This window comes from Roseofilum capinflatum BLCC-M114, from assembly GCF_030068505.1.
Classification (GTDB): domain Bacteria; phylum Cyanobacteriota; class Cyanobacteriia; order Cyanobacteriales; family Desertifilaceae; genus Roseofilum; species Roseofilum capinflatum.
On record NZ_JAQOSO010000104.1, the window covers coordinates 57,672 to 115,342 of the forward strand.

A 57,671-nucleotide genomic window follows, 5' to 3' on the forward strand; every position below is an offset into this window, starting at 1 on the left:
GAGGGACTCAAACAAGAATTACGGGATTATATGATGCAAAATATCCCCCTAGAGGAGTTGATTCCCAAGTTAGAGACCGTGGAAGATCGCAAAATTGCTTTGAAATTAGGCTATCAAGTGATTGCCTCTAGCGCTCGCACTCCCGATGAAGAATTGATTAATGCAGAAGAGGAAGAAGCGTATAAAAAGTTGGTTCAATTGGTGAAGTTACCTCCGGAAGAAGCGGCCAGTATTGCCGAGGAAGCTGCCGTAGAGATAGCCAAAGATCGGAGTATGGTAGAGACTTTGACTCAGGAATTGGCGAAGTTTTTCAAGGCGTAAATCCTTAGACTTGTGATAATTATGGGCATAGAGTCGCCTCATGCTCATGATCTATAATCGCGCAACGCACTATATTGGTTGCGTCCCTTATGTTTGGCTTCATACAAAGCCCGATCTGCCAAGTCTAGGAGTTGGATGGGGGTAGAGTGCAGAGAGGGAATCATGCTGGCAATTCCTAAGCTAATGGTGAGGAGAGGTTCGGATAACTCGGTTCTGATATGGGGAATTTTGAGAGTCGCGATCGCCTGTTGCATCTGTTCAGCCACGGCAATGGCTCCTTCTATGGGGGTATTGGGTAAGATGGCGGCAAATTCTTCCCCCCCATAACGGGCGATTAGATCCGCCGGTCGCTTGAGGGCGGAAGAGAGGGCTTGGGCGACTTGGGTCAAACAGCGATCGCCAACTAAATGGCCATAGGTATCATTGTATTGCTTGAAATAATCAATATCACAGATAATAATCGATAAAGGCTGCTGATCTCGCCGTAGTCTTAGCCATTCCTGTTGCAAATGTTGATCGAAATAACGACGATTCGCCACTTGGGTTAAGGCATCTATATGAGCTAAACGGTCTAATTCTTGATTGGCTCGTTCTAACTCCTGATTGGCTTTTTGTAGTGCATGATACAATTGAACTTGTCGGATGGCGATCGCAATTTGTTCGACAATCCGCTCTAAAAGGCCATATTCTGCATGTATCCCATGTTTAGAGAGGCGATCGACAATCAAAACACCCCAGAGGATCTGTTGTCGATAAATGGGGACAATCACTTGGCTCATCGAGCGATCGCACCCTTCTGGATAATGGATCTCAAACCTTTGATCTTCCGATGTTGACTCCGGCAATACGTTCAGCTCTAGAATATCCCCCTTCAATAGCTTTTTTGTCTCGGCAGCATGAGCAACAGACACCACTTCACACTTGCCCTCAGACAAGCAGCGACCAATCATTACCCGACTTGCCCCCAGAAACTGTTGAACACTAGCCACCGTTGTACTTAAAATGTCCTCTAAATTCAGAGAATCATGAATTCCCTGAATAATTTTAACTAATATCAGCTCTTGTTCTGCCTGCTGCTCACTTTGCTCCCTTAAAAACTTTAACTCTAAATGGGTTTTCACCCGTGCTAACAGTTCCGGAGGATGAAAGGGTTTAGTTAAATAATCAATCGCTCCTTTCTCAAACGCCTGGAGGAGATGATCGATTTCTTGACTCGCCGTTAAAAAAATGATTGGAATATCCTTAAATTCTGGATTCTTTTTCAGCAGATCGCAGACTTCAAAACCATCCATATCTGGCATCATTAAATCCAGCAAAATCAAATCGGGTTTTGCCGTTATTACTCGTTCTAGGGCTTGTCTCCCACCCATAGCAAAGGTCAGTTTATAGCCCACCGTCGATAACAATCCTCGCAAAACCTTTAGATTACTAGGGTTATCATCGACTACCAACACTAAAGAATCTTCCAGTTTTATGGGTTGTTTTTCTGAAAATAAACCCGCATTCAAGATCAATTTTCCTCCTCACTCATACTGGCTAAAATGGTTTTGAAGTTGAGTACAGTTTCGGGTATTTTATCCCAGTTAAAATCATCTAATTGTTGCTCTAAACTTTTAATGTAATTCATCAAGGGTAAATAATTATAGTTTAGACTAATCTCTTGTAACTTATCCACAAACTGTTCAACTTCTTCAATTTCTAGAGTTTGACATAAACTCAGCCAATATTTTTGCTCAATCTGTTCGAGTTGCACGAACAACTCAGCTCGGTTAACCGTACTCACCTGAGCCATCTCTGACTGTTCATTGATGGGGGGGATTTTGTCTTCTGAATGCTCCGGTCTCAGGGGGGACTCAACCGCAGAAGGGAGTAGTGGCTTAAGGGCAGTGACTAAGGCGCTCAAACTGACGGGTTTTCGCAGGAAGCCATCACATAAGAGTTTTAAGGGTTGTTCCTCTTGCAAGTCGGAAGACGCAGTAACAATAACAATCGGAATCCCTTGAGTTTCTTCATGGTTTTTCAAAAAGTCTAAGACTTCGCGGCCACCCATACGGGGCATTCGCAAATCTAGCAAAATCACATCGGGAAAATACTTAAATGTGAGTTGAATGGCTTGTTCTCCATCTTCAGCAAATTGTAAAGTATGAACTGTTTCCCTAAAATATCCCTGAAGTAATTCTCGGTTTGATGTAATATCATCAACCACTAAAATGGTAGAGGCTTGAAACTGATTTAAGTTAGTATCAACATTTTGTACAACCGTATCTAGGGCTGGAGCTTCGCTAACCACTACTTTAGGAAAGCGAAAAGTAAATAGACTGCCCTGACCCAATTGGCTGTGTAATTCAATCGTTCCTCCCATCATATCAATCAAACGGCGGGTAATGGTGAGGCCTAACCCTGTACCGCCAAATTTACGGTTGCTTTGGCCTTCACTTTGGGTAAACGCATTAAAAATACGCTGTCGATCCTGTTCGCTAATTCCAATTCCGGTATCGAGAACTTGGATTTCTAGGTCGATTGTGTTACACTTGTGTCCATGCTCATCGGAATTAACTGAGCATTTCGAGCGGATTTCCACTTGTCCAGAAGGAGTAAATTTAATGGCATTGCCGACCACATTCAGGAGGATTTGTCGCAACCGCACTTCATCAAATAAGACAGAATGGGGTAACTGGGGATCGAGATTGAGACTTAAATGAATTCCTTGGGCTTCCGCTTTATGCAAAAAAACTTGATAAACATCCTTAAAAACATTGTTTAAGTTAATGGGTTCAGGATCGAGTTCGAGTCGACCGGCTTCAATTTTGGACAAATCGAGAATATCGTTAATGAGGGAGAGTAAGGTTTTACTACTGGTGGAAATCGCTTGTAAGTATTCTTGAGCTAAGGGTTCTTTGATTAAAGGTTTGAGGAGTTCGGTGAATCCTAAAATGGCATTCATGGGGGTACGAATTTCATGGCTCATATTGGCTAAAAATTCACTTTTGGCTCGATTCGCACTATCGGCCATGACTTTTGCTTGTTCTAGTTCTCGATTTTTTTGGCTTAATTCTTCTCGTTGGTTGACTTCTTTTTCCAACAAGGAGGCTTGAGCGATCGCAATACCGAGTTGTCCGGCTAAGGCTTCGATTAGTTCAATCTCTTCTTCTGTCCAATGACGATACTGATCGCATTGATGTAAACCAATCACCCCATTCACTTGCCCTTGATAAAAGGTGGATACAGCCAGCATGGACTTGAGCTGAATTTGTTCGCAAATGGCGTGTGATTTGAGCAGTAAGGGGTCAGTATAGACATTATCTGAGGCGATCGCCTCTTCCTGACTGACTACGGCTGTGATATGTTCATTTCCTTCAATGGGGACGAGAAAGCCTTGCAGAGACTCATAGTCCCCCTGAAGGTATTGAGCCACCACAGGGATCGAAATCGTCCATTCCGGGTTGTAGAGATGGATTAAGCAACGGTTGACTTTGAAGGCTTGGCCAATTTTTTCAGCAGCCACTTCAAAAATGGTGTCAATCTCTAGACTTTGGCGAATGGCGGTGGTAATTTCTTGGAGCAGTAGGGCTTTGTTGAGTTGATAAACTAGAGCTGCTTGTTGCTCTTTGCGGTGAGTAATATCTCGAATGACGGCCAAAACGCTGTGGGAATCGAAGGGGATCAAGCGACATTCTTCATAGTAAACCTGACCTTTAAGAGTAATTTCGTATTCATAGCTGTGTAGGGTTTGGGTATCGAGGGTGGTTTGGATGTACTTAAGCCTCTGTGGAGTCACCAGTTGAGGTAGAAGTTTGATCAGATGCATTCCTGGAAATGGGTCTTCTGCTTCCCAGGAGTTAAGATTGGCGTTCATGATATCGAGAAATTCACCGGTTCTGCTCAATCGAATGATCAGATCGGGAATGGCTTCCATTAAAGCGCGATTGGTGGTTTCGGTTTTCTTGCGCTCGGTAATGTCCATGACTGTACCGAAGTAACCGACGATCTCTCCATTATCGCTACGAACGGCGATCGCACTTCCCCAAACCCAGACCACTTGACCATCGGGTTTCTGAAACCGGTATTCCAGATGAAAATCACGACCTTCCTGGCTCGATGTCGTCCATTCCTGAAAGATTGCCTCTCGATCTTCTGGATGTAAGGCTTCCTGCCAAGCGTCTCCTAAATACCTCTCTGGTTGATAGCGTCCTGTAATGTCAGCCCACTTAGGGTTAACATAGAGGCATTTACCTTGGGTATCGGTTTGGAAAATACCGACTGGAGAGTGGGACACCAGTACCCGAAAGCGCTTTTCACTGTTTTGTAAAGCGATTTGGGCCAGTTTGCGATCGCTAATATCTTGCACGAGATAGGAAAATCGAGGACGATCTCGATGGACAAACCCAATAAAACTAACGGTCGCTAAAAAGAAATATGAGCCATTCTCTACATGATGTTCATACTCAAATTCAACTGCCTTTTGGGTTTCCATGGCTTCTCGGTAATGGCCAATCCATTTCTGAAGATATTCCCAGGAAGTGCCCATAGCACTGGCTCGCTGATTGGCCATGGCTTCTGGCGTTGTTCCCCAAAAACGGGCGGTCGCCTGATTATCAGACAAATGTACAATATCATCTTCGAGCAATTCCACAATCCCCATCATCATGGGAGAATGATCGTAAAAGCTGCGGAGCATTGCCTCTCGTTCTTCTAATTTCGCTTCTGCCTGTTTTCGCTCCAGTATTTCTTGGTTGAGTTGGCTATTAATTCGCTCAATTCTTTTTAATCTTTTTTGTCGAATTTGAAACAGATAAATCCCGATTGAAATACTCCAACTGATCGACAGTCCTCCAACCAAGAACCTAGAAGGAAAAGGGGATTGTAGTTTTTCAATCCACCCCTGTTTAGGATACAAAAATAGATGTATTGTTTGTCCATGGAAGTCACTCTCTCGAATTACTTTTAAGTCTACCAGGGAGCTGGGATCGTTCTCTTCTAAGTTTAGCCATTTTGAGTGCGGGTTATTGTAGATAATCTGCTCTCCAGAGGCGATCGCTAGATAGTAACGCTCATCCTGTATGTTTTCCAAAAGATTATCGAAAAACACTTCTAGGTTTAAGACTCCTACGATATAGCCGTTCAGTTGACGGTTATTGGGTGTAGTTGGATCGTCTAAAAATAGAGGATAAACAATTAAAATTCCATGTTTATTTTCGGGAAGTAAAAAGGGTTTACTTAGGGTTATTTCACTTCGAGAGTATGACCGATCGAGAGCGACTTTATAATCGGTCAGTTGACTGAGTTTGAGGTCTTCATGGTCTAGACCATCTGGATTGCCTACTCGCCAACGAATTTGATAATTTGAATCTACCCAGGCTAAAGTATTTAATCCGGCAAAATCTTTAAGATGATTGAGACTATCTCTTATCCAAACTGCTTCAGGGGTTCCTTGGGCTACTTGCCAACGCTCTCCCATACGCTCTAAGGAGAGGATCTGTGCTTCAATTTTGGACTCAACCAAAGCTTGTAAATTTTTTGACTCTGCTATTACAGCGTCTTTAACTAATTTCCGATCTTGAGTGTCTAAATATGACCAAACACTGAATACTCCGAGGGAGAGGAGAAGCCCAACAAGCCACGATAGTTTTAATTTTAAATATTGCCCAGCCACAAGACAGAGAAATAAGAGGAAGATTCAAACCCTGTATAGCTGTAGTTAGTTGTCTATCGCTAGTCTAATCTACGGCTATATTGATTTATCTTATCGAATCCCCCACCCCTTGACAATGGCCGAAGGAAGCGAAGGGGTTGAGGATTTGAGATTACTCGGAAGGGGTAGCTAAATACCCACGAGAGATGAAGGGGAGATCGAGGAGAGTTGCGGATTGATCGGCGACTTGAACGGTGAGGCCTTTTCCGCCGATTTTGGTGCGAATATAGGCTAGGGCGATCGCTCCTTCTGAAGTAGCAATACAACTGGTAATTTTTCCGGCTTTTTGGTCTCCGACTTGGATGGGGGTTCCAGGATCGACGGGTTGAGCCAGTTGCAGACCCCAAAGCTGTTGTTTTACGCCTTGATAGGTGTTTAAGCGGGCGATGGTTTCTTGGCCAATGTAACAGCCTTTTTCAAAGGATATGGTGTTCCATAATCCGGCTTCGAGGGGGTTATAGTCTTCGGTTAATTCGCGATCAGGTGCGGGACGACCCTGTTGAATGCGTCGGGTTTCCCAGTCTCGATCGCCGATCGCTTTTGCTCCCTGTGCGATCAGGAGTTCGCTTAAATTTTGACGCTCTTCCAGGTCAACCATGAGGGTATATCCAGGGGTGGCTAATCCGCTTCCTAGGGCGACTCTGAGGGAGATGTCGCCTAGGTTAACTTGTTGGTGGGTTCCTGGGGGAGCATCGGTTAAGGGGGGAATTCCTACGGCTTCTAAGAGGCGATCGCTCTGGGTTCCGATTAAACTCAAACAGGCAGTTTTATCTGTAATATCAACCAGTTCTACCCGATCCATGGGGAAAATATACCGCTCCATCCATTGCCAGAGTTTTTCCCGGCGATCAGGAGAGACGAGTAAAATAACGCTTTCCTCGGTTAGATAAGCAGTGACTAAATCCAGGGTACGAGCGGTGGAGGTAACAAAAACGGTGTCACAGCTTTGTCCCGGTTTCAGGCTCTCGAAATCATTGGTACTTTGGTTGTGCAGAAACCGCAGGCGATCGCTCCCTCTGACTTCAATTCTACCCCAATGGCTGCGATCGTAGAGTAAAATTTCTGTTTCTTCAGACATGATCATTACGGATACTTCTTCAAAGGTCACCTTTCATCATAATCAAATAGGGCGGGTTCATCACAGTTATTAAGGGGTGTTCTAGATCTGGGAAAAACCCGCCGCTACAGCGTAATTAGGTCATCTTAGGTAAATTCTCAAACATTTCTGCAATCACTTGCTTGGTTTTCTCTTCCAATGTCGTCCAATCCACATTTCCCGTATCATCAATCAAGCTCGTATCAATCTCGACCTGCTGCGCGTCATAGGGAGAATGGGTGATAGCATATTCGACAAAACAAATGCGGAAACATAGCTCCCACAGATTTACCCGCACTTCCTCACCCTGATATTGTAAGCACAACACATAACCGGGATAGGGGTCTTGTACTTCTTCATAGGTTCCTTCCCAGGGTGAGGTTTCCAGAACCTGACGCAGATTATCCACCACCCTCAACAGGGAGGGTTGCATCAGCAGTTCAGCTTGTTGCCAGGCGATCGTATCCTTAAACTTAGGTCTCATGAAGTCCGCTAAAAGCTTTTGATTATTGTTGAGGACTCTAGGCTCAATTGTCAATCACCCTGGTGGTTCGAGTTAGCCCATCTTGTAAGAAGATATTTATATCGTTATATCATGTTTCATGTTGGATGGAGTGGAGAAAGACGAGTTTTTGGATGTGTTATTCACATTGAGATTAGGGAGGGAAAAATTTGGATTCAACGAGACGGAACTGAAGTCGGTATAGCCAATGAGTTAATTGAATTAGGAGTACCTAAGTCTGATATCGTGTTAGGGTATAGATCTCCTTATATGCGTAAATTTACAGGATTAGCAGTGCGGTAATGATGAAGAATAAAACCCAAAAACAATTTTTCTTGAAGCTATCTTATAATGAAAATAACGGAAATAGATTCAAAATCGCCCTAAATACACATTAATCGGAGGTTGTCATGCTAAGTATAGAATTGGATAAGGAAACGGAAGCTTATTTAGTGGAAATTTTGGGAAAGGAAAAAACGACCAGCGATGAATTGATTAAACGCTTGGTTAAAGAACGTTGGCTGACTTTGCAACCGCGCCAAACTATTGTCGAAAGACGTGGGGGACATCCCGAACATTTGCTAGAAGATGCGCCACCTGATTTGTCAGAACGGGCAAATCGGAAAAAGGCAATTGCTAATTATTTACAGAAAAAATATCCTCAATTCGATCCACAATGACTTATCATCCTCTAATTATTGTAGATAGTGGCATTTTAGTAGCTTACTACAGTGCCAGAGATCGCTATCATCAACAGGTACGAGTCTTCTTTGAGAGATGTACCAGTCACCTCGTAACTACAACGGCTTGTGTTACTGAAGTGGTATGGCTTTTAAGTCCTAATTGGCGTACACAAAATGAGTTTCTTCGGGATATGGCTAGGGAACTTTATGAATCTATTCCACTGGTTCCTGAAGATTGTTTGCGGATTGCTGAACTGAATGAACGGTATGCAAGTTTGCCGGGAGATTTTGCAGATTTGTCTCTGATTGCTATTTCTGAAAGGCTGGATATTCCGGCTATTGCTACTTTGGATAGCGATTTTGATGTTTATCGGCGTTATCGAAATCAAGCTTTCGATCGGGTGTTTAGACCTGAATTGTCCTAGCGGATGAATGAATGGCGATCGGAGAAACGGGTCTGCAACCTTTGGCGATACTTTAAGGTAAATGATGTCAGAAAACATAATTCATAATTATTGTAAGAATATATCTTTGAACTTAGCAAGGTATCCTCGACCTTTCAGCCGTTTCCAACGGCTGAAAGGGCAATCAATACAAACTCCCCTTCTGTTTCCATTCTAAACTAGCAGAACTATCCAACACTTACCAGGGTCTTAACTCATTCTCACTATCTAAGCAGAGAGGCTTAACGAAATTTTTCTGTTCTTGTGCCCAAATCGTGTTAGAATCTGGCACTAGCTAGGGGTGCCCGATCGCGATCGGGCTGAGAGTAAACCCTTAGAACCTGAGTCCGGCTAGTACCGGCGGAGGGAAGCTGTCACTTCGAGGATTTACATATGCGAACTGAATGGGTAGCCAAACGGCGGGGACAAGCCAATGTCACGCAGATGAATTATGCTCGTCAAGGCGTAATTACGGAAGAGATGCACTATGTGGCACAACGGGAAAATCTTGCCCCTGAGTTGATTCGGGATGAAGTTGCGCGGGGACGGATGATTATTCCCGCCAATGTGAATCACCCGAATTTAGAGCCGATGTGTATTGGGATTGCTTCTAAGTGTAAGGTGAATGCTAACCTGGGCGCGTCCCCCAATTCTTCTAATTTACAAGAAGAAGTCGATAAGCTGAATCTGGCGGTTAAATATGGCGCAGATACGGTGATGGACTTGTCTACGGGAGGCGGTAACCTAGACGAGATTCGCACCGCTATTATTAAAGCTTCTCCAGTCCCCATCGGCACAGTTCCCATCTACCAAGCTTTAGAGAGCGTCAACGGTAGAATCGAGAAACTCACCCCTGATGACTTCTTGCATATCATCGAGAAACATGCCCAGCAAGGGGTAGATTATATGACCATCCATGCAGGCATTTTGATCGAACATTTGCCCTTAGTCAAAAATCGGATTACGGGGATTGTTTCCCGTGGGGGCGGTATTATTGCTCGCTGGATGTTACACCATCATAAGCAAAATCCCCTCTATACCCATTTCAACGATATTATCGAAATCTTTAAGAAGCATGATGTTTCCTTTAGTTTAGGGGATTCTTTGCGTCCCGGTTGTACCCATGATGCTTCCGATGAGGCCCAATTGGCGGAGTTGAAAACCTTGGGGCAACTCACTCGCAAGGCTTGGGAACATAATGTGCAGGTGATGGTTGAAGGGCCGGGCCATGTGCCGATGGATCAAATTGAGTTTAATGTGAAGAAGCAGATGGAGGAGTGTTCGGAAGCTCCCTTCTATGTGCTGGGGCCCTTGGTGACGGATATTGCGCCCGGTTACGATCATATCACTTCGGCCATTGGAGCGGCGATCGCCGGTTGGCATGGAACCGCCATGCTCTGTTACGTCACCCCTAAAGAACATTTAGGACTTCCCGATGCCGAAGATGTACGCAACGGCTTAATCGCCTACAAAATCGCTGCCCACGCCGCCGACATTGCCCGCCATCGTCACGGAGCTAGAGACCGAGACGACGAACTCTCCGCAGCTCGGTATAATTTCGACTGGAATCGTCAGTTTGAACTCTCCCTCGACCCCGACCGCGCACGGGAATATCACGACGAAACCCTACCCGCAGACATCTACAAAACCGCAGAATTCTGCTCCATGTGCGGCCCCAAATTCTGCCCCATGCAAACCAAGGTAGATGCAGACGCGCTCACCGAGTTAGAGAAATACTTAGCCCAGGAAGCGCAAAATAAAGAAGTTGCTCAAGTGTAAGCTTAAGATTGAGCTGAAATTTAAGTTTCACCCCCCACACCCCCAGTTTCTACACTCTGGGGGTTTTTTGGGTCAATTATCGGTAATGAAGCAAAGTATCGGGCAAGGTGGGCAGGGTATGCTGGTAGAATTTGAATGATTTTGCCTAGGCTCCTGCCCACCCTACTGGACTGGCAAGCTTAAAACTGTGGCCAACGCGATCGCTGTAATTTATTCCATTAGTAAATTGTAGCACATAGCTTACCCATGATTTTAAGCTTGCCGGTCCACTACTGCCGTGACAACCCTAAAATGGTGGGTTACGGCGGATTGAGAGATTGCTCTCAGAGTCTAGGTTTTAGCCGCCTAACCCACCCTACGCTAATGCTGTACCAATTAAAAAGTGACAGCATGGTGCGTTACGCTTTCGCTAACGCACCCTACTTTTAACTGTCAATTAGGCCTGAACTACGACCTTATCCGTAACCGGATTATCCGTCACCTCTGGAGAATTCGCTTCCGAAGGGGGAACCACTTGCCAGAACTTAGGCAGATAGGTTTCCCAATTCTCTAAAATCAGTTTCGCCTTCGGACTTCCCGTGCGGGAGTGGTGCAACTCAATCAACTCTCGCAGAGACGCTGCACCGACCTTAGAGGTCACCCGTTGGATGGTGACAATTTCGGTATTAATTTTTTCCGAGAAATGTTCATCTTCATCCAGGATATAGGCTAGTCCTCCGGTCATGCCTGCGCCCACATTGCGCCCAGTTGCTCCGAGAACCACAACCACACCGCCAGTCATATATTCGCAACAATGGTCGCCTGCGCCTTCGATAACGGCTCGGCCGAGGGAGTTGCGGACGGCAAACCGCTCTCCGGCTTGACCATTGGCAAACAGGATGCCGCCGGTTGCGCCGTAGAGACAGGTATTGCCGACAATGACATTTTCCGAGGGATCAAAAGTAGCATTCGTTGCTGGAACGATAACAATTTCGCCGCCATGCATTCCTTTACCCACATAGTCATTGGCATCTCCTGTTAGGTGGAGGTGCATTCCAGGTAAATTAAACGCGCCAAAACTTTGGCCGGCATTTCCGGTAAAGGAGAGTTTCAGCTCTCCGGTAAAGCCGCTATTGCCATAGCGACGGGCAATTTCCCCAGCAATTCGCGCACCCACGGAGCGGTCAGTGTTGACGATTTTCCAGGTTTTGTTTACTTTAGTTTGCTGTTCGATCGCCTGTTTGATCTCCCCATCGGCTAGAATTTCGTCATCTAGAACTGGGCCATTGGAGTGAACCGGGCCATGATCGAGCCAACTGCGATCGCCTGTCGTATCCGGTAAATCTTCAATCAGCGATCGCACATGGATATGATTCGTCTTGGTTAACTTCACATCCCGTACTTGCAACAAGTCAGCCCGACCGATCACCTCATTTAAGGAACGATAACCCAACCGAGCCAACAGTTGGCGCACTTCCTCAGCCACAAAATAGAAGAAATTGACCACATGGCCGGGAATGCCGGTAAACTTCTGGCGCAGTCTCTCCTGTTGGGTGGCGACTCCCACGGGGCAATTATTGGTGTGGCAGATGCGAGCCATAATGCAGCCTTCTGCAATCATGGCAATGGAGCCAAAGCCATATTCCTCAGCCCCCAGAAGCGCCGCCATAAGGACATCCCAGCCGGTTTTCAGACCGCCATCGGCACGGAGTAAGACGCGATCGCGCAAACCGTTTTCCATCAGCATCCGATGCACTTCCGTAACTCCCAATTCCCAGGGAACGCCCGCATGTTTAATCGAACTTAGGGGACTCGCACCCGTTCCCCCATCATGGCCGGAAATTTGGATCACATCGGCATTGGCTTTAGCCACGCCACAAGCCACCGTACCAATACCCACTTCTGCCACCAGTTTGACGCTCACCCCTGCATTCGGATTAATTTGGTGCAGGTCAAAGATGAGCTGGGCTAAGTCCTCAATGGAATAAATATCATGGTGGGGAGGCGGAGAAATCAGAGGCACACCCGGTTTAGAGCGTCGCAGCATGGCAATATAGGGACTCACCTTTTTACCCGGAAGTTGACCCCCTTCACCCGGTTTCGCGCCCTGAGCCATCTTAATCTCAATCTGCTTGGCATTCATCAGATATTCAGGAGTCACCCCAAAGCGTCCCGAAGCCACCTGTTTAATGGCGCTGCTGGCCGTATCTCCGGTTTGTAGACCTTTGAGATGGGCAAAACTCGTGCTATTGCCTTCACCATCGACATCATTGAGGATGGTATAGCGTAGGGAATCTTCGCCGCCTTCTCCAGAGTTAGACTTGCCACCAATACGGTTCATGGCGATCGCCAAGGTCTCATGGGCTTCCCGGCCCAAGGAGCCTAGGGACATGCCCCCTGTACAGAAGCGCTTAACGATACTTTCGACCGGTTCTACTTCTTCAAGGGGGATGGGTTGGGTATCGGGGCGAAACTCCAACAAGTCCCGCAAAGCGCAGGGGGGACGCTCTTGGAGGATGTTTTGATAGAGCTGGTAATGATCGTAACCTTCCAGGTTGGGTTTACCGTTTTCACCGCCAGAGGTAAGGGCGGGTTCACGGGATTTTTGGTCATCCAACCCAGATGTTGGTGAACCCGCCCCTACAGCGCGAACGGCCTTGTGCAATGCCTTGGACATTTCCGGTGAATTCATGTGATATTCTAGACCGGTGCGATACTGGATAAAGCCGCGATTTTCCAGTTTTTTGCCGTCGAGTTCTGGGAATGCTTTGGCGTGGAATTGCAGGGTTTCTTGGGCCAATTCATCCAGAGATAAGCCACCCACGCGGGAAACTGTGCCTTCAAAGGCGAGATCGAGCAAGTCTTCCCCAATGCCGATCGCCTCAAAAATTTGCGCCCCATGATAGGAGGAAAGGAGAGAAATCCCCATTTTAGAGAGGATTTTCAGCAGTCCTAACTCGATCGCATGGCGGTAGTTATCTAATGCTTGCTCCATGGAAATTTTAGGCAGTTTTCCGCGATCCATGAAGCCTTGGGTGCGATCGCTACTCCACCAATGGCGCACAGTTTCTAAAGCCAAATAGGGACAAACAGCCGAAGCGCCATAACCGACTAAGCAGGCTACATGATGGGTACTCCAACATTGAGCGGTGTCTACCACAATAGAGGTTTCACAGCGCAGTTTATTGCGAATCAGATGGTAATGAACCGCACCAGTGGCGACCATGGGAGGGATATAGGTTTGTTCTGGCGTAATGTTGCGGTCTGTGAGAACTACGACTTTCGCTCCTTCTCGGACTGCGGCATCTACGCGATCGCAAAGTTCATCAATCGCCACTTTCAGGGACTCTCCCACCGGGTACAATGTGGACACTTCCCGCGCTTGCAACAGGGAATGCTCCAGCGTCGATAACTCCGCCTCACTTAAGATCGGCGTGGGGAGGCGCAATTGGGTAGTTTTCCTCGACTGGGGATCGAGCAAGTTGGGATGGTCACCTAAACGAATTTGTAGAGACATCACCAATTTTTCCCGCAGGGGGTCAATGGGGGGGTTGGTGACCTGAGCGAAGCGCTGCTTAAAGTAGTCATACAGCACATGGGGCTTACTCGACAGCACCGCCAAGGGAATATCATCCCCCATGCAGAAGGTCGGCTCTTTGCCGGTTTCTGCCATCGCTTGCACCACCATGTCCACATCTTCGGAGGTATAGCCAAAGGCGGTTTGAGACTTGATCAGGGTTGCCTCATCCAGGTTCATATGGGTATCCCAAGGCAGTTCATCGAGATCGTGGGTTCCCGCTTTCAACCATTCCCCATAGGGGTATTGACTGGCGACCTGTTGTTTAATTTCCCAGTTGTGCAGCACCTGGTGGTTTTCTAGGTCAATGGCCATCATTTGTCCAGGGCCTAAACGACCTTTTTCAATAACCTCGGATTCATCGAGGAGGATGCTACCGGTTTCTGAGGCAATCACAATATAGCCGTCTTTGGTTAAGCTGTAGCGAGCCGGACGCAGACCATTGCGGTCTAGGGCTGCTCCCACATAGCGACCATCGCTAAATACCAGTAGAGCTGGGCCATCCCAAGGTTCTTGGATACCCGCGTAGTATTCGTAAAAGTCGATAATTTCTTGATGGTCGTCGAGAGCGGGTTGATTGTGGAAGGCTTCGGGAACCAGGATCATTAAGGCTTCCATGGGGGTGCGTCCGGAGAGTACCATCAACTCGAAGACGTTATCGAGGTTGGCGGAGTCGGAGGCGTTGCGGTTGGTGAGGGGAAGCAGTTCTTTTAGGCGATCGCCCCACACTGGTGAAGTAAATTCTACTTCGCGAGTCCGCATCCAGTTTAAGTTGCCCAACAGGGTGTTAATCTCGCCGTTGTGTCCCAACATCCGCAAGGGTTGTGCCAACGACCATCTGGGCATCGTATTTGTACTGAAGCGACGGTGAAAAATAGCATAACAACTGGTGTAGAGCGGATTCTTCAGATCTAGGTAAAAGTCACCCAGAATAACCGATCGTACCATGCCTTTGTACAGAATTTGGCGGGTAGAAAAGGAAACAATATAAATATCGACTCCGGAGCGATCGGCATCTAAATGGGTTTTCTTCCGTGTCAAATACAACAGGCGTTCTAACTCCACTCCCGATAAATGAGGGGATTCTACCAGCAGTTGCTCAATTTGCGGTTCATTTTCCCTTGCTTGGGGCCCTAAAATCTCCAGGTTTACCGGCACTACCCGCCATCCCAGTGGCTTCAAGCCTTCTTCTTTCAGATGTTGCTCAAATAAGGCTTTCGCTTTGTTGCGGGCTGCACCATCTTGGGGTAAAAAGACCATGGCCACTCCCATGTGGCGAGTATTCGGCAGCGTAATACCTTCTTTCTGGCTCCAGTCTTGAAATAAGTCCCAGGGAATGCCCGTCATCACCCCTGCACCATCTCCAGAGTCTCGGTCAGCGCTACACCCTCCCCGATGTTCTAAGCAGGTTAACCCGGATAAGGCTTTGGTAATTAAATCATGACTGGCTATGCCTTGGGGATGAGCAATTACACCTACTCCGCAAGCATCTCGTTCTTCAGTCAGTTGGCGTAAAACTTTCGGCTCCCGTCCTGAAGTCCCCAGGTCGGAAGAGCCGGTCAGTGGGTGATGCAGTTGATCTTGATTTAAGGTGTTGTCCATGGAATTCATTAAAGAGGTTTTCGGATTGGGAGTTGTTGACTTTACGTGCTTTTTGTGATACAAGCACTGGTAAACTCAGCTATGCAGCCATCATATTCCTATCGATGGATAGGATTTCGTATCAATTACTGCTGGACGTTGGCAGAGTTTTTGTTTTCGGTCGGGACAAGTGAATCCAGAGGGTGCTGTGTATTGACTGGCCCCGATTTTGATGTGGATATTGATTGTATCGAATCCTAGTCAGTTCTGGCAATTGTTGGGGATGTAGGAGGAAGCGCAGAAAAGATCTGCCCCATCCATCACTTGGGTTTCTTTACAAATCCAGGGGGCAAGATGCTGCCACTCCAGTCATATCAAAAAATTTGAGGAGTGCGGGCATCTTGCCCGCTTCTCTTTTCCCATTAACTGGATTTTATACAGCGCCTTGCTTGCTTTATGAGGGACGCTACCTGTCTATATTACCGATAGGACAGGCCTTATTCTCCAGTGATGGATAACCCTTCAATCCAAATGCGAGGACAAACACCATCAGGGGTTATTTCTGGTTCCGGTTCGACATAGACAATGGATTTTAGTACGTCTAAAATATCTCCGGCTACGGTGGCAGAATCAACAGAAATTTTCTCGCCTTTGTTGACTAGCCAGCCATCAAAGGGTAAGGAAAATGACCCTTGTAAGGCTTGGACTCCGGCATGGAGGGCGCTGAGATCGTCGATGAAAATGACGTTTTCGGCTGAGTCGAGGCTAAAGGTGCGATCGCCCTTTTGTCCCGGAAAAACATGATAATAGTGGGGACTCACCGTGACTTTCGCGCCAATATTAGCATGTCCTGTGGGTTGAGTATTGAGCCGTTTAGCGGTTCCTGCACTGTGCAAGAAGTTGGTTAACACGCCTTCGGTGATAATGGGTACTCGGCGCGTCGGGGTTCCTTCCCCGTCAAACGTGGTTTGAGCAATGTTTTCGGGATGCAGAGCATCATCACAAATGGAGATTAGGGGAGAGGCAACTTGTGTGCCTAACGATTCGGGAGTGGATAAACTTTGATGATCGAGGATATTTTGGGCGTTAAAGAGATTAGAAAAAGCATCGAATAAACTTAAAAATGCTTCGGCTGAAAAGACGACCAAATATTTACCCGATTTCACTTTCTGGTAATTCAGATGGCTGAGGGTTTTTTCCGTGGCTTCTTTTAAGCAACCGTCAATATCGAGTTTTTCCAACCCTTGGCTAATTTTCACCGCTCCCGCACTGCGCGGTTTTTTGCCTTCCTGTTCGGTTTTGGTGTACAGATAAATGGAGGCATAGGAACCGCCTTCATAGCGAGCCGCTCCTGCACTGTTGAGATAAAAGCGGTCAATATCCCGTTGTGCCAATCCATTATAGGGGACTCCGGCGATCGCCTCATGGGAGTCGAGTAAAGTTTTCTCTGCCTCCACCAATTTCTCAATCAAGGTATCCACGGAAGCTTGAGGCACTTTATCCACCGGACTTTCCAGGGGTGCAGTCGCTTCCGGACTAAAGTCTGGCACATGCTCTTTCATGCCAAAAAAACTGGCTTCATAGGCCGTTTTTAGCGCCAATTCCAGCCCCTCTGGATCGAGTTCCGTAGTGCTGGTAATGCCCATGCGATTCTCTTGGTTCCATACCCTGACGGTAATACTGGAACGCTGGGAAGCTTTCACCTGATCGGGTTCGCCGCTATCGACTTTGACGCTCGTTTCTTCGACAGCAGAACCATAAATATCAAACTTGTGAATGCCTAGCTTTTCGGCACGCTCTTTTGCAGAGGCGGTTAATGAATCGATTGTTTTTACCATGGGAAATGATGGGTCTAATGTTGATTTTGAGGGTGAATTTTACAGTAATAAATTCGTAGGTTGGGTTGAGGAACGAAACCCAACACATACGTTGGGTTTCACTTCGTTCAACCCAACCTACAGGAGAATGGAGGGCTTACTACGATCGCCCCCCTACAGTGATAGAATCTACCTTAATATGGGGTTGGCCGACGGTAACATAAACGCTGCCACTGATGGAGCCACAGAAGCCAGCCGCTAATCCTAAATCTTGGGAACTCATGGAAATTTTATGCATAATTTCCTTGGCTTCTCCGATTAAGGTCGCCCCTTTTAAGGGTTTGGTGACTTTGCCTTTTTCAATCAAATAAGCTTCATCCACTGCAAAGTTAAATTCACCGGTTGGGCCGACGCTACCGCCGCCCATTTTCTTACAATAAATGCCCTTATCAATGGAGGAAAAAATGTCATCTAAGGAATAAGCGCCGGGAGCAATGTAGGTATTCCGCATCCGGGAAGCGGCGGCGTAGGTGTATCCCTGACGGCGACCGCTACCGGTTCTTGGATGCCCCGTCCGCATGGAACCGGCGCGATCGGAGATGAAGTTTTTCAGAATACCATTTTCAATTAAAAGGGTTTTCTGGGTGGGCATTCCCTCATCATCCATATCAATGGTTCCAAACTCACCTTCGGAGCGTCCTTCATCCCAAGCGGTGAGATTTTCATGGGCGATTTTCTCCCCTTTCTTGTCGATAAAGGGGGTGGTTTTGCGCTCGATTTGCGTGGTTTCTAAGAGATGACCGCAGGCTTCATGGAAAATTACACCGCCAAATTTATTGGCCATGACAATCGGATAATTTCCCGATTCTACATAGTCGGCATAGAGCATTTTACCGGCAGCTTCGGCTAAATCTGCCACTGTATTTTCACTATCCCAGTTGCGTAAAAAACTAGGTTGGCTGGTGCTGCCAAGCCGTTGTCCGATGGAGGTGCGATGGCTGCCATCGGCGCACAGGAGACTACAGCCAACGGACTGGGTGAGGCGAATATCGCGGGCAAATGTGCCATCACTGGCAGCGACGAGGACTTCTTGCCAGTCGCGGAAGTAGACGGCGCGGCGAGATTGGATGTGGGAGGCTTTTTGTTTGAGGCGATCGCTCGCTTGTAATAGAATATCTCCCATCTCTTGCATGGAGCTACAGTGGTCTAGCCAGAGTTCTTTCCCCTTGGTTGTGGCATAGTCGCGCAGGGGTTCGAGGTTGACTTCGGGAATGTAGGAGTTGGCAGAAGGCAAATTAAAGCCAAGAATGAGTAATCCTTTTTCTAGAGCGGCTTTGAGTCCCGTAAAGGATAAATCGTTCGTACTCACATAACAGTCTGCTTTACCGCGAAATACCCGCACCCCTGCACCCGTAGACAAGCGCGGGGAAATGCTGGTGATGGTATCCTCTTCGCCCATGCAACTGATAAAGTTGATCCGCTCTAGGAAGAATTCGATAAAGTCTGCTCCTGCTGCGCGTCCCCATCCCAGGAGACTCGATAGCATTACTTCCCAGCTTTCATCAAACCGATGTTTGGTGGCATGGTAAGCTCTAGCGGATAGGTCATTGGCGATCGGCGCTTGAATTACAAGAGTCATAGAGTCGCTTGTGGTGATAGGGTTTTTGAAGAATAGTTATCCTCTAGTGTGTCACATTGACGCTCGTCTTGCTGGGATGATTGCCGAACTCACTAGGGGAGGAAGAAGCAGGGAGGCAAAGAAGTGCTTGCGGCGATCGTGAATATGAAACGCACTGCTAAAGAGTTAAGATAATCAAAAAATCAAACAACTCTTGGTGAATTTACGGTAGAATCGACATATAGCTTTGTTATTTTGATTAATGGTTGTCAAAGCATACCAAACGCAACGTTACACAACGACGCATGAGAACCGTATATTTGATGCGTTGCTAGGAAAGTTAGAAGAGGTGTGGGGTAGCTCAGAAGAGATTGTTGTTCTTTTGGGTAACTTTCTATGCCAAGGACATGAAATTGATGCAGCAGTTTTAACTAAAAATAGTATCATTGTTATTGACTTCAAAGATTATGGAGGACTAATCGAGTTTTCAGAGAATGGTAGATGGCTTGCAGACAAAATTGAAATCAAGGGAGGAAACAAGCCCAATCCATTTATTCAAATTAGGGATAACAAGTTTGCATTACTTAGATTCTTAGAAAAAAACAGTTTTACTTCGGGCAATCAACCTAATCTAGGGCACATATCTGGGTTGGTGATTTTTCATAAACCTATTAAATTTGATGAAAAACAACTACCTTCTAATATTGAAAGGTGGTTTCACATTGTTGATTTTGATCGTGCAGTAGAGCGACTGTCACAAATCACAAGTCTAGAAATCAATCTTTCCAATCAAGATTTAGAACAAATTTTAGAGAAGCTGTCTATTCCTAAGTACGTTCCAGTACGCTCAGGGACTAAGGCTGTAACGTCTTCTATAAAAGGATGCGACCCAGAAAAAATAGAATGGCCTGATTCTTTGCACCATGCAATCTCTCAAGTTGAAAGGTTTCTAGCATCACCAGAGAAAATCATGATTATTACGGGAATGATTGGAACTGGTATAAAACAGGTGCTTATGGCCACTGCCTCTCTAGCACGGAAGAACGGGCGAAATTTTACTATTCTTGCTCCCAATCGTCGTATCGCATTGAGTTATCAAGAAGCTGACAGCATTTATACCTATATATACTCAGCAAATCCAAAGCTTGATAAAGAAAAATTTGTCTATCAATTGGTGGAGAATAAGGAAACTAACAACCATCTTTATATTGTTAGTGATGCACATTTGATCTCAGATTCAATATTTGAAACGGATGACTTACGTTACGGTAGTGGTCAACTTCTGACAGATTTTCTGAATTTTTCTAATATTGGAGATTCAGAACGACAAATCATATTTTTGGGCGATCCATTTCAATTAATACGTGGTAAGGCAGATGAGTCTGCACTGTGTAATGATCGGCTGCAAGCCATTACCGGCTTTCCAGTAAATGAAGTTTATCTCGATCGTATTCTTCCCGATCGGGAAAACAGTTTGTTTATTCGTAACTCTCTAAGATTAGCACAGTGTATGAAAGAGGGAGTATTTAATCAACTTCATATTGACACTAACACCTCTCAAGTTATTGAGGCTCCATCAGAGCCAACATCTAAATATCAAGTCCTAGATAAAATATTTACTGAAGACTCGAAAAACACAAAATTTATTTCTTTTACTCATGCCAAAACTAATAAAATAAATAATTGGATCAGGAGAAATATCTTTGGACGTGGAAGTAGCATTTCTCCAGGTGATATCGTACATATCCACAATAGCTTTTATGTACGCAATGATGATGATCTAGATTGTCCTATTTATGTCTCTAATAACTCATTTGCTGAAATTATTGCAGTCAGGCACAATATTGAGCCAATAGTGCAACCACTCAAAGGACGCGATCAACCTGTCGAAGTTCACTTTTTAAAAGTTCAAGCTCGATTACTTCATAACTTTAAGGAGGTTAAATTTCTTTGTCTAAAAAACTATCTGTATGCAGACAAACCTGAAGTTGACAAAGATACTCTGGTCGCACTCTACGTTTCCACAAAGTCGAAATTTGATAGAAATTGGAAGAATAGTCATTCTAATCATGTAGAGGGATCTAATGCGATTTACAGTGTTGAATTAGCTAAATTCTTCCGCAATGATCCTTACTTTAATGCAGCTAGATTAAGATTTGGGTACGCATTAACCCTTCATCGCGCTCAGGGACAGAAGTTTAAAACTATTGTTGGAGATATGGATATTGGACAAGGACAAACAAATGAGGCTTACTTCCGTTGGAGCTATACTTTATTTTCAATACCTCAAGATAAAATGATTCTGTTTAATATTCCTTTAATTACGCCTTTTTATAAAACCACTTGGGATGATAGCCAAGGAAAACTGGACTCTATACGACCCCGCGATCTAGTTGCCTTTGATCCTGATAATGAAGCGGGCAATACAAGTGTTCAAAATTTCTCTATCTCTGACAAAGCTTTGAGGAATCTTTACTGGCATATACTAAATATCTTAAAACCTAGAGGAGTTTCTATCTGCTCCTATAAGCATCATAACTATCAGGAAGTTTATGGGTTTGAGAGCCAGAACAATAAATCCTGTTCACTTCATTTTCATTATAACGGGAAATACAAAATCACTAAAATTGAAACCGTAAACTCTAATCCTAGTGAATTTGCTAATGAAGTTTATTATTTTCTTACATCAGAGATTCGGTTAGAAACGAATTTGCAGAAGAAACTATTCAATTTGATGAAAGAAAAGCTCGATCTACAGAAGATATCAATTCAGAGTGTTGAGCATCATAAATTTCAAGAGATTTATTATTTGAAGTGTGAAGTTAATGCTGCAAAACTCCAGGTTTATTACGATGGAGATGGATTTATCACGAGAATTATTCCTGCTGTATATACCAATTTAGAAATTACAGAGAAAATTCGTTTAGCACTAGGAGTGTAGTCATGAGACTAGATCGAGAAATTACAGATTTGCGAAAATCAGGTAGGCTAGATGAAGCTTATAGAAGAGGTAAAGAATTATTGAATGAGTATCCCGAAGATACCTATATCAGAAATAGTTTCGGATGGGTTCTATATGAAAAATTAAAGAAAATTGTAGAGGAAGCTGCTAAAAATAAGTCAACCCCCAAAAATATTTTTGCCGATCAACTAAAAGGAATATTAGGAGAGTATTATAAACTCAAACTTGATCGACCTGATTTACTTTTTAGTCTTTTACTCTCGCAGACCTTAAGATTTCCAGAAGAGTTGAAGTTTCTACCTAAATTTATGATATGGGCTGGCATTGATTCTTTCAGACCAGAAGATTTAAAAATTTCAACTAATGCTGAGGGTAAAATTTTTGAATCCTTACTTGAAAAGACAGCAAGAAAAGTTGGGAAAGTTTCAGGTGAATTAACTCGCGAAGACTACTCTGATATTCATGAGATACAATACTTTGCGGTTGATTTTATAACTTATGCACTTGAAAGTAAGAGTGTCCAAAAACCTGAATGGTTAATTTATCATAAGGCTTTATTGCTTAAAAATTTAGGGAAGCTAGATGAAGCACGAAATCTTCTTATTTCTTTAGTTCAACAAAAGCGTGGTGATTTTTGGGCATGGCACAAGCTTGCGAAGGTTATAGAGGCTTCTGATTCTACTCTTGCATTAGCGCTTTGTGCAAAAGCTTGCTTGACTTGTAAAGATCCAAATTTTGGTGTTAGCGTCTTTGAAGATCTCAGCCGATTAGCTGCTTCTGAGAATGAGAGAAAACTTGCTAAATGGTCTGCTGAACAAGCCTTTACGATTCGTAGGAACAATGGATGGAAAATTCCTCAGCCACTTCACAAACTTATAAATGCTTCTTGGTATTCTGAAACTGAGAGTTTGCTTGATCCACAGCAAAAGTTATTAAGTCTAGCTGCTGATGCAGAAAGAGGAATTTGGGCAAACCATCCAAAATACAATGCGAATTATATTGGCACATTTTTCACAAAGAACAAGAAAAGAATGGTTAAATTTGGGTTGTTTTTTCATGGGGAACCTAAAGAGATTTTTAGTCCTGAAAGAGGTTTACTCAATAACTTAAGTCTTTCATTTGGCGATCCTGTGACCGTGATTATTGACGAGAGCCGCGATCATCCAACTGTCGTTGTGGTTGAAAAACGTGAATCTGGACATACCTTTGATAGTCTGCCTTGTAGAACTGGTCAGTTCCAACTTAAAAAAGGCGGATTTGGCTTTTTAGATGATATTTATGTTCCACATGATTTAGCCAATCAACTTCAGGATGGGCAGATGTTCAACCTTGTTTTTGTGAAGAAGTTGGACAAAAAGAAAAATCGATGGGGGTTGACTGCCATTGCTGCGATTGATGAGTTGAGTTAATTCCAGGATTTTGGACATCCAGCTTTTTCTATTTTAAATCATTATTGATAATCAATGAAGCCGATGCTGTCGGATTATCTCGCTCAAAATGAATCCTCTGAGCCGGAAAATAGATAGTTTGAAAATCGCGAATCGTTTCCTCTTCTCCTAAACCTTCTTGCCCTCTCGATAAGGCTCGGTTTAAGGCAGTCTCAAAACTACAATCAACCCAAATCTTCAGATCGTATTCATCAATCCAGGGTTTCTTCAAGATAAAAATCCCTTCAAAGAGGATAATATCTATATCTTTGAAGTCATAAGTAGAGTCGTAAAATCGATCGGTTTTGAGATCTAGCGACTTTGCTTGTAAGTAAATTGACTTGTTCTGCTTCAGGGGGAGAATCAAGGAATCAAATAGTTCCTGCCAGCGAAAGGCATTATCATAAAAATGTTGGGCTGGATTGTCTGGATTAAATCGAATGCTTTGGGGATGATGCCAAGCATCGAGTCCAATTAAGGCAATGTTGAGGTTTCGGGTTGTCAACATACTCAAGATTTCGTTGCTGATTACACCTTTCCCTGAGCCATCAATACCGCTAAGGGCAACGAGTAAGCTGCGATCGCCAGAAATTTGAGAACGGGCTTGTTCGATGCGATCGACTGCCTTATGAATATCATTGAGTAACACTTCAGGTAATTTCATCTTTTATTAAACAGTATAACTCTTTGCTATTTAGGGAATAAATAAACGACCTGCACCCATGTAATCGTCAAGATCGATCACAATTTCCACAAGCTTTTCAACACAACGCTCTCGATAGTCAAATTCATTGACCCGATCTAGATCGCCAATGGTAATAATCGGAAAAGAAGTGGGTTGATTTTCTGCACGCATGACTTGTTCGAGAGAGTCTTCACCCTTAGCATTGCGGTTAGCGGTCAGTAACAGCATCCGATTGGTCTGGGCAAAATTCCAAACCAGGCGATCGCTACTATCTGCGGATAAACCCATGGCTTCAAATGTGACCAACCGAATGGAAATTAGCTCTAACCAACCTCCAGTCACTAAACTTCCAGACAGGACGAGCGCTTGCCGATTCAAATTGTAATCAGCCAGAATAATCATGACTGTCTTGATGCTCGCAGCCTTTTGTTCTCTTCAAGCTTTACTCGCACTAACTCATGTCCCTTTCTAGGTGGAGTAGCAGCAATTTTAGCAAAGCGTTCGCGATTGTACTCTTCCCAATATTGTCGTGTTTCTTCTGCTGTTTTCAAGATTTCTTGATACTCAACTTCTACTTCTGCCTGATGTCTGTCAATATAGGCGAGGACTGCATCAATTTGCTCGTTGGTAAGGTTAAATGAGTCACGAATAAATTTCTGAGGATACTGGGCCTTGAGATGATCGATGATATCGTACAGAGTAATACGAGTTCCGGAAATGGTTAGTCCCCGTTCAGTACGAATGATTTTTACAGGTTGTTCAGAGAGTGAAACCATCTTTTTTTTCTATTAATAGAGTTGTCTAAACCTACTGCTTAAATGATAGCTCAAGTTCAAGCGAGTCGTGGGATGGGGGCGGGTTTAGATTATTGATTTGTGGGTGTCCTAGATTTGGGTATAACCTGCCCCTACAGAGATTGAACGGTTAATGATTTTTTGCCCATTGTACGATCGCCTCCGTCAGTCCGTCTAAAGTATATTCTTTTGCTTCAACATCGACGCGCCCTAGGAGTTCTTCACAGGTTTTGGAGGTTTGGGGGCCGATGGAAGCGATACAGACAGAATTTACAGCATTTAGGGCAATTTCCCCCACTTGTTGCAGCATTTGAACCGTGTTTTTAACGGTTTTGGAACTGGCAAAGGTAATCACCGTAATTTGTCCGTTTTGCAGCGCGTTTAAGGCTTCTGGGGGCAGGGTTTGGGGACATTGGGATTGATAGGCGGCAACTTCAGTAACACTTGCCCCTTGGGTGGTGCATTGGTTGACGAGGACTTCTCGACCTCCGGTTTCCACACGGGGAAAGAGCAGGCTTTTACCGGATAAGGGTTCGGGGAAATGCTCGACGAGGGCATCGGCAATAAAGTTGGGGGGAATATAATCAGGTTCGAGTCCCTGTTGGCGTAAACTGGCGGCGGTTTTTTTGCCGACTACGGCAATTTTAAGGCCGGCAAGGGCGCGACTGTCGAGGTGATGGTGTTGGAGCCTTTGAAAGAAGTAGTCAACGGCGTTGCTGGAGGTGAGGATGAGCCAGTCAAAGGTGGATAAAGTGGCGATCGCCCGATCCAACAATTCCCAACTCGAAGGCGCTACAATCTCTAGGGCAGGCATTTCAATCACCCTGGCTCCTTGTGCTTGCAACAGTTGCGTAAATTGACTGGATTGACCCGCCGAACGGGTAACTAAAATAGTATGTTGGGATAGGGGCATAGGACAGGGAAAATCAACAGTTTGGAGCCGCTCATTCACGACTTTTCCTATAATAATCACGGCTGGGGACAGCTTTTGATCTGAGGTGAGTTCCAGAATGTTGTCTAATCTGCCTTGCCAAATCTGTTGTTCGGGAAATCCGGCCCAGCGAATGATGGCGATCGCCGTCTGCGGATCTTTCCCATGGCTGCAAAGTTGACGGATAATCTCCGCTAGTTTACGGGTTCCCATCAGAATGACCAGGGTCTCCATCTGGGCTAAAACCGGCCAATTCAACAGACTCGGATCGTGAGCTGTCACTACAGTAAACCCATAACTTAAGATCGGATCGGTGAGGGGAATTCCCGCCAGAGTCGGCGCAGCAATGGCAGAAGAAAGACCGGGAACAATTTCTACCGGACAGTTTTGGCTCATCAGGGCTTGCAGTTCCGAACCACTGCGACCGAAAATCAGAGGATCGCCACTTTTGAGGCGCACCACTTGATTCCCCTGTTGACAGTAATAGATCAGCGCTTGATTAATGCTGCTTTGGGAGGCACTCGGTTGACCTCCCCGTTTTCCCATGTCCAGTAATAGACAATCTGATCGCACTTCGGAAAATAGACGCGCATCAACGAGCGCATCATAGATGATGACATCGGCCTGTTTCAGGAGATGATAAGCGCGTAGGGTGAGGGTATCCAGACTGCCTAATCCTGCGCCGACTAAATAGACCTTACCAACCATCGGTTAAGATTTCGATTCCGGATTCAATCGGCGGTTAATCCAACTGATCACACCACTGGCGATCGAGCCAGCCATCAAAATCCCGATCGCCGGAGTAAACACCGGCTCCCACAATCTATACCAGAGATCGAAGCCTAGGGGAATCTCCAAAGAACGACCCAAAAGGGCGATCGCAAACCACCCAAAGCTAAACAAGACGAAAAATAAGTTGAGAGTTAAAACCGTGTTGAGTCCGTTTAAGAGTTTGTCTTTCATACCCTTGTATTTCTTGATCTTTAAAGATTAAAAATTAAAACGTTAGAATTGTCTATAGCCGGAGGGTATATCGTGGTTTCCAATCTGATGGATTACACTAGCAGCGTTCAAAGGTTAAGATTATGACTTTAAGAGACCAGCTTCTTCAAGCGATCGATCAAATCCCAGAGCCTTTATTATCTCAGGTGTTAGATTTTACTTTGTTTATTAAACATCGCCATAGTGGTGACTCTGTGACCCTTGAGGTAGAACAGAGAGAGACTTCTAAAGCTAAAGTACAAACCCGCAAAAGTCGGGTCAAGGCTTTTCAAGGCTTGTTTGAACAGACTGAACCTGTACCAGATGATTTTGATGAGGATACAGCGAAGTGGGAGGCGCTTAAGGAGAAATACCATCTATGAGAATTTTGCTGGATACCAATATTATTATAGATGTTGCTCTGCAAAGGGAGCCTTATTTCGAGCAGAGCGATCGCATTTTGTCCGCCTGTGAAGAACGAGCGTTAAACGGTTATGTATCGGCATCAACGATTAGTGATATTTTTTATATTGTTCGTAAAGCTAGGGGCAAAGCTTGGACAATTGAGTTTCTCAGTAAATTACTGAATTTTTGTGCTGTTGCAGTTGTTGATAGTGAGATTATCCATCAGGCTCTAAAAAGTGATTTTCAAGATTTTGAGGATGCCATCCAGTATCAAGCGGCTTTGAGGGCTGGGGTAGATGGTATTGTTACCCGTAACCCCGATGATTTTAGAGTCGTGACTCTCTCTATTTTTACGCCGACTGCACTTTTAAGATTGCTGAATCTAGATTAATCTCGTAACAGCAGCAGCTTTGACAAACTTATGGAGTTTGAATTTGATTAGAACAAGAGTGAGAGGAATAAATCAAACAGAAGCAAAAAAATAGACTGTACTGAATGAGTACAGTCATCTTGACTATTCAATTTACTCAAAAAACTGAGAATCGATCTACTCTAAGCCACCATTAGCTTCCAGGAGGGCTTGTAAATCATCGGGATCGACATAATGGCAAACCGCATCATCCAGACAAATGAGTGCCCATCCAGAATCAGCAATCCCCATCAGTTTATATTCCGCTTCTTGGACAAAGAACCCTTTGTGGTTACGGGTTTCGGGTTTAATGGCTACTTTACTATCAACAGACATAATATCCTGACTCCTTTCTTAATTGACTTCATGTTAAAAATTATCTGCCCTCAGACCGATTGATAGACCAACCTTATGTCTGAGTTCATCAGATCTTATCATTAGAATCGAAGAAATTGGGTTAAATCCTGTATAGAATCATGAAGTTTTATACAGTTTTTCAATAAGGATAATTACTTAGCAATGGCAAGCATTCAAACCCAAAACCCTTGATTTAACTGGAAAAGAGCCAATCGTAGATTCTCTGGAGGCTTTGCCAATCGGGTTTTCTGCTTAACCCTTCTTTACAATTCTCTTCAATTTCTTGGCGATATTCCGAGACGGCCATAATCAAACGCTGGGCCATATCAATATGTTCGCGGACTCCACTTTTATTGGTTTCCAGCATGGCTGCTGCTAGATTTACCCTGGCTTGAGGGTCTTCCGGATTCAGCTTCACCGCCTTTTGTGCAGACTTGTAAGCCGATTTGGGTTTATCTTCGAGTAAATATAACCAAGCCAAACAAGTCCAGGCGGTACTTTGTTTGGGGGCGCGATCGCAAATATCCTTAAACAAGGGAATCAACGTGGCGGCACTTTCTCCCCTCTTGTAGCGTTCAATTCCTTCATTAAACAAGTCTTCTGCTGTCTGAGTCATAACCGGCTTAGTGCAAAACATAAATTTTGGTCAAATCCAGGCTAAACCGCGCCCGAATTTGACCAACTACCTAGTTTAACAGAAAATGACGAGCCTCAAGTCTAGGCAGAAAAAGATTTACCGCAACCACACGATTGAGTGGCATTGGGATTGGTAAACTGGAATCCGCCACCAATGAGAGCATCACTGTAATCGAGTACCAATCCATAGAGATACAGCATACTCTTGGGATCGCAAATCACCTTAAAGCCATCATAATCAAAGATCTCATCATTGTCTTTGACCTGATCGATGGTTTCAAAATCCATCAAATAAGACAGACCCGAACATCCACCTTGACGAACCCCTACACGCAAGCACAGATCGTTGCCTTGCTTTTCGCGTAAAAACTGCACCTGCTTGAGAGCAGCATCAGTCATCATAATGCCGCGTTTAGAACTCTCTATGGTTTGAGTCATAACTGTATACCTCAACTCCTGATGTCAACTTAATCTTTATTGTATCGACTCAACCCCCCTTACAGGAGAGAAAGCTACACTGGTAACCATAAACTTAATTACCAGAACCCCTGCGATCGCGATTAAAATCAGAATCTACAGAATCTAGAGATTACGATAAACTCTGGAACTGATTGGCCATTCCCAGAGATAACCCCTATGATCAACCTAACCCCCTCTACCTGTCGCCGTCTTCAACAGTTACCCCAACCAGGAGGGAGTATTTGGGAAGGAGACCGCCGAGTGATACCGATCTCCCTAGAAGAGGCATTTCAGCCTGAATGTATTTTATGGGTGGATGGCTCAGAAGGAATGGTGCGATCGATGGAAATGGTCAATCCTGAAATGGGCCCAGAGGCGATCGTCCGAGCGCTCCTACAAGCCATGGAAACCCCACCCCCTCCGAGTCAACCCAGTCGGCCGCAAAAAATCGTAGTGTGCGATCGCGAAATTCAATTTTATTTGCGAGGCGTATTACAAAACCTAGACATTGACATTGAATATCGGCCCCAGTTACCCCTGATCGATCATCTCTTTGAACGGATGCTTGAAGAAGTCGGTCAAAAATTTCTCCAAACCGATCCAGAATATCCCCCCTTCTTATCCAAGAGTGCCGAAAAAATTTGGCAAATTCAACCCTGGCAAAGACTCGCTGACCATCAAATTCTGTGTATCCACCTCAATCAATGGGATATTGAGAATTTTTATGTTTCTATCCTGGGAATGCTCGGCGAAGAATACGCGATTATACTCTACCGTTCCCTAGACTCTCTCAAACAATTTCGCCAAGCTGTCCTCAACCATACCACCATGGAAGATATAGAAACAGCCCTATTTCATCAAGACTGTTTCTTTATTAACTTTGACCTGAAACCCGACTCTCTCTTAGCCGATCTAGCCGAAGAAGACTGCTTTTTGAATCTGCTCCCTTGGTCAGAAATTGAACCCTCTTTCGGCGTAATTCATCCCCTCGAAGGCTTACGCACCACCTTATATGATCGGGAACCCCTAGCGATCAAGGTCGCTTTAGAAGCCTTGCATCGATTCTTCAAGTCTACTCGTGACTCTCTGGATATAGAATCTTTTGAACCCCTCAGCCAACGTTACCGTATTTCTTTACCAAAAACCGATAAAGAGTCTAAATCTTCCCTGTTGGTTAAAGTAGAAACCTTGCCAGAGGTCTCCCTAGAGCTTGATGCCATGATGAATACTTTAGAAGAGGATGAAGATTTAGAGGGCCCCCTTCTTCACTATGATTTGATTCCCGAAAATGCCCTCTGTCGCCTCGATATTCTCAGTTGGGAAACTTGGGAGCAAATTCGCGAACACATTCAATTTTACCCGGCTGCACCGGAAGAAATCCGAGGTATTGGAGCCGGATTACCGGTGGCGATCGTTCAAACCAGTAAACGAAACGCCAAGACCTTAATCCGAGATTTAGAAGCCATTGATGGCTTGGATGGGATTGGATTGAATTTGGGAGAAGATCCCTATACAGAAACCATGTTTGATCTAGGGATTCTTCAAACCGGAGATGGCAACTTATACTTATTTGATGAATTTGAGAGAACTTCTAAATACCAAAAAAATCGCAAACACTGGGACGATCAATGTCGTCAAACTCAAGGCTATTGTGGTTTATTGATTGCCATGGGAATGAAGGGCGAGTCCCGTGGTAATCCTAAGCCTAAAGATATGTTAGCCTTGTTTGAGGCAAAATTTTTATCGATTCAGGATTTTATACAGCGCTTCGCGCGGCAGAAGGGGAATGGGTAATAGTTAAGCTGCATTTTTCATGTTGCTCTTAAAGACGCAAAGATCTAGCTTCAGGTCAATAACACAGATCTCCCTGTTATGGATAGATAGTAAAGGTGGGCAGGACAAAAGTGGTATAAATTACATTATGGCGGATTATCCTGCCCACCCTACTAGCTGCTACTTATTTTATCTGAATCTGGATGGTTGTCAGGCGATCGCCTCCTGTTTAACCGTGCTTTAATCGTAGACTGGTAGACGATTGTAATTTAGAGTATAAAGCATGTCTCGAAAAAATCGGTTTCATCAAACCGTCAGAACTGCCCTAGAAAAGCAAGGCTAATTACTACTGATTGTTTTTACGCCAGATACGGAGGAAATTCAATTATGGATCGACTAGAACATTATCGGCAGAGTATAACCACTTTGCTCAAACAATATGCCCACTCCATGAGCCAAAGTCCTGAACCAGGAATTGAAGTGCAGCTTGTGTTGGATACAGAAAATTACCATTACCTGTTACTCGATATTGGCTGGCAAGAGACTCGGCGCATTCATCACTGCATCTTTCATTTTGACATTAAAGACCGGAAAATCTGGCTTCAGGAGAATAATACAGATATTGAAGTGGATCAAGATTTGGAAGAGATGGGAATTTCTAAGCAAGAAATTGTTATTGGTTTTCACCATCCCTCTATGCGCCCCTATTCTGATTTTGCCGTAGTCTAATCGGGTTCTGTTGTTAACGCTATTTTCTCAAACTTGTTTTGCAATTGTGCAACCACAACTTCGCCATCAACTTTTTCTCCTTGACGACTCAGCAAGCGCAACAGGATTTAGATGGTGTGATTGAACGTGCGATCGCCAATAGCGAAGCGATCGTTCTCTGCAATGATAAAGGGGAAAGAGCCGTACTGATGTCTCTCGATGAATTTACATCATGGAAAGAAACCCTATATCTCTTATCTAATCCAGCGAATGCCGCTCATCTTTTAAGTTCCATTGAATCTGCTAAAGCAGGTAAAGGCATTGAACGGGAACTGATTGAAGAATAAGCAGGCGATCGCCCAGCAGATTCTAAATTTTTCATGGTGAGCTTTAAGACAGGAAAATCTGGCTTCAGGAGAATAACACAGATACCGTTGTTATAGATAGTAACGGTGGGCAGGACAACAGTTGTAGAAGGTACATTATGGCTGATTATCCTGCCCACCCTACTCGCTAGATAGTTACTCCCTAGCTCTGTTATATGAAGTTTATACCACCTTCAACTAAAGCGATGGGGTTTGTTGCATTAGCAGCAGTTAATCCTGTTGGGTCTTCTGCTACTGTTCCTGGTACAAAGTTAGCTCCACTAGCAATCGATACATTATTTACACTGTTGTTATCAATTGCAAACATGCCACCATTAATTCCTCGATTAAAGGTGTTACCTGTAACTGTCAATGTGTTTGCAACAGGAGTAAACTCACCTGTATCACCAGGAAAACTTGCCCCTCTATAAACTAACGAAGCATGGCCCGTATTACTAATCCGATTCCCAGAAATGGTATTCGTACCTGCGAAGTTACCATCACGTAACCGAATGCCACCATTAGTTGCCAAACCAGAAGTATTTGCATCTGTAATAATATTATCAGAGATGGTGACATTTTCAGTGTTTACATCTCGAGGGAAACCCGATGCAATTTTTATATTATTCGCAAGCTGAATCGCATCTTCGTTGGTATTAGTAATCCTATTGTTAGAAATCGTTCCCCCCACAATACCACTGAGATTCATCCCTCGACTTCCATTTCCAGGAATAGTCTGAATGTCATTATTGTTAATCGTTAGTCCAGTAATATCTAATAGGAATAGTCCATTTCTATTGTCACCTGTCACATCGCGAATCAAGTTATTGGATATCGTCAAGTTTTCTGTCTGGTTTAACGCTGGATTGGTTTGGGGGAAATTGACGATCGCCGATTCGTTATCCACATCTTCAATGATATTGTTGGTAATTAGCGTGTTATTCCCAGCATTTCGGGTATTGATCGCAATTTGGCCGTCTGGGGGGTCAATCAGGAAACCATTAATTTCGACCAGGCCTGTACCTGGGCCTGTAGCATCAAAGGTAATAGAACCATTACCATTTACTGGGTCTACTAGGTCTCTGATATGTGCTTCTGGATTACGGGTGGCATTTCCAGCCACTCCTACATTAGGGCCTTGCAAACGGATCGTGCGGCTAATTGATACAACATCCGGATACTCTCCAGCCGCTACGATAACAATTCCAGGTTCAGCATTGGTCGCTGGGGGAGGCTCATTATTACCACCAGCCACTTGAATGGCAGGGTTAATCTCCCTAAAGGCGTTGAGACCGACTACCGCTTGATCGCCTTGAGCGCCACCGACTGTATCGTTATCAACATAGTCATCATCAACATAAATGGTTTCGTTGTCGTAGATGGTGGCTTGAGCGGCATTATTTGCTGGGTCAACAATATAAAACCCACTTGCCGCTAGAGCTACATCAACGGTTCTCGCTCCATCCTCAAAGTCAACATTATCAATAGGAGTCACGGTAATGATTGCTTCTGTTGCACCAGCAGGAATGGTCACACTACCACTAAGAGATTGATAATCTGTACCGTTAGTTGCTGTACCGCCAATAGTGTAGTTTACCGTTAGTGCTGCTTCTGTGCTTCCTCCTGCACGGGTAACCCTGAAACTAGCTGTATTGGTTACATCGCCTTCAAATGCTCTTCCATCTATTAACGCCAGGGTTACTGTAGAAGGGACGGGAGGCGGAACGGGTGTCGGGGTGGGTGTTGGAGTCGGTGTGGGTGTAGGCGTGGGGGTTGGGGTTCCTCCGGTGATGGGGTTAACTAGGTCTAGGGTAAAGTCATCGGTGGTGAGTTGGCTGGGATTGATACCGGGCAGCAAGGCCAGATAGTTACCGGTTACTTGGTCTTGAATCATGGTTCCGCTAATGCTGCTGCCATCGGGATAGACGATGGTATCGGCAAAGAAGGAGAGTTGACTAAACTGTAGCCCTTCTTGCAGGCCAATCAGGTCTCCTCCATCAGCAAAATCGACAATAATATCAGCATCTACTTTTTGCGGGCCGCCTGTAGTGGGGTTTTGGCCGGCTACACTTTTATTGGAGAGAACAAATATATCACGACCGGCTCCCCCTGTGACGGTATCGGGGCCGAGGTCGCCAAATAAGGTGTCGTTTCCTAGGTCTCCAAAGAGGGAGTCTGCACCTTGCCCTCCATAGAGGGTATCTTGGTCTTGTCCTCCATAGAGGATATCGTTACCCATACCTCCCAGGAGTTGGTCGTTGCCTTGGTTGCCTAACAGGGAATCATTCCCTAGGTCTCCAGATACATAGTCATCTCCTAAATCTCCGAGGAGGGTGTCATCGTCTTGTCCGCCGAAGAGGGTGTCATTATCCATTCCCCCTCGGAGGCTATCATTACCGGTGTTACCGGAGAGGAAATCGTTTTGTTGGTTCCCCGATAGGAAGTCGCCTGATTCTCGACCTTCGAGAAAATCACCGCCTTCTAAGCCAAATATATTGTCGGAACCGGGTGTTCCCACTAAGATATCGTTACCAGGAGTTCCAAAGATTGTTGACATTTGTTCACTACCTCACCGTTAGGACTTGTTTATTTTAGATGACAACTCCCAGAAAACCTAGGGGAGCGCTATGACCTGATTCCTAATTGTATGCTGGGTTCTCCCCCATCAACACAAAATTTTTGCGGGTTTCCGGAAAACTGCTGATTTTTTGGGCTTTTGGGGGACGATCGCCGTTAGGTCAGAAAGAATGGTCGATGTTTCTGGGTCACAAGATAGCAGGTTTATGCTAATTTTCAAAGCGATCGCGATTTAATGGGGTTTTTCTGATGGTGGTTAAGTTGGGCTATCTGTGGAGTGAGGTACAGTTGGGGTTGCGCCGTGGGGGATGGATGAATTGGGCGGCCATTAGTACGGTGACGGTGTTGTTATTTTTGTTTGGCTTGAGCTGGCAGGTGGCTTGGCAGTTGGAGGGTTTAGCCAATCAGTTTGGCAGTCAGTTGGAGGTTTCGGTATATTTAGATGCAGGCTGGAGCGCCAAGCCTCTGGTGGCTCAGGTGGCAGATCTGCCCGGAGTGGTGCAGGTGGAGGACATTGCCAAGGAGGAGGCTTGGATGGATTTGTTGACGGAGTTGGGGTTAAACTCCCCAGATGCGGCGACCGAGATTTTACCGACCAATCCTCTGGTGGATGAGTTGAGAGTAAAAGCGGAGTCTCCGGAGGCGCTCCGGGGTTTAGTACCCCAGTTAGAGCAGTTGTCAGGGGTGGATGAGGTAATTTACGGAGAAGCAGCGTTAGAGATGCTCTCGACCATTAACCGGGGGTTGCGGATTTTGAGCTTGGGGGTAACCATGGTGTTAATGGTGAGTGCGATCGCCGTCATGACCACCACCATTGAGTTAATTGTGGTCTCCCGTCGCCGAGAAATCGAGATTATGCACTTGGTTGGCGCTTCTCATTGGTGGATTCGCCTCCCATTTATGATCCAAGGGGTGATTCTCGGCAGTGTTGGGGGGGCGATCGCCTGGAGCATCGTTCAAGGGTTTGAGCAAGTCTCATTAAAGTTCTTGACCCAAGAATTATCCCTTATCCCCCTACTCTCTCACCTCCAGGACTCCTATTGGACGATCTATACCGATACCACAACCTTATTTTTCCTCCTCCTGGTGTTTGGCGCATTAGTAGGCGGTTTAGGAGGATGGTTGGGACTGCGCCGAGTCTCAGCCCTTCGCACTGGTAATGGGTAATGGGAAAGCACTGTATAGTTAATTTAATTTGGGTAATCTCAAATCCTTAACTACTTTGTCGTCATGGTATGCACTCCATCCCAAGATTCTGGAGGAGGATTATCTAAATACACCTGAGCGCGTTCGATGTGAATATTAATGGCTTTATCCATCGTATCAAGCGTTTGCGCTTTCTCGAAATAGTGGATGGCTTGGCTAAAGTCTCGATGGATATACGCAGAACGTCCTAAATGGTATAGCTCCAGTAGCTCTTGCTGCTGGGAGTCGAGAGCCACTTGTTTATCGCCAATGACTTGATAGATACTGACGGCTTCATTTTTACCTTTAACTCGGATTTTATCCAGTTCTCTGACCCAAAGGCGATCGCCGCACAACTTATAAGTATTCTCGCTAATAATAATATCACAGCCATACTCCTTGGTCACCCCTTCCAGGCGAGCGCTCAAATTCACCCCATCCCCAATCACCGTATAATCCATCCGCTTACGAGAGCCAATATTTCCCGATACCACTTCCCCAGAACTAATCCCAATCCCAATGCGAATATGGGGTTGATTTTCCATAAATCGACTTTGATTAAAAATTGCTAATCTGCGGCGCATATCTAAAGCCGATTTCACCGCCATCCAAGGATGATTGGATAAGGGAAGAGGTGCGCCAAACACTGCCATCAAAGCATCACCAATAAACTTATCCAAAGTTCCCTTACAATTAAACACCGCCTCGACCATGGTTTCAAAATACTGATTGAGTAACGTCACCACCTCCTGAGCGCCTAAATTCTCCGTCAGCGTTGTATATCCGCGAATATCCGAAAACAAAATCGTCACATCTTTTCGTTCTCCAATCATCAACGAATCATTATCCAACGCCATCACCTGATCCACCACATCCGGATTCATATAGCGATACATCGTGGTCTTCATGCGCTTCTCTTGACTAATATCTTCTAACACCACTAATCCCCCCCTCACTTCGCCACTCGGATTGGTCAAAGGATTAACCGTTAAATTAATGCTCCGCTCTACCTTACCCACATCTTTAGCGGAAATCTTGCCTTCCTGGGGATCGTTCCAAGGAATAAACCAATCTGGATCGTTTACATCAATAATAGCTAAATTAAAACATCTTTTATCGCCCTGTAAAGGATAAATTCCCACCTTTAATCCTTGCTCAGGGATATATTGTTTTGTGCCATTTTGTAAGCTGTCTTCAATTCGCATTTTTAAGTTTTCAATCGGGACAACTTCCCAAACTTTTCGTCCAATCAACTTAGACTCCCAAAGCTGAATTTGATGCCGATTTTCTTCCGAATTCCAATAACAACCCAATAATTCTAAAGCCGCTTCATTCAGGGTCACAATGCGCCCTTGCATGTCCGTAGAAACTACTGCATCAGACAAACTCTCTAAAATATCTTTTTGATATTGTTTTTCTAACAGCACACTTTCAAACAGTTGGGCATTTTCCAGAGCCATACCCGCCTGAATATTAAAAGCGTGCATAAACTCTTCATCAGAGCTAGTAAAACTGCCTTGCTCTTTATTAATCAGTTGGGTCACCCCAATCAGTTTTTTTTCCGAATTAAACACCGGCATACATAAAATATTGCGAGTATGATAGCCCGATCGCTTATCTGTACTCGGATCAAATCGGGGGTCTTCATAGGCATTGGGAATATTCAGCAGTTCTCCCGTCGAAGCCACATAACCCGCAATCCCCTTATTGGTGGGAATCCGGATTTCTAGGGGAGTTTTGCCATCAGCCTTAGCAATTTTTGTCCACAGTTCTTGATTTTCTTTGCTGAGTAAAAATAAGGTACTGCGGTCAGCCTTCATCAAATCTCGCGCTTGTTCCATCACGGATCTTAAGGTTAATTCCACATCCAAGCTCTGACCCAGGGTTTGAGTCGCTTTTAACAGGGCTTCAGCTCCCCGTTGATTGCGAGCAGCCATATAGAAGGATTGGCACGTTTCCAAGATAATGCCAATTGACCCTGAGAAATCTTTAAACGTTTCTTCGTCCTCAGCCGAAAAGGGGAGTCCTCCCCCTTTATTGGAGAGTTGCACGACAGCGACGACTTGCCCTTTGCTACTGAGGATGGGCATACAGAGGAGGCTTTTGGTCTGATAATTGGTTTGTTTATCGAGTTCCGGTTGAAAGAGGGGATGACTGGGGGCATCTTCCACATTAAGGCATTCTCCCGTGATGGCCACATGGCCCGCCATACCCACATGGAGGGGAAAGCGAATTTCAATCGGCTTTTCGGCATCGGGTTGATTAATTTTTGACCATAACTGACCCTTATCTTCATTGACCAAGAAAATCAGGGTGCGATCGGCTTGTAAAATTTGCCCAATTTTCAGGGTGAGGGCATCGAGGATCTGTTCCAACATGGCTTCTAGGGCTTCATTGTTGATCAACTCGATCGCCCTTAAAAACTGCTGAAATTCAGCCGTGATAAAATCGAGTAAACAAATAAACTCTTTCACCGGAAGGTCTTTCACCCTTGCGGTTAAGGCCCCCATCATATTCACTTGGGCAAGAGTAGCCAGAACGCTGCCAGTGTTGGGTAAGGTCATAGGAATGCCAAGCTACGGGATCTAACTTCTTATTGTATGTTAACTAGATTTGCTACTCCTGATATCCCCCCTCCTGGGATATTGATTTGAGAGTATTGTATATCACATTACTCAAGCTTAACCTTGCACTGGCTTAACCGGGAGTATTACCCGTGCTTCTGTCCCTTGTCCCTTCTGGGAGAAGAGCCGAATATCTCCGTTATGCTGTTGAATAATTTGATAACTAATTGACAATCCTAAGCCGGTTCCCGAACCTACAGGCTTAGTGGTGAAAAAGGGATCGAAAATTTGAGCTTGAATCTCTTCAGGAATGCCTGTGCCATTGTCGGTAATGGTGATTTGTACTTGGTAGTCATTTAAGCAAAAAGTGGACAAAATCAAATGGGGATGCTCAATCTCTGGATGTTCTTGGAGGGCATCGATCGCATTGGCGATCAAATTCATCCAGACTTGATTGAGTTGGGCGGGATAACATTCAATCTGGGGTAAAGGCTGATAGTGCTTGGTGACCCTAATTCCCGATCTGAGACGATGTTCTAGCATTACGAGGGTACTTTCTAGACCTTCATGAAGATCGACGGTTTTTAATTCAGCTTCATCTAAGCGGGAGAAGTTTCTTAGGGAAATGACGAGGTTTTTGATCCGTTCTGAGCCTTGTTTCATGGAACCGATCATTTGGGGTAAATCTTGCTCTAGAAACTGTAAATCAATGCGATCGATGTAGGTGGAAATTTCTGCATCAGGCTGTGGATAATGTTGTTGATACAGATGCAAGAGTTCTAATAAATCTTGGGTATAGGTTTCGGTATGGCGTAGGTTGCCATAAATAAAATTCACGGGATTATTAATTTCATGGGCGAGTCCAGCAACCATCTGACCTAAGCTAGACATTTTTTCTGTTTGAATCAGTTGAGCTTGGGTGTTTTGCAGTTGGGATAAGGTTTGGTTCAGTTGTTGATTTTTCGATCTCAGGTGAGTTTCCGATCGTTGTAGTTCTTGAGCTATCTGTTGGCGTTGGATAATTTCGGTGTTGAGGGTTTGGTTGGTTTCTTCTAAATGATAGTAGGTATGAATATAATCCAGGATAAGTCCAGCCAGGGGCACTAAGTAGGCAATGATTTTTAGAAAGTGAGCGATATTAAAGTGGTTATCAAATAGGGCTGTAGACCCAAAGGCCATGTGCAGTTGGGTGGCAACATTGGGTAAGGTGCTGATAATGAGGGCGTGGGAAAATAGGCTGGGATATTTCTGGTAGAATCGGGGATAAATCCAGAAACCACCGAGTAGGAATAGGATCAGAGGAATGACATCCCAGGGCCGGGTGAAGAGAGTGCCAGGAAACATGGTTTCTGGGAGGGTGCTGCTGGTGGCACAGAGATAGATGATTTGGTAGGCAATGAGACCAAAGACTAGGCTAATGGCAATGACCACATGAAATTTATGTTTCCAGCGTTTAGCGTTGGGGAGGAGTAAGAGGCTGACTCCGGCTAAGGTAATGATGACATTAAATAGTCGGCAAATGGCCCAGGTGAAGGGGATCAGGTTGTGGTTGTCTGCAACGGCTGAAATTAGGCGATCGGCGGCTAGGGTATGGAAGGCATCCATGACTCCAGCGAAGAAGAGAGCGATCCCTAGGATAGGGGTGGTTACGTCTTGTTGAATTTTGAAGTGGGCGAAGGCAAGAACGACGGTGAATAGGGCGGTGCAAAAGGCGCTCCATTCTAGAAGGGTATGGGTAAAACTGCCGGATAGGGTTTGGTGTAGGGTGTCGCTGAGTTGGTTGGAGGTGAGATCGGGGAGGGTTTCTAGGTCAAGTTTGAGGGCGTAAGTGCCAAAATCTACTCCCATCAGGTTGAGGGTAATGGGGAGTAGACAAATACCGAGTATGGCGATCGCCAGTTGACGCGGTAAATGTAAAGGTTGTTCTGAGGTTTTGCTCGGTAGGATCGGGGTATGCGATCCCCAGAGGAGCTGGAAAAATTGGCTAAGGGAATGAATGAGGTAGTCAGTTTTAATCAAGATTTTAGCCTATCCTTGGGTAATAACAGGAACGTTGGAGCGGTCTGGTCTTTGATGATGCATCCCGGTTTCTGCTCCCATGTATGATTGGTGTGTCACATGAAATTACAGGAAATCCTGACATTTGTCAAAGAGATCTACCTGTAGAGACTTGACAGTTGATCGTGATTCAGTGTAAGGACTCTTTCCCAGATGAAGAGGTTAGATCTCTTATGGGCTTCAGAAAAATTAGATTGACATTCTAGTTTACAAAAAAGATTGAGGGCGATGGAGTAGCTAGAATTACGAAATCTGAGGGGAAATTTGAAGAAGGACTTAAGTATGGGGGCGATCGCTTATTTGAACACATCAATCAAAATTTGGGCGGGTTTGGCAAATCGACTCAGTTGGTCGTAAGCTTCCATGAGGCGCTCTCCTTCCACTTCTACGTCCGGTGTGGGGTAGTTTTGCATCGTTTCGAGTAAGGTAATTTCTCCATCGTCGCTGGCGGATAAAATCAAGGCAGCGCGGAGGGCTTGAGTATTGGAGTTCTGGGAGGGAGGATGGACAATTTCCCCGACTCGATCTAAGACTTTGCGGCCGATGATGCTGTTTAAAACTCTATCGAGAAATAAAATATCCACGGCAATGGGAGCGGTTAGCATAGTACGCAACTCTTCCGGGTTTTGTCCTAGGGTTTGTAGGTTGCGTTTGAGAGCGGGGGTCATTTCTCCGGTTTCGGCAAACGTGGTGAGTTCTGCAACGGAGAGCGATCGCCGAAAGACGGAATATTTAAACACGACGCGCTCTGCACTCCAACTGGGAAGGGAGATTAGGGGAGAGAAGAGGGCGATCGCTAAAAGGGAGATCCAGGGTTTCATAGAAAAAAGGATTAAAATCTTAGGTATTCAGGACAGATCCAGCCTGACGTTAGTTTCTTTATTCGATCGTTAACCTCATTTTTTCAGAAACAAAATCGCCCCGGCAAGAACCAGTCCCACCCCCAAATAACGGGATAGGGTCATTGGACGGGGGTCAAGTCCGATGCCGTAGGTATCTAAGAGGGAACCGAGGGCGAATTGCACTGCTAAACTTAAGGAAAAGGTGGCCAATAACCCCACCTGGGAGACGCAATAAGCAATTCCCCCCACGATGACTAAACCACAGATTCCCGGCACAATGGCATAGCCGGGTAAGAGGCCATAGTTACTCCAGGTATAGCCTGCAAATAGGGTACGCAAGAGAGCGATCGCTAAAATCAGCAACCCCCCACCCCCATAGGTGATTACAATATTATCAAACACACCTAACTTTTGTTCTAAAATGCCCATCGCTTGAGCTTGCACCGTTACCGAAATACCTACAGCAGCGACGACTAATAGAGTGATAAATTGGGTCATGATTCTCTGAAAAGTTGGGCGGGATTAACTAGAAATTTCCGTGATTTCAATCACCCGCTCTTGCAGGTCTTTGACTAAAAAGTTCAAGGGTTTATTGCGGCGAATTTTATTTTTCACCCCTCGCAATTGTACCCGCATTAACACCTGTTCGAGACAATCATGATCGAAACAAACATGGCGCTGGCGGTTATTGTGGCCCAAACTTGCCCCGGAAATCACATGCAGTTGGGCATTTTTCTTTAATTGATACCAAAGTCCTTCTGGGACTTCTTTTTGCACCGTTTGCGTTATTCCTGGAGACAGATAGAGGGGATCTAAGCCAGTCGTTCCCAAGGTTTGCTCATAATTATAATAATAATGAAGGGGTACATCAGCTTCGGGTAATTGCAGTACATCCTCGTATAATCCTCTAGCAATCTCTAAATCAGATACCATAATCGTATAAACTTTAGGGGCACTACTGAGGAACATCCACATGGCTCCAGCATAGGCCATGAGCAACATTACCATAATTCCCTGGGTCGAAAAGAGGGAATCAATAGGTAAGAATGAAAACAGGGAACCGAGTACAGGAATCTGCAAACCTGGGATTAATTGTGTTTCTAAGACCATGGACTCAAAATCAGGGCAATGTTATTTAAGAATAATGGCATCAAGGGGAAGCTATCCCACTTGTGCCCATTATTCTAGCAACTTTGGGCTAAATCGGAAGAGGAGTCAACGGTGGTGTGGTTAGCTTTGGCTATGGGAAATTCTCGGTTTCATTGGGGAATTGGCGATCGCCACGCCTTGCTCTGCCGTTGGGATACCGAACTTTTATCCGTAGATGAAATTCAGCTCATAATCCCTGAACTAGAACAGGGAAAGATTCCAGAGCTAATTTTACAAAATTGCCCCCTCAAGGATGATTATTTGAGGAAAACTTTTAATGCTCTACCCCTCCGGATTGCATCAGTAATTCCCGAAATTACGCCCATCTGGAGATCCTATTCCCAAACCCATATCATTGAATTAGCCGATCTACCCCTCAAGGGAGTCTATCCCACCTTGGGCATCGATCGCGCCTTAGCCCTTCTCGGTGCAGGAACAAAATGGGGATGGCCGGTTTTAGTCATCGATGGGGGAACTGCGCTCACTCTAACTGGAGCTAATGGCGATCGCCATTTAATCGGAGGAGCCATCTTACCCGGACTAGGACTGCAAACCCGTCTATTAGCCCAACATACCCGCACCTTACCCCAAATCAGCCTATCGGAGCAACTGCCCAAACGCTGGAGTTTGGAGACGCAAGAGGCGATCGCCAGTGGTATTCTCTATACCCTTCTAGCCGGTTTACACGATTTTATCCAAAATTGGCACACCCAATATCCCCAAACTCCCATCATTCTCACAGGTGGAGACGGAAAACTCCTCACCCAACTCCTCACCCAACAGTATCCCCAATTACATCCTCATCTCCATTTTGATCCCGATTTAATCTTCCTGGGTATCGCAAAAACAGCCCCTGAACGCGGATTAAATAGATGAAAAGATGAACACGGATGAAAAATTGTGATAAGATTACAGATATCGTGCGTAGCACGACAAAAAATCAGCGTAATCCTATCATCCGCATAATCCGTGTTCAAGCCATGGAGTTGAAATACGAACAAATAACCCACAAAATCATCGGTGCATCATTTGAAGTCCATAACTTTCTCGGCAACGGGTTTCAAGAAGTCATTTATCAAAGAGCCTTAGCCTACGAATTAACACAAGCGGGATTAAGTTTTGAGCGGGAAATAGAACAACACATCTACTACAAAAATCTTCCCCACCCTATTGGAAAACGCCGCGCTGATTTTGTGGTAGAACATAAAGTATTGGTGGAGCTAAAAGCAACGATCCAGCTTGAAGATGTGCATTTGGCTCAAGCTTTGAATTATTTGAAAGTCTATAAGTTAGACGTGGGTTTACTGATTAATTTTGGCTCTAAAAGTTTGACGTTTAAACGGTTAATTCGCAGTATAACGTAACTGAGTAAGCATAAATACAGAGTGTGGACGCGGCGGGAAAAGTTGACTAAAATGGCCAACAATCTTTTCTCCTCACGGCTATGAAACGGATTAAGCAGACAACTCTCCATTACCAGGACGATCGCTCGGATAAGATTTATGAGGTGGATTTGCTCTCGGCAGGCGATGATGGCTATATCGTCAATTTTCGCTATGGTCGTCGGGGAGGTAATCTGAAAGAGGGGACGAAAACCTCTAAACCCGTGCCTTTGCCGGATGCGGAAGTTATTTTTGATAAGTTAGTTAAGGATAAAACGAAGAAGGGCTATCAGGATGTTACGGCTGCGGCTGAACCTGTTGCAAGTCGTGAGGAGATGACGTGGGACGATCGCATCTTATCCTATCTCGAAGGCAGTCCACCGGACAATTGGCCCCTTGAGCGCATCATTTGGCGGGCGGGAGAGTTGCAACTGAGTGCCGCAACTCCGCATCTGATTAAGCTTTTGGGGACGGGGGAACCGTTGCGAGATTATTGTATTGCCTATGCTTTGGGACAATTGGGAAATTCCGAAGCGCTGCCGGTATTGAAGCAGTTGGAGGAGAATGCATCAACGCCGGATTTTGTCAAGCGAATTGCGTTTGAGTCCATGTGGAAGTTGGGGGATGCTCGGACAAGGGAGGAGTTGCAGCAAAGGGCGCACGATCGCCTACCGACTATTCTACAAGAGGCGATCGCCACCGGAAACACCGACACCTTAACCGATGCTCTGCAAACCTATCTCGATACCAAGGACTATCAACCCTTTGAAGTCCTACAAACCCTCTATCAAACCCATCTGGATATCACTCGTCCAGCCTTACACCAGTTTATCCAGACTGCACCCCTCGCGCCTCCGAGTTTCAAACCCCTACGCCATCTATTTAAAATGGCAGAATATCGCCAAGATGCCGATTTTTTTGGCAGTTTAGCTTGGCGCTTTGAAACGGGAAAAGCATTGTATGACAGCAAAACCTATTATTTCAAATTATCAGATGGTAGCCATGTGCGGCGATATGAGTACGAATATAGTCAACAAACCAAACGCTACGAATTTGTACAAGATAATTTGCTCAAGGAACAACAAAGTCCAAATAGCCGCATAGCTTACAGTCATTCAACTCGCGACTATCTGCGAAGACGGGTATGGCGCACCCTCAGAAAATTAGGAGAAGAAGGGGATTTAAACTATATTAATTTAGCTGTGGGCGTGCTGTTAGCCTACAGGGATGGGGATGCTCAACCGGTGCGAAAAAGTGCCTTCTATCGATGGACTCCAGACTGGCGGCGCATTGATATGAACAGTTACTGGGATAAATATGCGGGTTATTTGTCTTTTAATCCGATTCTTTACAGCAATAGTCCTCGCTATTCTTGGCAGTATGGATTTAAGGCTTGGAAATGTAAAGGGGATTATAAACCGGGAGATGCTCCACCAGAAGTTAGGGAGGAAGCTTTTCCGGAACTTTGGAATCAGCGCCCGGATGCTTTGCTGGAATTACTATTAAAAAGTCACTGTCATCCGGTGCATGAGTTTGCGGTGAAAGCATTGCAGGATAATCCGGACTTTTGCCAGCAGATACCGGTGCAGGATTTAGTGGGATTATTGAGTCAATCCTATGATGAAACGATAGAGTTTGCCTTTAATTGGGCGCGGCAACGGTATACTCCAGAAAATCCCGATTTTGATTTAGTTGTTGCTTTATTAAACTGTAGTTTTGCCCCGGTTCGCACGCAAGCGCAAGAGTGGATAGACGCAAACCCAGATGTATTTGTGGCTTCGGCTGAATTCCTGTGTCAGTTGCTCCTGAGTCCTCATCTGGAAATTCAAGAGTTTGCTCGTGAGTTGCTGCGATCGCATCCCATCCCGGAAAATAGAACTAAAATTATCATCGGCTACATCATCTCTGAACTCATTAGTAGCACTGAGGGTGAACCAGTAGCAGCCATATCCGACACGCTCCTGCTACTCTTTGCCACTCCCCTACAAACCCTCAGTTTACAAGTCATTCTCGACCTCCTCCAGCATCCGGTTCCCGAAGTGCAAACCCTGGGTGCAAGACTGCTGCACAACCATGAAACTCCAGCGACTGAGCTACCGGTGAGCATTATCGAGTCGTTAATTGCGTCACCTCAAGAAGCTATCCGCACCATTGGCGTAGAAATCTTTGGTCAATTGGGCGATCGCCAACTGCGAGAAGACTACCGAGATGCTATCATAGCCATGGCCGTCAGTGCTGTTCCCGATCTACGGCAATCGATTCAGCCAATTATTTCCCGTCTGGCAAACGGTCATCTGGAGTTTAGCACCCCACTAGCCACAGAATTAATCGAGTTTCTGCTGACTCCAGAATCCCACGAAGGCGTTCACAAAGACCTGTTTTCCCTCCTCCATCTCCATCTTCCCGGATGGAAGGGCGAAATTTCCCCAGAGTTAACCTCAAGTTTGCTCAAGTCTAAGTCTGGCTTTGCTCAACAACTCAGTGGCGTTATCCTGGATGCAAACGTCCATCGCTGGGCAAAACACTGGTCAATTGCTGAAATTGTGCGCTTGGCCAGCCATGAAGTGCTAACAGTCAGGCAAGCGTCTTGGACAATGATAGAGCATAACAGCGATCGCATCAAAGCCTCCGAAGCCGAAAAATTGGCCGCCATTCGCATCCTAGAAGCCAAATGGGAGGACTCGCGCAACTTTGCCCAAGACTTTTTCCAGCGCCAGTTTACCGACAGTGACTGGAGTCCAGAAGTGATGGTTCTCATCTGCGACAGTATCCGCGAAGATGTACGGGAATTTGCCCGTCAGTTGGTTACCCGCACGTTCGAGGAACCCCAGGGGCAAGATTATTTACTTAAGTTTAGCGAACATCCCAGCACCGATATGCAAGCCTTCGCGAGCCAATATTTGCACAATCACGCCACCGACAACCCAGAGCAATTAGAACATCTTAAACCCTATTTTATCACGGTTTTATCTCAAGTGAATCGGGGCCGGATGGCGAAACAGAAGGTCTTTCAGTTCTTGGAACAGGAAGCCCTGAAAAGTGAAGCCGCAGCCCAGGTGATTGCCGAAGTGCTAACTCGGCAGTCAGCGACAATGGCGATCGCCGATAAAGCCCAGTGTCTACAATTAATGTTACGCTTACACCAGCACTATCCCCACATCCCCCTGCCCATTGAAGTCAAACCGGTGACAGAAATCCGACGTTAATTATCATTTTATTCAAAATTTGAGGTCAACCTTATGGAATTTGCCTATTCATACCACGGCAGCACAGCCGTTAACAACCAGGGAAATAATACCCAAATGTCTTTTTCCCCAGACACCAAACGCCCGCCCACCTATTTTATCGGCGAATTGGGTAAAAGTGTCGCCTTTCGAGAAGCCATTAGCGCCCTCCATGATGTAGTTGTCTCTGATTTGCGCTACCAACCCAAAGACAACGAAGCCTATAAAGAATGGGCACAAAAACAAGAAGATCTAGAATGGCAATCTTTTGCCGTACAGAAAGCAGAAGTCGCTGCCCAAATGAGCGCCATTCGTGAAGAACTCACTCAAATTGGTTCTCGCAGTTATGAACGGTGGAAGCCCTATTATGATGCGAGAGAAAAGTTTCGTCGCTATGTCTGGAAAAAACAACTCGATTTCTATTTTGTATTCGATCCTGTGATTACGGTTCACCCGGATGAAATCTTTTTTGAATGCTTCAGCCAAGATGAATCCAGTTACGGCAGACTGGGGGCAAGCTACGACGTATTTAAGAATATTAATGAATTCGCCTGCGGTACGACCAATATCGACTATTCTGCCGCCCTTTATGATGAATTTCAAAAAATCAGAAGCTACAAAACCACCCAATTTCAGGTCGATCCTTCTGGGTTTGAAGTGCAAACCACCCACGAAGAGACATTCAAAGAAGTGAAAATTGATTTACCGGAGAGTTGGGTAAGGGGATTTTTGCAGGTAAGTTCCGCCATGTCACTCCCGGCAACTACCTTTGATTTACACCCCATGGATATCCACAATATTTGCCTGATTCTCCGCCGCAACAAAGAGAAAAAGGGGCCGCGTAGTTTGCGCTATATCCTGGAACCGGGACAACCGATTAAAGTGGTGTTCGATCCTTGGAATAAAGAGGTCATTTGTTGGCGATCGCCCTATACTGGTAATAATAGCCAAGAAATCCGCGTCTGGGGTCGTCGCCGCATCCATATTTTAGAGCGTTTAATTCCCATTGCCCAAAAATTCACCGTTCATCTTTTGGGTACAGGAATGCCATCTTTCTACGTCGCTGATTTAGGCGATATGTCCTTTACATTAGGCCTATCCGGATGGACAGCCAATGACTGGTCAAGTTCTGGCAACTTTGACCTCATGGCTCCCCGCGCCGATGTCGATGAATGGACGCAAAAAATAATCTTTGATGCGCTCAGGGAAACTTGGGCAGAAACCCCCGCAAGTCTGGCTCAACGGTTAGGATTAAGTCAAACCGCCGTATTAGGAGCATTGGGAGCCTACACCCAAGCTGGACGCGCCATTTATGACCTCAATAAACAAGTCTATCGCCTTAGAGAATTGAGCCGCGAACCCTTACCCATGGAGCGCCTACGCTTTGCCAATGAGCGGGAGGAAAAAGCGACTCGTTTCTTAAGTGAAAATCAAGTGCAAGTGGGCAGCGTAACGGATTCTGGCGGCGCTTTACTTCTCCAAGGAACGGTTCGTGACAACGGAAAAACTTACGCCCCGAACTTGACAATTGATGGAGATGAGCGTATACTTAAAGCTGAATGTACTTGCAATTGGCATCAGCAAAATAAGCTGTATAAAGGCCCTTGCGAACATATCTTGGCATTACGGATGCATCACGCCCGTTTGTGTCAATAAGATAACCTAAAATTACACGACCTAACCGTTGGCAAACAGCCTTGCAATCTGGGCGGTGCATCGCCGCTCTTGCGCTTAGTCTATCCATGCATCACTAGCCTGCTCGTGACTGTACGGTTCTCAGGCTAGGGTGTATATTTCAGTTTGACTTCTTAGAAGTAAATGAAACACCCTAGCCTGGAACCGCTTGAGTTGAGCAGTCTAGTCCGAGGAGTTTACGAAGGGGCAACCAACGGGTTTAGGTCGTGTAGTTTATGGTGTTTTAGGTTAGATGTAGGGGCGAAAAAATTTTTACCTCTATATTCAATGTAATATCAAATCCGTTTGTTCATGTCCGCGAAGCAGAAATACACTCATTAAGGAGCTAGGGAGCGAGACGCTCCCACTCCTTAATCTTAAAGGTTTTGGGAGTGCGGGCATCTTGCCCGCTAGTTATACCCATTTCTCCCCGCTAGTTATACCTATTTCTCCCCGCTAGTTATACCCATTTCTCCCCGCTAGTTATACCCATTTCCCCCCGCTAGTTATACCCATTTCCCCCCGCTAGTTATACCCATTTACCGGATTTAATATTATTTTTTACTAATTCCTGCGGAAGCGATCGCCCAACCCCAGTAGAGATTAAGGTAAGCTATGAATATCACATCACACGACTCTACCCATGTCTGACTCTAACGCCATCCACGAAACAACCCTCACCCTCCAGCTCAACCCCCAATATTATCAACTCCTGGAAGAAGCAGCCACCTTAACCGGATTAAGCGTAACCGATTATATCATCCATCATGCTCTGAGTTCGGCGATCGCCCACACCGCCCTGTACCGCTCATCCCAGTCACCCCAACCCAAACCAGACACTGAACCCACTGAATCACCAGAATCTGAACCCACACCAGACCCCCTAGCCGCTATCCTCGACAATAATACTCAAGACCTTCATAACCTCGCCAAAGGCATCCTATCGACCCTAGCGTGGTCATCCTCAGACATTTTACAAAAGAGTCAAAACTCCCAATAATCTCTTCATATCATGTCCGCTAAATATAGCGTTTCTCTCTTCTATGGAGTACAGCTTGAAGCGTTACTGAGCAATATAAGCTTTTGCCTCTTGCCTTTTGCCTCTTGCCTAGCGCAAAGCACTATTGAGTTAAAATAGGCATAAAGCAGTTTAACCCCATATTTGAGTGACACCCCTATCCCCCATTGAAACCGCCCCAGATCGGTCAGCTCACCAGACGATCCAGAAGGAAAACAATACCAAAACCGTGATTCTTGCGGGTGTGGTGGGTAATGCAATTGAATGGTATGACTTTGCTCTTTATGGCTATTTAGCTCCCATTATTTCCCTACTATTTTTCCCCCATAATAATGAACTGGTCTCTCTGCTAGAAACCTATGGTGTATTTGCAGCCGGGTTTATTATGCGACCCATTGGGGCAGGAGTTTTCGGTTATATCGGCGATCGCGTCAGTCGCCGTACCGAACTCTTTATTTCTGTCATCTTAATGGCTATTCCGACATTCTGCTTAGGTCTACTACCCACCTATAATCAGATTGGGATTGCTGCGCCAATCATTTTAATTTTACTCAGATTAGTACAAGGATTATCCGTAGGCGGCGAATTCACCGGATCGATCACCTATTTAGCTGAAACTGCACCCCAAACTCGGCGCGGGTTCATCACCAGCTTTGTCAGTGTTGGGGCTACCACCGGTTTCTTGTTAGGCTTAGGGATAGTGACGCTCCTCACCCATCTCGTCTCTGACACCACCCTATATACCTGGGGATGGCGCTTACCCTTCTTATTTGGCGGTATCTTAGGATTAATGGGACTCTACATTCGGACCAATCTCCCTGATTCACAAATCTTCGAGGAACACCAGGAAGAAAGGCAAGTTCCCCTACTCAATGCCCTGAGAAAATCCCTATTACCCATGTTGCAAGCCATGTGTTATGCCGGAGGCTATAATTCGGTTTATTACATTATTATCATCTATCTTCCGACCTACTTGGATCGGTTTACGGATATGCCCCGTAGTAGTGTTTTAGCCGTCAATGTAGTTGCCCTGAGTATCATGATCGCCCTGATTCCGCTCTTGGGTTGGGTATCCGATAGTGCCCTACGGCGTAAATCCTTATTATTGTTGGCAATCCTGGGTATGGGATTATTGAGTGTTCCTGGATTTTGGCTGTTGTTGCAACCCAATCATTATGAAGTAGGGTTGGCTCAGATTTTATTGGCGATCGCCATTGCCCCCTTGTTAGCTGTCTCTCCAGCGATGCTGGTAGAACTCTTTCCCACAGAGACTCGCTTGAGTGCCTATTCTATTTCCTATAATCTAGGGGCAAGTATTATGGGGGGAACCTCTCTGTTGGTGTGTACTTGGCTGATTAATATCAGTGGTAATGTTTACGCTCCTGCGCTGTATTTAACGATCAGTGCTGCGATCGCTGCGATCGCCTTGGCATTTATGAGCGATCGGAGCCGGGAACCCCTACTATAGAAACATTCGGTTAAGAATCTTATATCAAATCTAGATTTGATATGACCAATCATCGTAGTGCCGTGACACAGTTAAAATAGTGCATTAGCGTAGGGTGGGTTAGGCGGCTAAAACCTAGACTGTGATAGCAATCTCTCAATCCGCCGTAACCCACCATTTTAGGGTTGTCACGGCAGTAGGGTGGGCAGGAGGAGGGAGCGAGATCATTCAAATTCGACAAACAGACCCTGCCCACCTTGCCCGATACTTTGATTGATTACCCGGATCGCGACAGGAAAACTCCTACCATCAGGTCTGGTTATAGATGGGGTTTGCAGGTCAAACCCCTAACCCTAGTGAACATTTAATGGGCAACTTCCGTTAAACTCTCCACTGGAGAAACCAAAGCCTTACCATTAGACCCATTGACGCTCACATCCAAATTCCCGTGATACGCATCAATTAACAGTTGCTTCAAGTCGGTAATTAAAGGATAACGGGGATTTGCGCCCGTACATTGATCGTCAAACGCCTGATCCGCCACCTGATCGATTTGGGCAAAAAATGCCCCCTCATCCTCCTTAATCACCTCCTTAATACTCGAAGGAATGCCCACCTTACGCTTCAGGTCTTCCACCGCTTGAATCAGCAGAGAAACCTTCTCATCTTCCGTTTCTCCCCCTAAATTCAGATAATCTGCAATCCGAGAATAGCGCCAGCGAGCATTAGGATATTTATACTGAGAAAACGTCGCTTGCTTAAAGGGTGCATCCGTAGCATTGTACCGAATCACATGGGAAATCATCAGCGCATTCGCCAACCCATGGGGAATCTGGAACGTTCCCCCCAACTGGTGAGCAATAGAGTGGCAAATTCCTAAAAATCCATTCGCAAACGCCATTCCCGCCATCGTCGAAGCATAATGCATTTTTTCCCGTGCTTTCGGGGCATCAGCTCCTTTGTGATAAGCATCCGGTAGATATTTGAAAATCAACCGAATCGCTTCCAATGCCAATCCATTGGTATACTCGGAAGCTAACACGGAAACATAGGCTTCCATGGCATGGGTGAGGGCATCAATACCTCCAAAAGCGGTTAAACTCTTGGGCATATTTAGCACCAATTCCGGATCGACGATCGCCATATTCGGCGTTAAAGCATAATCGGCCAGAGGATACTTAATATGATTGCGGCGATCGGTCACCACCGCAAACGGAGTCACCTCCGAACCCGTACCCGAAGTCGTCGGAATCGCCACCATAGTTGCCTTCTCACCCAAAGGCGGCAACTCATACACCCGCTTGCGGATATCCATAAACCGCATGGCCAACCCCTCAAACTCAATCTCCGGATGCTCATACAACAACCACATAATCTTCGCCGCATCCATGGGAGACCCGCCCCCAATCGCAATAATCACATCCGGATTAAACGTCTTCATCAACGTCAAGCCTCGGTTTACCGTATCCAAAGACGGGTCAGGCTCCACATCATAAAACACATCGTACTTCAGTCCAATCTCTTCCAGCGCCTCCTCCAGAGAACTGGTGATCCCCAAATCATACAACGGCTTATCCGTAACAATAAACGCCCGCTCTTTGCCCGCTAACTCCCGAATTGCCACCGGCAGCGACCCATACTTGAAGTATACTTTGGGCGGAATCCGGAACCAGAGCATATTTTCCCGGCGTTCGGCCACCGTCTTAATATTCAACAGGTGCTTGGGTTCCACATTCTCACTAATCGAATTGCCGCCCCAGGTTCCGCATCCGAGCGTCAAAGAAGGATCGAGCCGGAAATTGTAAATATCCCCGATCGCCCCCTGGGAAGACGGCGTATTAATCAACACCCGTGCCGCTTGCACCCGATCTTCAAAGCGCTTAATATGCTCCGTATTCGAGGTCGCCGTATACAACGCTGCCGTATGACCCCGACCCGCAAAGGCCACCAACCCCCGCGCCTTATCCACCGCATCCTCAAAATCTTTTGCCCGATACATAGCTAAAATCGGAGACAATTTTTCATAAGAAAATGGCTCTTCCGGGCCAATTTTCTCCACTTCTGCCAAAATTACCCGCGTCTCTTCCGGAACTGAAAATCCTGCCAGTTCTGCCAACTTTTGCACCGGTTGCCCCACAATTTCCCCATTCAAGCGCCCATTCACCAACACCTTACTGGCTAATTTCTCCCGCTCTTCTGGAGTGACAAAATAAGCGCCCCTAGCAAGAAACTCTTCCCGCACTTCATCATAGACTGAATCCTCCACAATCACCGATTGTTCGCTGGCGCAAATCATGCCATTGTCAAACGTCTTACTCAAGATAATTGAAGAGACTGCCATCTTAATATGGGCCGAAGCATCAATCAGCGCGGGCGTATTTCCAGCACCCACACCCAAGGAGGGATTCCCCGAAGAATAAGCCGCTTTCACCATTCCCGGCCCGCCCGTGGCCAAAATCAGCTTAACATCTGGATGTTGCATCAGAGCCTGAGACAAAGGAACCGTCGGCTCATCAATCCAGCCAATAATATCCTCTGGCGCACCCGCTTCTACCGCCGCTTCTAGGACAACTCTCGCCGCTTCAATCGTACAGTCTTTCGCCCGTGGATGGGGAGAAAAAATAATCGCATTCCGGGTTTTCAAGCTAATCAACGCCTTGAAGATAGCCGTTGATGTAGGATTCGTCGTGGGCACAATTCCCGCTAAAATACCCACCGGTTCAGCTATTTTCTGAAATCCAAAGGATTTATCCTCTTCAATTACCCCACAAGTATTTTCATTTTTATACTTATTATAAATGAATTCTGAAGCAAAATGATTCTTAATCACCTTATCTTCAGCCACACCCATTCCCGTTTCTTCTACCGCCATTTTCGCTAAGGGAATCCGAGCCGCATTCGCCGCGAGAGCTGCTTTCTTGAAAATGTGATTTACCTGCTCTTGACTATAAGTGGCATACCGCACTTGAGCGGTTTTCACGCGAGAAATTAGGGCTTCTAGTTCTTCTAGGTTCGTAATCTTAGTTTGAGTGACCATAGACTTGCTCTCGTTCAATACTGCAATGGGAATTTCCCACAAGAGTGTTACTTCTATTAACACCGGATCATCCTGGATTCGGGGGGAGATCTTTAGGAAGTCTTAAGCTTTATAGGGCAAAGGACGAAGTGTACCTTCTGTTTAACCGGAATTGATATTACCCATTACCCATTACCTTACCCAGCCCTGTATAATAACGAAGCTCTTTTTTATGGGATCAAGATGAACCGAAATCGAATTTTCTATACAGTATCTCTGACCACTGCTTTGACTCTCTTCACAATCGGGATTAATCAGCCTTTCGCTCACGGTTCAGAAGGGGAACATCACCACTCTGGAGGTCATTCCCATGGACGACTGGAAATCCCTCCAGGACAACCCATTCCTCAAGTTAATTTAATCGTTCATCCGGATCAAAATACAGGTTGGAATCTAGAACTTCAAGTGGAAAATTTCCAATTTGCTCCCCAGAATATGTACCAAGAAAATAGCCTCAATGAAGGCCATGCTCACTTATTTATTAATGGGGATAAAGTCACCCGAATTTATGGATCGTGGTACTATATTAAAGCGCTACCGCCAGGAAATCATGAAATTACTGTAGTCTTAAGCAGCAATCATCATCAAGATTTTGTTTTTGAAGGGCAACTGATTCAAGATACAGAAATGATTCGGGTTGAATAATCCCCAGGGGAATCATGGCTGGCGATAGCCTTGTTCTGATTTAAAGTTATGCTTTACTGCTTGAGTTTAATGGATTGCCCAAACTTGATATAACAGGATGTCAATCTAAATTAACATCCTGTTGGGTCAGGTATTACCAGCCTTTTTCAGCTTGTTCTAAAACATAGGCAGCAACATCTTCAATTTCTGTGTCGTTCAATTTACCCAAGAAACGAGGCATGGCCGCTTTCCCATTTTTTACTTGAGTAACAATTGCCTCTAGACTATTCATTCCATATTTGTCTAAATCAGCTTGACTCAAGGTTTTAGTCGGGTTAACCAAATTTTTGCCTCCGGCATGACAAGCGGCGCAGTTGGCCGAAAAGACTGCTTTACCAGCAGCAGCATCACCTGCTAGAGCAGGAGTGGACAGGGCAAAGGAAAGGATGGCGATCGCCACAATGATCCAAGATAGCAATTTTTTCACAGTGTTCTCCGGTAATAACAACCTAACAGCATTCACAATAAACGGAATCATTATACGTCAAGAGGGGAGTTTGCTAAACCCCCCTCTTAAGAGTTTCTAATGATTACATTGTCTTAAGACGCGACTTGAGCCGATCGCCGGGGACGGGTACGCCGATTTTTCAGGGGTACACCATCGGTTTTAGGAGCTGTTTTAGCACCATTCTCTTCGGGTTTGAGATCTTCGGGAGGATCTTCCGGGGTTTGCATCAGCAATACCAGCAAGGGGTTACTGCGTAATTCCCTTCTCAGGAGTCGATTAATATCATGCTCAACCTGCCGTTGCAGTTGGTCAAAGCTGACATCTAACTGCCCTTGTCCAAAACAACGGACAAACTCTGACCAACGATTATCTAACGTGGTTTGCATCGATTGGGCGATCGCATCTTCTAAATATCGCTGTTTCAGAGAAGTCACCACACCCCGTAAATGCACCAAGGGACGATTGACTAATTTTCCTTCCCAATTTACACTAGCCGCTACCGTAATCACCCCATCTTCGGCCAACTGTTGCCTTTCTTTCAGGGCTTGTTCATGGAGAATTCCAGCATTATCCACCAGAGCCACACCAGAAGAAACTTTACCGGCAATTTCTAGGGAATTGTCCGTCAGCTCGATAATATCCCCATTATCGACAATCACCATATTTTCTTCGGGAATGCCCATACTGCGAGCCGTTTGCCCATGTTTAATCAGCATCCGATGTTCCCCATGAACCGGGATAAAGAACTTCGGACGAGTTAAAGCCAACATTAGCTTATGGTCTTCTTGACAGCCATGACCGGACACATGAATACCTTGATTTTTGCCATACACCACATTCGCCCCTTGTTTCATCAATTGGTCGATGGTGTTGACCACGGCAATGGTGTTACCGGGAATCGGGTTGGCGGAGAAGACCACAGTATCCCCCCGGCGAATTTTCACCTGGCGGTGTTCTTGCTTGGCAATCCGGGTTAGAGCCGATAAGGGTTCCCCTTGAGATCCGGTAGTCAGAATCAGCACTTTTTCATCCGGCAAATTGCGAATGGCATTCAGGGGTTGCAGCAGCTCATCTGGACATTTCACATATCCCAAGTTGCGAGCATGGGCAATCACATTGAGCATGGAGCGCCCTAAAACCGAAACCACTCGATTGTGTTTTTGGGCCAGTTGCAGAATAATATTCACCCGATGCACGGAAGAGGCAAAGGTGGTGACTAAAATCCGGCCCTCAGCTTGGGAAAATACCCGGTCGAGGTTGGGAATGGTGGAACTTTCCGATGGAGTCGATCCAGGGACTTCGGCGTTGGTGGAGTCACTCATCAGGCACAATACGCCTTTTTCCCCATGTTCGGCTAGTTTTTGGAGGTCAAAGAGTTCGCCATCAACAGGGGTATGATCGATTTTGAAGTCTCCGGAGTGGATAATCACACCGAGGGGAGTATGGATAGCCACGGTGAAACTATCAGCCATGGAGTGGGTGTTGCGGATAAATTCGACAACGAAGTTTTTGCCCACCCGTACCATATCTCTGGGGGCCACGGTTTTCAATTGGGTGCGATCGCTCACTCCGGCTTCTTCGAGTTTCCCTCCGAGCAGAGCCATGGCTAACCGGGGCCCGTAAATCACGGGAATGTCAAACTGTTTGAGATGATAGGCAATGCCGCCAATGTGGTCTTCATGGCCGTGGGTGACGATCATGCCTTTGATGCGATCGCGATTTTCCCGCAAATAGGAGATATCGGGTAATACAATATTGACTCCATGCATCCCATCAGTTGGAAAGGCCAGTCCTGCATCCAACAACATAATTTCGTCTTCATATTCAAAGACGCAGGTATTTTTACCAATTTCGTGTAGACCTCCTAGAGGAATAATTTTGATCGCAGACTTTTGATTTTTTCTAACCATAATGTTCAGGATTTAGTGTGATAGATTCATGGGCTAGGTGTGCTTGCATATAGCCTTAAGTTTGAGCCAACGTCCTAGAGAGTTGAAGCACGTCTTCCCCAAGGGATGGGGTCGTATTCCTTCGGCTCAAATTCTGTTTTTGGGGTTTAACTTCTGTTACCCAATCAACCGTTCAGTTCAAACCCAACTGATTTAATACGGTGTTTAATTCTGCTTTAACGGAATCTGGAGCTTCCACCAAGGGCAAACGCAGGGTTTGAACGGGCCATCCTTGAAGAGCCAGAGCTGCTTTAACCGGAATCGGGTTAGTCACCAGAAACAAGGCCTTAAACAGGGGAAATAGTTTTAAGTGAATCTCTGTTGCTGTTTGCGTTTTTCCCTGTTCAAAGCACTGAATCATTTCTTGCATGTCCTTACCCACCAAGTGAGAGGCTACGCTGACGACACCGTTGC

Annotated in this window: 44 protein-coding genes, 1 pseudogene and 1 riboswitch (2 of these 46 cut by a window edge); of the genes and pseudogenes, 20 read left to right on the plus strand and 25 right to left on the minus strand. The window is 45.5% G+C overall.

What is annotated here, in order from left to right:
* Nucleotides 1-321: the 3' portion of a tellurite resistance TerB family protein gene (locus PMG25_RS20475; RefSeq protein ID WP_283768751.1), read on the plus strand. Its footprint begins 168 nt before the window's first position; the window shows 321 of its 489 coding nt (coding positions 169-489); the start codon falls outside the window, past its left edge; the stop codon is at nt 319-321.
* Between the two features lie 44 nt (nt 322-365).
* On the opposite strand, the gene PMG25_RS20480 is transcribed toward PMG25_RS20475, so the two are convergent.
* The 4 genes from PMG25_RS20480 to PMG25_RS20495 form a co-directional block, all read right to left on the minus strand.
* Nucleotides 366-1,829 (minus strand): diguanylate cyclase domain-containing protein, encoded by a 1,464-nt coding sequence (locus PMG25_RS20480; protein ID WP_283768752.1) that lies wholly within the window; start codon nt 1,827-1,829, stop codon nt 366-368.
* A gap of 2 nt (nt 1,830-1,831) precedes the next feature.
* Nucleotides 1,832-5,824 carry a PAS domain S-box protein gene (locus tag PMG25_RS20485; RefSeq protein WP_283768753.1) on the minus strand — a complete coding sequence of 1,331 codons (3,993 nt, stop codon included), beginning with the start codon at nt 5,822-5,824 and terminating at the stop codon, nt 1,832-1,834.
* Nucleotides 5,825-6,125: 301 nt separating this feature from the next.
* Complete coding sequence (gene ygfZ / locus PMG25_RS20490) at nt 6,126-7,091, minus strand: CAF17-like 4Fe-4S cluster assembly/insertion protein YgfZ (protein WP_283768754.1); 966 nt, start codon at nt 7,089-7,091, stop codon at nt 6,126-6,128.
* Between the two features lie 115 nt (nt 7,092-7,206).
* Nucleotides 7,207-7,593, minus strand: a complete 387-nt coding sequence (locus PMG25_RS20495) for a hypothetical protein (protein ID WP_283768755.1) — start codon at nt 7,591-7,593, stop codon at nt 7,207-7,209.
* Nucleotides 7,594-7,698: 105 nt separating this feature from the next.
* Between PMG25_RS20495 and PMG25_RS24545 the strand changes: the two are divergent.
* From PMG25_RS24545 to thiC, 4 genes and pseudogenes are all read left to right on the plus strand, one after another.
* Nucleotides 7,699-7,914 (plus strand): annotated as a pseudogene (locus tag PMG25_RS24545) (element excision factor XisI family protein); the annotation flags it as partial.
* A 107-nt stretch (nt 7,915-8,021) separates the two neighbouring features.
* Nucleotides 8,022-8,291, plus strand: a complete 270-nt coding sequence (locus tag PMG25_RS20500) for a hypothetical protein (RefSeq protein WP_283755959.1) — start codon at nt 8,022-8,024, stop codon at nt 8,289-8,291.
* Nucleotides 8,288-8,719 carry a type II toxin-antitoxin system VapC family toxin gene (locus PMG25_RS20505; protein ID WP_283768756.1) on the plus strand — a complete coding sequence of 144 codons (432 nt, stop codon included), beginning with the start codon at nt 8,288-8,290 and terminating at the stop codon, nt 8,717-8,719. The genes PMG25_RS20500 and PMG25_RS20505 overlap by 4 nt, the downstream gene beginning before the upstream one ends.
* Before the next feature lie 305 nt (nt 8,720-9,024).
* Nucleotides 9,025-9,123: riboswitch (TPP riboswitch) on the plus strand.
* Nucleotides 9,124-9,130: 7 nt separating this feature from the next.
* Entirely contained in the window at nt 9,131-10,516 is a 1,386-nt protein-coding gene (gene thiC, locus PMG25_RS20510; protein WP_283768757.1) for a phosphomethylpyrimidine synthase, read from the plus strand.
* Nucleotides 10,517-10,952: 436 nt separating this feature from the next.
* On the opposite strand, the gene PMG25_RS20515 is transcribed toward thiC, so the two are convergent.
* The 3 genes from PMG25_RS20515 to PMG25_RS20525 form a co-directional block, all read right to left on the minus strand.
* On the minus strand, nt 10,953-15,674 hold the full coding sequence (locus PMG25_RS20515) for a glutamate synthase-related protein (RefSeq protein WP_283768758.1): 4,722 nt from the start codon (nt 15,672-15,674) through the stop codon (nt 10,953-10,955).
* A gap of 476 nt (nt 15,675-16,150) precedes the next feature.
* Nucleotides 16,151-17,491, minus strand: coding sequence for a TldD/PmbA family protein (locus PMG25_RS20520; RefSeq protein WP_283768759.1), 1,341 nt, complete (start codon nt 17,489-17,491; stop codon nt 16,151-16,153).
* Between the two features lie 139 nt (nt 17,492-17,630).
* Entirely contained in the window at nt 17,631-19,109 is a 1,479-nt protein-coding gene (locus tag PMG25_RS20525; RefSeq protein WP_283768760.1) for a TldD/PmbA family protein, read from the minus strand.
* 241 nt (nt 19,110-19,350) lie between these two features.
* Here PMG25_RS20525 and PMG25_RS20530 point away from each other — a divergent pair, with 241 nt between their 5' ends.
* A complete protein-coding gene (locus tag PMG25_RS20530; protein WP_283768761.1) occupies nt 19,351-22,029 on the plus strand; it encodes an NERD domain-containing protein in 2,679 nt (892 codons plus the stop codon).
* A gap of 2 nt (nt 22,030-22,031) precedes the next feature.
* Nucleotides 22,032-23,459: a DUF7017 domain-containing protein gene (locus tag PMG25_RS20535; RefSeq protein WP_283768762.1), complete on the plus strand. Its 1,428-nt coding sequence runs from the start codon at nt 22,032-22,034 to the stop codon at nt 23,457-23,459.
* A gap of 28 nt (nt 23,460-23,487) precedes the next feature.
* On the opposite strand, the gene PMG25_RS20540 is transcribed toward PMG25_RS20535, so the two are convergent.
* The 5 genes from PMG25_RS20540 to PMG25_RS20560 form a co-directional block, all read right to left on the minus strand.
* A complete protein-coding gene (locus tag PMG25_RS20540; RefSeq protein ID WP_283768763.1) occupies nt 23,488-24,141 on the minus strand; it encodes a uridine kinase family protein in 654 nt (217 codons plus the stop codon).
* 30 nt (nt 24,142-24,171) lie between these two features.
* The gene (locus PMG25_RS20545; protein ID WP_283768764.1) at nt 24,172-24,564 is read right to left on the minus strand and encodes an ACP S-malonyltransferase; all 393 of its coding nucleotides are present in this window, start codon (nt 24,562-24,564) and stop codon (nt 24,172-24,174) included.
* A complete protein-coding gene (locus PMG25_RS20550) occupies nt 24,561-24,938 on the minus strand; it encodes a DUF433 domain-containing protein (protein ID WP_283768765.1) in 378 nt (125 codons plus the stop codon). Before PMG25_RS20550 ends, PMG25_RS20545 begins: the two co-directional genes overlap by 4 nt.
* Before the next feature lie 148 nt (nt 24,939-25,086).
* On the minus strand, nt 25,087-26,595 hold the full coding sequence (cobA, locus tag PMG25_RS20555; RefSeq protein ID WP_283768766.1) for a uroporphyrinogen-III C-methyltransferase: 1,509 nt from the start codon (nt 26,593-26,595) through the stop codon (nt 25,087-25,089).
* Nucleotides 26,596-26,598: 3 nt separating this feature from the next.
* Nucleotides 26,599-26,850: a hypothetical protein gene (locus tag PMG25_RS20560; RefSeq protein ID WP_283755130.1), complete on the minus strand. Its 252-nt coding sequence runs from the start codon at nt 26,848-26,850 to the stop codon at nt 26,599-26,601.
* 122 nt (nt 26,851-26,972) lie between these two features.
* Between PMG25_RS20560 and PMG25_RS20565 the strand changes: the two genes are divergently transcribed.
* Both PMG25_RS20565 and PMG25_RS20570 read left to right on the plus strand, forming a co-directional pair.
* Complete coding sequence (locus PMG25_RS20565; RefSeq protein ID WP_283768767.1) at nt 26,973-27,251, plus strand: hypothetical protein; 279 nt, start codon at nt 26,973-26,975, stop codon at nt 27,249-27,251.
* On the plus strand, nt 27,248-27,664 hold the full coding sequence (locus PMG25_RS20570) for a type II toxin-antitoxin system VapC family toxin (RefSeq protein ID WP_283768768.1): 417 nt from the start codon (nt 27,248-27,250) through the stop codon (nt 27,662-27,664). Before PMG25_RS20565 ends, PMG25_RS20570 begins: the two co-directional genes overlap by 4 nt.
* Before the next feature lie 156 nt (nt 27,665-27,820).
* On the opposite strand, the gene PMG25_RS20575 is transcribed toward PMG25_RS20570, so the two are convergent.
* The 3 genes from PMG25_RS20575 to PMG25_RS20585 all read right to left on the minus strand — a co-directional run bounded on the left by PMG25_RS20575 (nt 27,821) and on the right by PMG25_RS20585 (nt 29,113).
* Complete coding sequence (locus PMG25_RS20575) at nt 27,821-28,018, minus strand: hypothetical protein (RefSeq protein ID WP_283754411.1); 198 nt, start codon at nt 28,016-28,018, stop codon at nt 27,821-27,823.
* A 214-nt stretch (nt 28,019-28,232) separates the two neighbouring features.
* On the minus strand, nt 28,233-28,655 hold the full coding sequence (locus PMG25_RS20580) for a tetratricopeptide repeat protein (protein ID WP_347178893.1): 423 nt from the start codon (nt 28,653-28,655) through the stop codon (nt 28,233-28,235).
* A gap of 101 nt (nt 28,656-28,756) precedes the next feature.
* On the minus strand, nt 28,757-29,113 hold the full coding sequence (locus tag PMG25_RS20585) for a HesB/IscA family protein (protein ID WP_283768770.1): 357 nt from the start codon (nt 29,111-29,113) through the stop codon (nt 28,757-28,759).
* Between the two features lie 198 nt (nt 29,114-29,311).
* Between PMG25_RS20585 and PMG25_RS20590 the strand changes: the two genes are divergently transcribed.
* From PMG25_RS20590 to PMG25_RS20600, 3 genes are all read left to right on the plus strand, one after another.
* Entirely contained in the window at nt 29,312-30,928 is a 1,617-nt protein-coding gene (locus PMG25_RS20590; protein WP_283768771.1) for a DUF6930 domain-containing protein, read from the plus strand.
* A 366-nt stretch (nt 30,929-31,294) separates the two neighbouring features.
* Entirely contained in the window at nt 31,295-31,636 is a 342-nt protein-coding gene (locus PMG25_RS20595; RefSeq protein WP_283768772.1) for a XisI protein, read from the plus strand.
* Nucleotides 31,637-31,674: 38 nt separating this feature from the next.
* Nucleotides 31,675-31,962, plus strand: a complete 288-nt coding sequence (locus PMG25_RS20600) for a type II toxin-antitoxin system Phd/YefM family antitoxin (protein WP_283768773.1) — start codon at nt 31,675-31,677, stop codon at nt 31,960-31,962.
* 190 nt (nt 31,963-32,152) lie between these two features.
* Here PMG25_RS20600 and PMG25_RS20605 read toward each other — a convergent pair whose 3' ends face one another.
* Nucleotides 32,153-34,537 carry a Calx-beta domain-containing protein gene (locus PMG25_RS20605; RefSeq protein ID WP_283768774.1) on the minus strand — a complete coding sequence of 795 codons (2,385 nt, stop codon included), beginning with the start codon at nt 34,535-34,537 and terminating at the stop codon, nt 32,153-32,155.
* 269 nt (nt 34,538-34,806) lie between these two features.
* Between PMG25_RS20605 and PMG25_RS20610 the strand changes: the two genes are divergently transcribed.
* Nucleotides 34,807-35,724 carry a cell division protein FtsX gene (locus PMG25_RS20610; RefSeq protein WP_283768775.1) on the plus strand — a complete coding sequence of 306 codons (918 nt, stop codon included), beginning with the start codon at nt 34,807-34,809 and terminating at the stop codon, nt 35,722-35,724.
* Between the two features lie 50 nt (nt 35,725-35,774).
* Here PMG25_RS20610 and PMG25_RS20615 read toward each other — a convergent pair whose 3' ends face one another.
* The 5 genes from PMG25_RS20615 to PMG25_RS20635 form a co-directional block, all read right to left on the minus strand.
* Nucleotides 35,775-38,306 carry an adenylate/guanylate cyclase domain-containing protein gene (locus tag PMG25_RS20615; protein ID WP_283768776.1) on the minus strand — a complete coding sequence of 844 codons (2,532 nt, stop codon included), beginning with the start codon at nt 38,304-38,306 and terminating at the stop codon, nt 35,775-35,777.
* A 117-nt stretch (nt 38,307-38,423) separates the two neighbouring features.
* Complete coding sequence (locus PMG25_RS20620; RefSeq protein ID WP_283768777.1) at nt 38,424-40,325, minus strand: ATP-binding protein; 1,902 nt, start codon at nt 40,323-40,325, stop codon at nt 38,424-38,426.
* A 335-nt stretch (nt 40,326-40,660) separates the two neighbouring features.
* Complete coding sequence (locus PMG25_RS20625; RefSeq protein ID WP_283768778.1) at nt 40,661-41,185, minus strand: alpha/beta hydrolase; 525 nt, start codon at nt 41,183-41,185, stop codon at nt 40,661-40,663.
* Nucleotides 41,186-41,260: 75 nt separating this feature from the next.
* On the minus strand, nt 41,261-41,704 hold the full coding sequence (locus tag PMG25_RS20630) for a DMT family transporter (protein ID WP_283768779.1): 444 nt from the start codon (nt 41,702-41,704) through the stop codon (nt 41,261-41,263).
* Nucleotides 41,705-41,728: 24 nt separating this feature from the next.
* The gene (locus PMG25_RS20635) at nt 41,729-42,316 is read right to left on the minus strand and encodes a hypothetical protein (protein ID WP_283768780.1); all 588 of its coding nucleotides are present in this window, start codon (nt 42,314-42,316) and stop codon (nt 41,729-41,731) included.
* 111 nt (nt 42,317-42,427) lie between these two features.
* On the opposite strand from PMG25_RS20635, the gene PMG25_RS20640 reads away from it, so the two are divergent.
* The 6 genes from PMG25_RS20640 (at nt 42,428) to PMG25_RS20665 (ending at nt 51,121) form a co-directional block, all read left to right on the plus strand.
* Nucleotides 42,428-43,231, plus strand: a complete 804-nt coding sequence (locus PMG25_RS20640; RefSeq protein ID WP_283768781.1) for a pantothenate kinase — start codon at nt 42,428-42,430, stop codon at nt 43,229-43,231.
* A gap of 104 nt (nt 43,232-43,335) precedes the next feature.
* Nucleotides 43,336-43,719: a GxxExxY protein gene (locus PMG25_RS20645; protein ID WP_347178894.1), complete on the plus strand. Its 384-nt coding sequence runs from the start codon at nt 43,336-43,338 to the stop codon at nt 43,717-43,719.
* An 80-nt stretch (nt 43,720-43,799) separates the two neighbouring features.
* Entirely contained in the window at nt 43,800-46,943 is a 3,144-nt protein-coding gene (locus PMG25_RS20650; protein ID WP_283768783.1) for a WGR domain-containing protein, read from the plus strand.
* A 33-nt stretch (nt 46,944-46,976) separates the two neighbouring features.
* The gene (locus PMG25_RS20655) at nt 46,977-48,617 is read left to right on the plus strand and encodes an SWIM zinc finger family protein (protein WP_283768784.1); all 1,641 of its coding nucleotides are present in this window, start codon (nt 46,977-46,979) and stop codon (nt 48,615-48,617) included.
* A gap of 661 nt (nt 48,618-49,278) precedes the next feature.
* Complete coding sequence (locus PMG25_RS20660) at nt 49,279-49,635, plus strand: type II toxin -antitoxin system TacA 1-like antitoxin (protein WP_283768785.1); 357 nt, start codon at nt 49,279-49,281, stop codon at nt 49,633-49,635.
* Between the two features lie 166 nt (nt 49,636-49,801).
* On the plus strand, nt 49,802-51,121 hold the full coding sequence (locus PMG25_RS20665; protein ID WP_283768786.1) for an MFS transporter: 1,320 nt from the start codon (nt 49,802-49,804) through the stop codon (nt 51,119-51,121).
* A gap of 343 nt (nt 51,122-51,464) precedes the next feature.
* Here PMG25_RS20665 and adhE read toward each other — a convergent pair whose 3' ends face one another.
* The gene (adhE, locus tag PMG25_RS20670) at nt 51,465-54,137 is read right to left on the minus strand and encodes a bifunctional acetaldehyde-CoA/alcohol dehydrogenase (RefSeq protein ID WP_283768787.1); all 2,673 of its coding nucleotides are present in this window, start codon (nt 54,135-54,137) and stop codon (nt 51,465-51,467) included.
* Between the two features lie 222 nt (nt 54,138-54,359).
* On the opposite strand from adhE, the gene PMG25_RS20675 reads away from it, so the two are divergent.
* On the plus strand, nt 54,360-54,821 hold the full coding sequence (locus PMG25_RS20675; protein ID WP_283768788.1) for a hypothetical protein: 462 nt from the start codon (nt 54,360-54,362) through the stop codon (nt 54,819-54,821).
* Between the two features lie 133 nt (nt 54,822-54,954).
* Here the strand turns inward: PMG25_RS20675 and petJ are convergent, their stop codons facing one another.
* The 3 genes from petJ to dapA form a co-directional block, all read right to left on the minus strand.
* On the minus strand, nt 54,955-55,287 hold the full coding sequence (petJ, locus tag PMG25_RS20680; RefSeq protein ID WP_283768789.1) for a cytochrome c6 PetJ: 333 nt from the start codon (nt 55,285-55,287) through the stop codon (nt 54,955-54,957).
* A gap of 113 nt (nt 55,288-55,400) precedes the next feature.
* Nucleotides 55,401-57,218 carry a ribonuclease J gene (locus PMG25_RS20685; protein WP_283768790.1) on the minus strand — a complete coding sequence of 606 codons (1,818 nt, stop codon included), beginning with the start codon at nt 57,216-57,218 and terminating at the stop codon, nt 55,401-55,403.
* A 172-nt stretch (nt 57,219-57,390) separates the two neighbouring features.
* Nucleotides 57,391-57,671, minus strand: the 3' end of a protein-coding gene (dapA, locus tag PMG25_RS20690) for a 4-hydroxy-tetrahydrodipicolinate synthase (RefSeq protein WP_283768791.1). 604 nt of this gene lie beyond the right edge of the window; the window shows 281 of its 885 coding nt (coding positions 605-885); its start codon lies off the right edge, out of view — the gene reads right to left on this strand; its stop codon occupies nt 57,391-57,393.

Excerpts from the sequence above, each read along its gene's own strand:
- PMG25_RS20605 (WP_283768774.1), bottom strand. The coding sequence starts at position 34,537 with ATGTCAACAATCTTTGGAACTCCTGGTAACGATATCTTAGTGGGAACA.
- PMG25_RS20590 (WP_283768771.1), top strand. The coding sequence starts at position 29,312 with ATGATCAACCTAACCCCCTCTACCTGTCGCCGTCTTCAACAGTTACCC.
- PMG25_RS20610 (WP_283768775.1), top strand. The coding sequence starts at position 34,807 with ATGGTGGTTAAGTTGGGCTATCTGTGGAGTGAGGTACAGTTGGGGTTG.
- PMG25_RS20630 (WP_283768779.1), bottom strand. The coding sequence starts at position 41,704 with ATGACCCAATTTATCACTCTATTAGTCGTCGCTGCTGTAGGTATTTCG.
- PMG25_RS20525 (WP_283768760.1), bottom strand. The coding sequence starts at position 19,109 with ATGACTCTTGTAATTCAAGCGCCGATCGCCAATGACCTATCCGCTAGA.
- PMG25_RS20635 (WP_283768780.1), bottom strand. The coding sequence starts at position 42,316 with ATGGTCTTAGAAACACAATTAATCCCAGGTTTGCAGATTCCTGTACTC.
- PMG25_RS20550 (WP_283768765.1), bottom strand. The coding sequence starts at position 24,938 with ATGGTTTCACTCTCTGAACAACCTGTAAAAATCATTCGTACTGAACGG.
- PMG25_RS20570 (WP_283768768.1), top strand. The coding sequence starts at position 27,248 with ATGAGAATTTTGCTGGATACCAATATTATTATAGATGTTGCTCTGCAA.
- PMG25_RS20505 (WP_283768756.1), top strand. The coding sequence starts at position 8,288 with ATGACTTATCATCCTCTAATTATTGTAGATAGTGGCATTTTAGTAGCT.
- PMG25_RS20535 (WP_283768762.1), top strand. The coding sequence starts at position 22,032 with ATGAGACTAGATCGAGAAATTACAGATTTGCGAAAATCAGGTAGGCTA.
- PMG25_RS20655 (WP_283768784.1), top strand. The coding sequence starts at position 46,977 with ATGGAATTTGCCTATTCATACCACGGCAGCACAGCCGTTAACAACCAG.
- PMG25_RS20560 (WP_283755130.1), bottom strand. The coding sequence starts at position 26,850 with ATGAAAGACAAACTCTTAAACGGACTCAACACGGTTTTAACTCTCAAC.
- PMG25_RS20675 (WP_283768788.1), top strand. The coding sequence starts at position 54,360 with ATGAACCGAAATCGAATTTTCTATACAGTATCTCTGACCACTGCTTTG.
- PMG25_RS20515 (WP_283768758.1), bottom strand. The coding sequence starts at position 15,674 with ATGGACAACACCTTAAATCAAGATCAACTGCATCACCCACTGACCGGC.
- PMG25_RS20585 (WP_283768770.1), bottom strand. The coding sequence starts at position 29,113 with ATGACTCAAACCATAGAGAGTTCTAAACGCGGCATTATGATGACTGAT.
- adhE (WP_283768787.1), bottom strand. The coding sequence starts at position 54,137 with ATGGTCACTCAAACTAAGATTACGAACCTAGAAGAACTAGAAGCCCTA.
- PMG25_RS20660 (WP_283768785.1), top strand. The coding sequence starts at position 49,279 with ATGTCTGACTCTAACGCCATCCACGAAACAACCCTCACCCTCCAGCTC.
- PMG25_RS20565 (WP_283768767.1), top strand. The coding sequence starts at position 26,973 with ATGACTTTAAGAGACCAGCTTCTTCAAGCGATCGATCAAATCCCAGAG.
- PMG25_RS20625 (WP_283768778.1), bottom strand. The coding sequence starts at position 41,185 with ATGAAACCCTGGATCTCCCTTTTAGCGATCGCCCTCTTCTCTCCCCTA.
- PMG25_RS20650 (WP_283768783.1), top strand. The coding sequence starts at position 43,800 with ATGAAACGGATTAAGCAGACAACTCTCCATTACCAGGACGATCGCTCG.
- PMG25_RS20495 (WP_283768755.1), bottom strand. The coding sequence starts at position 7,593 with ATGAGACCTAAGTTTAAGGATACGATCGCCTGGCAACAAGCTGAACTG.
- PMG25_RS20545 (WP_283768764.1), bottom strand. The coding sequence starts at position 24,564 with ATGATTATTCTGGCTGATTACAATTTGAATCGGCAAGCGCTCGTCCTG.
- PMG25_RS20685 (WP_283768790.1), bottom strand. The coding sequence starts at position 57,218 with ATGGTTAGAAAAAATCAAAAGTCTGCGATCAAAATTATTCCTCTAGGA.
- PMG25_RS20595 (WP_283768772.1), top strand. The coding sequence starts at position 31,295 with ATGGATCGACTAGAACATTATCGGCAGAGTATAACCACTTTGCTCAAA.
- cobA (WP_283768766.1), bottom strand. The coding sequence starts at position 26,595 with ATGGTTGGTAAGGTCTATTTAGTCGGCGCAGGATTAGGCAGTCTGGAT.
- thiC (WP_283768757.1), top strand. The coding sequence starts at position 9,131 with ATGCGAACTGAATGGGTAGCCAAACGGCGGGGACAAGCCAATGTCACG.
- PMG25_RS20500 (WP_283755959.1), top strand. The coding sequence starts at position 8,022 with ATGCTAAGTATAGAATTGGATAAGGAAACGGAAGCTTATTTAGTGGAA.
- ygfZ (WP_283768754.1), bottom strand. The coding sequence starts at position 7,091 with ATGTCTGAAGAAACAGAAATTTTACTCTACGATCGCAGCCATTGGGGT.
- PMG25_RS20580 (WP_347178893.1), bottom strand. The coding sequence starts at position 28,655 with ATGACTCAGACAGCAGAAGACTTGTTTAATGAAGGAATTGAACGCTAC.
- PMG25_RS20540 (WP_283768763.1), bottom strand. The coding sequence starts at position 24,141 with ATGAAATTACCTGAAGTGTTACTCAATGATATTCATAAGGCAGTCGAT.
- PMG25_RS20645 (WP_347178894.1), top strand. The coding sequence starts at position 43,336 with ATGGAGTTGAAATACGAACAAATAACCCACAAAATCATCGGTGCATCA.
- PMG25_RS20615 (WP_283768776.1), bottom strand. The coding sequence starts at position 38,306 with ATGACCTTACCCAACACTGGCAGCGTTCTGGCTACTCTTGCCCAAGTG.
- PMG25_RS20530 (WP_283768761.1), top strand. The coding sequence starts at position 19,351 with ATGGTTGTCAAAGCATACCAAACGCAACGTTACACAACGACGCATGAG.
- PMG25_RS20520 (WP_283768759.1), bottom strand. The coding sequence starts at position 17,491 with ATGGTAAAAACAATCGATTCATTAACCGCCTCTGCAAAAGAGCGTGCC.
- PMG25_RS20575 (WP_283754411.1), bottom strand. The coding sequence starts at position 28,018 with ATGTCTGTTGATAGTAAAGTAGCCATTAAACCCGAAACCCGTAACCAC.